Origin of the sequence: Butyricimonas synergistica DSM 23225, assembly GCF_000379665.1 — a bacterium.
Lineage (GTDB): Bacteria > Bacteroidota > Bacteroidia > Bacteroidales > Marinifilaceae > Butyricimonas > Butyricimonas synergistica.
In genome coordinates this window covers 1-57,671 of the sequence record NZ_KB903360.1, presented here as the reverse complement: position 1 = coordinate 57,671, position 57,671 = coordinate 1, and the positions used below count along the sequence as shown (strand labels likewise).

General features: G+C 45.5%; 43 protein-coding genes and 1 pseudogene (1 of these 44 running past the window's edge). 27 read left to right on the top strand and 17 right to left on the bottom strand.

Translation table 11 applies throughout. The annotated features are described in order from the left end of the window. The 13 genes from A3CY_RS0108675 to rimP all read right to left on the bottom strand — a co-directional run. Positions 1-396 carry the 5' portion of a TolC family protein gene (locus tag A3CY_RS0108675; protein WP_018337522.1) on the bottom strand. 792 nt of this gene lie to the left of the window's left edge, so the window shows 396 of its 1,188 coding nt (coding positions 1-396); the start codon lies at positions 394-396; its stop codon lies off the left edge, out of view. A gap of 17 nt (positions 397-413) precedes the next feature. Further along, entirely contained in the window at positions 414-3,518 is a 3,105-nt protein-coding gene (locus A3CY_RS0108670) for an efflux RND transporter permease subunit (RefSeq protein WP_018337521.1), read from the bottom strand. 102 nt (positions 3,519-3,620) lie between these two features. Continuing rightward, positions 3,621-4,850 (bottom strand): efflux RND transporter periplasmic adaptor subunit, encoded by a 1,230-nt coding sequence (locus A3CY_RS0108665; RefSeq protein ID WP_018337520.1) that lies wholly within the window; start codon positions 4,848-4,850, stop codon positions 3,621-3,623. A gap of 98 nt (positions 4,851-4,948) precedes the next feature. Beyond that, a complete protein-coding gene (locus A3CY_RS0108660) occupies positions 4,949-5,377 on the bottom strand; it encodes a DUF6769 family protein (protein ID WP_018337519.1) in 429 nt (142 codons plus the stop codon). An 86-nt stretch (positions 5,378-5,463) separates the two neighbouring features. Further along, complete coding sequence (locus tag A3CY_RS0108655) at positions 5,464-5,841, bottom strand: methylglyoxal synthase (RefSeq protein WP_018337518.1); 378 nt, start codon at positions 5,839-5,841, stop codon at positions 5,464-5,466. 58 nt (positions 5,842-5,899) lie between these two features. Further along, positions 5,900-9,157: a hypothetical protein gene (locus A3CY_RS0108650; RefSeq protein WP_018337517.1), complete on the bottom strand. Its 3,258-nt coding sequence runs from the start codon at positions 9,155-9,157 to the stop codon at positions 5,900-5,902. Positions 9,158-9,176: 19 nt separating this feature from the next. Beyond that, entirely contained in the window at positions 9,177-9,515 is a 339-nt protein-coding gene (locus tag A3CY_RS0108645; protein ID WP_018337516.1) for a carboxypeptidase-like regulatory domain-containing protein, read from the bottom strand. A gap of 46 nt (positions 9,516-9,561) precedes the next feature. Beyond that, the gene (locus A3CY_RS0108640; protein WP_155828247.1) at positions 9,562-10,188 is read right to left on the bottom strand and encodes a carboxypeptidase regulatory-like domain-containing protein; all 627 of its coding nucleotides are present in this window, start codon (positions 10,186-10,188) and stop codon (positions 9,562-9,564) included. A 165-nt stretch (positions 10,189-10,353) separates the two neighbouring features. Continuing rightward, on the bottom strand, positions 10,354-11,493 hold the full coding sequence (locus tag A3CY_RS0108635) for a CapA family protein (RefSeq protein WP_018337514.1): 1,140 nt from the start codon (positions 11,491-11,493) through the stop codon (positions 10,354-10,356). 40 nt (positions 11,494-11,533) lie between these two features. Further along, positions 11,534-11,995, bottom strand: coding sequence for a protein-disulfide reductase DsbD domain-containing protein (locus A3CY_RS0108630; RefSeq protein WP_026207463.1), 462 nt, complete (start codon positions 11,993-11,995; stop codon positions 11,534-11,536). Between the two features lie 101 nt (positions 11,996-12,096). After that, on the bottom strand, positions 12,097-14,988 hold the full coding sequence (gene infB / locus A3CY_RS0108625; protein WP_018337512.1) for a translation initiation factor IF-2: 2,892 nt from the start codon (positions 14,986-14,988) through the stop codon (positions 12,097-12,099). Between the two features lie 42 nt (positions 14,989-15,030). Then, positions 15,031-16,269 (bottom strand): transcription termination factor NusA, encoded by a 1,239-nt coding sequence (gene nusA / locus A3CY_RS0108620; RefSeq protein ID WP_018337511.1) that lies wholly within the window; start codon positions 16,267-16,269, stop codon positions 15,031-15,033. Between the two features lie 14 nt (positions 16,270-16,283). Next, complete coding sequence (rimP, locus tag A3CY_RS0108615; RefSeq protein ID WP_018337510.1) at positions 16,284-16,748, bottom strand: ribosome assembly cofactor RimP; 465 nt, start codon at positions 16,746-16,748, stop codon at positions 16,284-16,286. Positions 16,749-17,269: 521 nt separating this feature from the next. Between rimP and lpxD the strand changes: the two genes are divergently transcribed. The 4 genes from lpxD to A3CY_RS0108595 all read left to right on the top strand — a co-directional run bounded on the left by lpxD (position 17,270) and on the right by A3CY_RS0108595 (position 21,490). Continuing rightward, positions 17,270-18,301, top strand: coding sequence for a UDP-3-O-(3-hydroxymyristoyl)glucosamine N-acyltransferase (gene lpxD, locus A3CY_RS0108610; RefSeq protein WP_018337509.1), 1,032 nt, complete (start codon positions 17,270-17,272; stop codon positions 18,299-18,301). A 1-nt stretch (position 18,302) separates the two neighbouring features. Next, positions 18,303-19,706, top strand: a complete 1,404-nt coding sequence (locus A3CY_RS0108605; protein ID WP_018337508.1) for a bifunctional UDP-3-O-[3-hydroxymyristoyl] N-acetylglucosamine deacetylase/3-hydroxyacyl-ACP dehydratase — start codon at positions 18,303-18,305, stop codon at positions 19,704-19,706. A 53-nt stretch (positions 19,707-19,759) separates the two neighbouring features. Further along, positions 19,760-20,539, top strand: a complete 780-nt coding sequence (gene lpxA / locus A3CY_RS0108600) for an acyl-ACP--UDP-N-acetylglucosamine O-acyltransferase (protein ID WP_018337507.1) — start codon at positions 19,760-19,762, stop codon at positions 20,537-20,539. 120 nt (positions 20,540-20,659) lie between these two features. Further along, positions 20,660-21,490 carry a class I SAM-dependent methyltransferase gene (locus tag A3CY_RS0108595; protein WP_026207462.1) on the top strand — a complete coding sequence of 277 codons (831 nt, stop codon included), beginning with the start codon at positions 20,660-20,662 and terminating at the stop codon, positions 21,488-21,490. 59 nt (positions 21,491-21,549) lie between these two features. Here the strand turns inward: A3CY_RS0108595 and pckA are convergent, their stop codons facing one another. Beyond that, on the bottom strand, positions 21,550-23,157 hold the full coding sequence (pckA, locus tag A3CY_RS0108590; protein ID WP_018337505.1) for a phosphoenolpyruvate carboxykinase (ATP): 1,608 nt from the start codon (positions 23,155-23,157) through the stop codon (positions 21,550-21,552). Positions 23,158-23,291: 134 nt separating this feature from the next. Next, entirely contained in the window at positions 23,292-23,864 is a 573-nt protein-coding gene (locus tag A3CY_RS20620) for a DNA alkylation repair protein (protein WP_018337504.1), read from the bottom strand. A 245-nt stretch (positions 23,865-24,109) separates the two neighbouring features. On the opposite strand from A3CY_RS20620, the gene A3CY_RS0108580 reads away from it, so the two are divergent. Next, positions 24,110-26,461, top strand: coding sequence for a S9 family peptidase (locus A3CY_RS0108580; RefSeq protein ID WP_018337503.1), 2,352 nt, complete (start codon positions 24,110-24,112; stop codon positions 26,459-26,461). Positions 26,462-26,533: 72 nt separating this feature from the next. On the opposite strand, the gene A3CY_RS0108575 is transcribed toward A3CY_RS0108580, so the two are convergent. Next, a complete protein-coding gene (locus A3CY_RS0108575) occupies positions 26,534-27,070 on the bottom strand; it encodes a TlpA family protein disulfide reductase (protein ID WP_040371540.1) in 537 nt (178 codons plus the stop codon). A 120-nt stretch (positions 27,071-27,190) separates the two neighbouring features. Here A3CY_RS0108575 and A3CY_RS0108570 point away from each other — a divergent pair, with 120 nt between their 5' ends. From A3CY_RS0108570 to A3CY_RS0108550, 5 genes are all read left to right on the top strand, one after another. Beyond that, positions 27,191-28,570: an MFS transporter gene (locus A3CY_RS0108570; RefSeq protein ID WP_026207460.1), complete on the top strand. Its 1,380-nt coding sequence runs from the start codon at positions 27,191-27,193 to the stop codon at positions 28,568-28,570. A 289-nt stretch (positions 28,571-28,859) separates the two neighbouring features. Then, complete coding sequence (locus A3CY_RS0108565; protein ID WP_394330659.1) at positions 28,860-30,776, top strand: AMP-dependent synthetase/ligase; 1,917 nt, start codon at positions 28,860-28,862, stop codon at positions 30,774-30,776. Positions 30,777-30,833: 57 nt separating this feature from the next. Then, a complete protein-coding gene (gene ispG, locus A3CY_RS0108560) occupies positions 30,834-32,690 on the top strand; it encodes a (E)-4-hydroxy-3-methylbut-2-enyl-diphosphate synthase (protein WP_018337499.1) in 1,857 nt (618 codons plus the stop codon). Continuing rightward, a complete protein-coding gene (locus A3CY_RS0108555; RefSeq protein WP_018337498.1) occupies positions 32,683-34,032 on the top strand; it encodes an MATE family efflux transporter in 1,350 nt (449 codons plus the stop codon). Before ispG ends, A3CY_RS0108555 begins: the two co-directional genes overlap by 8 nt. 79 nt (positions 34,033-34,111) lie before the next feature. Then, positions 34,112-34,729, top strand: coding sequence for a cytidylate kinase-like family protein (locus A3CY_RS0108550; protein WP_018337497.1), 618 nt, complete (start codon positions 34,112-34,114; stop codon positions 34,727-34,729). A gap of 129 nt (positions 34,730-34,858) precedes the next feature. On the opposite strand, the pseudogene A3CY_RS23285 reads toward A3CY_RS0108550, so the two are convergent. Then, positions 34,859-34,987 (bottom strand): annotated as a pseudogene (locus tag A3CY_RS23285) (ferredoxin); the annotation flags it as partial. 157 nt (positions 34,988-35,144) lie between these two features. On the opposite strand from A3CY_RS23285, the gene A3CY_RS0108540 reads away from it, so the two are divergent. From A3CY_RS0108540 to A3CY_RS21980, 17 genes are all read left to right on the top strand, one after another. After that, positions 35,145-36,290: an AAA family ATPase gene (locus A3CY_RS0108540; protein ID WP_018337495.1), complete on the top strand. Its 1,146-nt coding sequence runs from the start codon at positions 35,145-35,147 to the stop codon at positions 36,288-36,290. Between the two features lie 105 nt (positions 36,291-36,395). Then, positions 36,396-36,977, top strand: coding sequence for a sigma-70 family RNA polymerase sigma factor (locus A3CY_RS0108535; RefSeq protein ID WP_018337494.1), 582 nt, complete (start codon positions 36,396-36,398; stop codon positions 36,975-36,977). An 11-nt stretch (positions 36,978-36,988) separates the two neighbouring features. Next, the gene (locus tag A3CY_RS21985; protein ID WP_169503597.1) at positions 36,989-38,149 is read left to right on the top strand and encodes a FecR family protein; all 1,161 of its coding nucleotides are present in this window, start codon (positions 36,989-36,991) and stop codon (positions 38,147-38,149) included. A gap of 63 nt (positions 38,150-38,212) precedes the next feature. Continuing rightward, positions 38,213-41,710 (top strand): TonB-dependent receptor, encoded by a 3,498-nt coding sequence (locus A3CY_RS0108525; protein WP_018337492.1) that lies wholly within the window; start codon positions 38,213-38,215, stop codon positions 41,708-41,710. 18 nt (positions 41,711-41,728) lie between these two features. Further along, a complete protein-coding gene (locus A3CY_RS0108520; protein WP_018337491.1) occupies positions 41,729-43,696 on the top strand; it encodes a RagB/SusD family nutrient uptake outer membrane protein in 1,968 nt (655 codons plus the stop codon). Between the two features lie 35 nt (positions 43,697-43,731). Then, positions 43,732-45,147 carry a DUF4959 domain-containing protein gene (locus tag A3CY_RS0108515; RefSeq protein ID WP_018337490.1) on the top strand — a complete coding sequence of 472 codons (1,416 nt, stop codon included), beginning with the start codon at positions 43,732-43,734 and terminating at the stop codon, positions 45,145-45,147. A gap of 13 nt (positions 45,148-45,160) precedes the next feature. After that, positions 45,161-46,861 (top strand): DUF4998 domain-containing protein, encoded by a 1,701-nt coding sequence (locus A3CY_RS23530; protein ID WP_018337489.1) that lies wholly within the window; start codon positions 45,161-45,163, stop codon positions 46,859-46,861. A gap of 105 nt (positions 46,862-46,966) precedes the next feature. Continuing rightward, positions 46,967-47,737, top strand: coding sequence for a hypothetical protein (locus A3CY_RS0108505; RefSeq protein ID WP_155828246.1), 771 nt, complete (start codon positions 46,967-46,969; stop codon positions 47,735-47,737). Between the two features lie 12 nt (positions 47,738-47,749). Next, entirely contained in the window at positions 47,750-48,514 is a 765-nt protein-coding gene (locus tag A3CY_RS0108500; protein ID WP_018337487.1) for a hypothetical protein, read from the top strand. A 58-nt stretch (positions 48,515-48,572) separates the two neighbouring features. Further along, positions 48,573-49,838: a hypothetical protein gene (locus tag A3CY_RS0108495; RefSeq protein ID WP_148375376.1), complete on the top strand. Its 1,266-nt coding sequence runs from the start codon at positions 48,573-48,575 to the stop codon at positions 49,836-49,838. Then, positions 49,835-50,590 (top strand): hypothetical protein, encoded by a 756-nt coding sequence (locus tag A3CY_RS0108490; RefSeq protein ID WP_018337485.1) that lies wholly within the window; start codon positions 49,835-49,837, stop codon positions 50,588-50,590. Before A3CY_RS0108495 ends, A3CY_RS0108490 begins: the two co-directional genes overlap by 4 nt. Before the next feature lie 121 nt (positions 50,591-50,711). Next, positions 50,712-52,304 carry an ATP-binding protein gene (locus tag A3CY_RS0108485; protein ID WP_018337484.1) on the top strand — a complete coding sequence of 531 codons (1,593 nt, stop codon included), beginning with the start codon at positions 50,712-50,714 and terminating at the stop codon, positions 52,302-52,304. Between the two features lie 142 nt (positions 52,305-52,446). Continuing rightward, a complete protein-coding gene (locus A3CY_RS0108480) occupies positions 52,447-53,535 on the top strand; it encodes a TlpA disulfide reductase family protein (protein ID WP_018337483.1) in 1,089 nt (362 codons plus the stop codon). 138 nt (positions 53,536-53,673) lie between these two features. Further along, positions 53,674-54,267 carry a hypothetical protein gene (locus tag A3CY_RS0108475; protein WP_155828245.1) on the top strand — a complete coding sequence of 198 codons (594 nt, stop codon included), beginning with the start codon at positions 53,674-53,676 and terminating at the stop codon, positions 54,265-54,267. 11 nt (positions 54,268-54,278) lie between these two features. Further along, positions 54,279-55,076, top strand: coding sequence for a hypothetical protein (locus tag A3CY_RS0108470; protein WP_018337481.1), 798 nt, complete (start codon positions 54,279-54,281; stop codon positions 55,074-55,076). 65 nt (positions 55,077-55,141) lie between these two features. Then, the gene (locus A3CY_RS0108465; RefSeq protein ID WP_018337480.1) at positions 55,142-56,227 is read left to right on the top strand and encodes a TlpA disulfide reductase family protein; all 1,086 of its coding nucleotides are present in this window, start codon (positions 55,142-55,144) and stop codon (positions 56,225-56,227) included. A gap of 112 nt (positions 56,228-56,339) precedes the next feature. Then, positions 56,340-56,747: a LytR/AlgR family response regulator transcription factor gene (locus A3CY_RS21980; protein ID WP_026207457.1), complete on the top strand. Its 408-nt coding sequence runs from the start codon at positions 56,340-56,342 to the stop codon at positions 56,745-56,747. Positions 56,748-57,671: the final 924 nt, after the last annotated feature.

The following is a 57,671-nucleotide window of genomic DNA, read 5'->3' as shown; positions in this document are numbered from 1 at the left end:
GTAAATGATCTCAATGCAGGTCTGTTTTGCCGTCAGCAGGAGTTGTTGACGGTATGCGGTGAATTGCAGGTCGAACGTGCCGGACTTCAATGCGGCAATCTTGTTCTTGTTCGTGTACGTGCTAGGAAAGTCCAACGATTGTTTTACCGTGAATGAATGTTCCGAACCGGGGTTATTGCGGTTGCCCCACATTTGTTCCCATTCAAATGATGGGTTTGCCAGGAATTTGCCCGTTTGGGATTCCAGTTTTTGGGCGTCAGTCAACTTCACGTTGGCTTGCAACGATTTGTTGTTGTTCTCGACGCTTTTCAATACCTCGTCAATGCTGCTTTGGGCTCTCGAGGTGAGAGCACCTAGCAACATGATACTTAATATATATAATTTGTACGTCTTCATTTTGTTTGTTTCAAGGGTTATGCTTCCAAATTTTCAACTTCTTTCTGTTTGTGGTTGAGCAATATGTACATGATCGGAACCACGAAGCCGTTCAGTAGGGTAGAGCTTAACAAGCCACCCAGGATAACCTGAGCCATCGGGCTTTGAATCTCGTTACCCGGAAGATCGCCTCCGACGGCTAGCGGGATCAATGCTAGAGCTGAAGTTAATGCCGTCATCAAGATGGGGTTCAACCGGTCGAGCGAACCGTGAATCACACTTTCATGCAGTGACATTCCCTCGCTCCGCAGGTGATTGTAGTGCGACACGAGTAAAATACCGTTTCGCGTTGCGATACCGAATAGCGATATGAAACCGATGATGGCGGGAATACTGATAATACCTGAGGTCATCCATATACTGATGATTCCACCGATGATCGCCAAGGGCAAGTTCAACATGATGATTCCGGATAGCGGCATACTATAGAATTCGTTGAATAGCAACAGGAAGATCAATAAGATGGAAATCAAGGAAGTAATGAACAACGTCCGAGAAGCAGCTTGTTCACTTTCGAACTGACCGCCGTATTCCACGTGATAGCCTTCCGGTAAAATGATTTGTTCGTCTACCGTCTTTTGGATATCCTTCACGACACCGTTCAAGTCACGTCCTGCCACGTTGGCGGATACCACGATTTTCCGTTGCACGTTCTCCCGGCTGATGGTGTTCGGTCCCACGGAGGGAACGATTTCAGCCACGTAATGCAGCGGTATTTTTTGCCCGTTGGCGTCTATCATCAGGTTGCCTATTTCTTCCATGTTTGCCCGGTTGTCATCATGTACTTTCACGGTGAGGTCGAATACCCGTCCGCCCTCGTAGACTTGGGAAACCACTTTCCCGGATAGTGCTACGTTGATAAATTCAGAGAATTCGGGTAGTGTGATACCGTACTTGGCAAGCATATCCCGTTTGGGCATGATCTGCAATTGCGGACGTTCGATCTGTTGTTCCAGAGTCAGGTCGGCGATGCCGTCTATGCCCTGGATGGCATCTTTAATCTGTCCGCCGATAGTGTACAACTTGTTCAAGTCGTTACCGAATAATTTGATAGCGATATTCGCTTTCGTGCCGGACAGCATGGCATCAATACGGTGGGAGATCGGTTGTCCGATTTCGATATTCATTCCTTGTAGTTTACCTAATTGCTGACGCACGTCGGCAAGAAATTCCTCGCGGGAACGTTTGTCTAATTCGAATGGAGCTTCTATTTCCGACACGTTTACCCCGAGGGCGTGTTCATCCAGTTCGGCACGTCCAGTCTTTCGGGCAACAGTTTGTATTTCCGGTATGCCTAGTAAGATTTCTTCTGCCATGCGTCCCATTTTGTCGGATTCTTCTAACGAGATTCCCGGCATCGTGCTGGTGTTGATCGTGAGAGAACCTTCATTGAATGGGGGCAGGAAGCTACGTCCCAGACTGAGCATGATAATAATCGTGAAGATTAGTAAAGCGGCACTCGTGCCAATCACGATCTTTTTGTGATGAAGTGCCCATTCCAGAGCTTTTTTGTACCATTTTTTCAACGTGCGTGCCACGATGGGTTCTTTTTCGCTTTTCTTCAATGCTTTCGAGGTTGTCAATATGTAGCTACATAATACCGGTGTAAGGGTTAAGGCGACAATTGTTGAAGCGAAAAGAGCCACGATGAAAGCAATTCCTAGCGGTATCAACATACGTCCTTCCATGCCGGAAAGGAAGAATAAGGGCAAGAAACAAGCCACAATGATAAGCGTGGAATTCAGGATCGGCATACGTACTTCTTTTGATGCCTCGAACACGACCTTTAGCGGGGAAAGGCGCTCGCCCTCCGGTTTTAGTCGATTCTCCCGTAGTCGTTTATACACGTTTTCGACGTCGACAATGGCATCATCGACCAGCGAGCCGATGGCAATAGCGAGCCCTCCCAAACTCATGGTATTGATGGTCAGTCCCAGCGCGTGTAGTGTTAGGATTGCCACGAGTAAAGATAGCGGCAAGGCGATCAGCGATATAAGGGTCGTGCGTACGTTCATCAAGAAGAAGAAAAGGATGATGATCACGAAGATCGCTCCTTCTAGCAAAGCCTTCTGAATGTTTGAAATAGAACTTTCGATAAAACGGGATTGACGGAAAATGTCGGAAGAAACCTTTACGTCCGAGGGTAACGTCTTTTGCAATTCGGCAATGGCGTTATCCAGTTTGTCTGTCAGTTCCAGCGTGTTGGTATTCGGTTGTTTCGTGATGGTAATCAGAACTGCGGCTTCTCCTTTCTCGGAAGCCAATCCCAGTTTGGGTTCTTTCTGCCCGATTTGAACGGTAGCGATGTCGGAAAGTAAGACGGGTACGTTGTTTACCGTTTTTACCACGCCTTTGCCAAGTTCTTCCGCGTTATTCGTGGCAAGAAGACCTTGCACGATGTATTCGTTGCCATATTCGTAAAGGATACCTCCAGTGGCATTTTGGTTCATGTTGTCTACCACGGCGAGTACCTCGTCTAGGGTAATCCCGTAATGCTTCATACGGGCGGGATCTAGGAGTATCTGGTACTCTTTGATATCCCCGCCGATAACCGTCACTTGTGCCACACCTCCAGTGGAGAGTAGGCGGGGACGGATTGTCCAGTCGGCAATCGTACGTAAGTCCTGCAATGAGGTGGTATCAGCGGTTAAACCGAAAATCATCATCTCTCCCAAAATGGAGGATTGCGGACCGAGCGTGGGGCTTCCCACGTTACCGGGAAGAGCATCTCCTAGGGTGGACAATTTTTCTGAAACGATTTGCCGAGCCGTGTATATATTGGTTCCCCACTCGAATTGAACCCACACGACAGAGAATCCCGTCGTGGAAGACGATCTCACACTACGCACGTCGGTAGCACCGTTTACTGCTGTTTCAATGGGGAACGTCACCATGCGTTCCACTTCCTCGGGAGCCATCCCCTGTGCTTCGGTCATAACGACCACGGTCGGGGCATTCAAATCCGGGAATACATCCACTTCCATTTTATGCGCCGTGTAAGACCCCCATAAAAGCAAGGCGATCGACGCGATCATTACCACCAACCGGTTGTGTAATGAATATTGTATGATCTTATTTAACATCCGAAGTTAATTTTAGATTTTAAAATTCTGAGATTCCGTGATTGTCGATTTCGTGATTAATCACAGAATCCGAAATCACTTAATCATTAGTTTTTCAATTGATCAGTGTTCATGGCTATGTCCGTGAGGTATTGCGCCGGAGGCAGAAGCCATTTTCACTTGGTAAGCACCTTGTGTTACCACGCGGTCGCCGGGATGCAAGCCTTTCAGTACTTGTACGTCTTTGCCGTTGTTGGCTCCGAGGGCAACTTCTTGTTTGCGATAACCTTCATCGTCAATTTGCACGTAGACATAGAATATTCCCATTTCGTTTGTTAGTGCCGAAACGGGGATAGCCAAGGTATTTTCTATCGGGGATGAAATAAGATATACTTCCACGAATGAACCTGGGATGACTTCTCCTTTGTTGTCGAATTCGAAAGACACGGGTACAAAGAATGAATTGTTGTCTGATGTTTTCCCGAAGGAAAGCAATCGTCCGTTCAGGTCTGCCAATTCGTACACGTGGTTATCATACGGGGTCTTGAAATTGGCGCTACCGATATGCTTCAATGCGCTGTAATATCTTTGGGATACTTCGGCACGAAGCACGAGGCGTTGATTTTGAGAAACCGTTGCCAGCGGTTGACCGGCTGTAATATATTCTCCTTCCTTCACCAGGATGTTTTTCACGTGTCCGTTGATCGGGGCGCTTACGCTTACACCTTTTTCAGTTTTGGAACCTGATATGGCTTCATATGCGGTTTTGGCGTTCTCGTATTCCAGGCGGGCGGCTTCAAATTCTTTTTGAGAGATGATTTTGTCTTTCACGAGTTCTTCTGCCCTGTCGTAGCTGGCTTTTGCCATCTCGTAAGTGGCTTTAACTTTCGTGTAGTAATCACCCTCCGCCATGTTTTTGGATGATATTTGGAATAGCGATTGTCCTTTTTTCACGGCGGTACCTTCACTCAATTTATTGGAGGTGAAGAATACGATGCCATTGCTAGTGGCAACAACGACTGCCTCGTCGCCGGGAGCTGCCATGATCTGTCCGGTAGTCTTCACCACTTGGTTGAAGTTTCCGGGTTGAACTTCCTCTACTTTGAAATTTGTCTTGGCAGCTTGTTCTTTGGAAAAGATAATTTCGTCGCTGTGTTTTGCTTTTTCCGCTTCTTTTGCCCCGTGGCTATGTGAGGCGTGTTCTTCTGCGGTTTCGTGTTCATGATCGTGTTCGTGATTGTGTTCTGCATGGATCTCTGTTTCAGAGTGTTCATGTTTGTCTTTGGATGAATTACTTTTGCAGCCAATAAAAGAGATGGCTAATATTGTAATAGCATAAATAATTGTTCTCATGTGAATAAGTTATTTGTTATGAGTGTAACATCAAATGAATATTTACCATGCATTCGTGTGAGAAATGAATGCAAAAAGTGAAATCTCGAATGATTTCTTTAAGCTATTACGGTAGGGGGAGCCCGTCCGGCAGAAACCACGCTCCACGTGATCGGGTGAAGGTGCTCCTGGTAGGGAGTGGGCGGGAGTATTCGTGAATCTCCCGGAAGTAGTGCTATGTTATTTTCTCCCGCGATGATAAATAACGGGAGGAGTAGTTGATCCGGAGTCCATTCCGGGCAACATGAACATTCATGATGATGTTCTTTTATAATATCTGTTTCAAAGAGTTGTTTTACCTCGCATTCTTTTTCACACGAATTGGATTTATGGTTATGTTGACAAGTTTTTCCTGCCTCTTGTTCCATGCAGTGTGTTGCGGTAAAACAAACGAATACGCCATGATGATGGTGCGGCACTACCGATGATACCAGCATAATGATGCTGGCTACAAGAAGTGGTATGGCTGCTAACTTACGTTTATTCATGGCGTATATTATTTTCTATCTGCAAAATTAATTCATAGAATGCAGATATGCAAATGTTTGCGAAAACTTTAATAAATAATTAACGATCACTTGTTTAGTACTTCGTATCCGCGAAGCATCAATTCTGCCGAAGCGGGATTCGTTGCCAAAGGCACGTTGTGCACGTCACAAACTCGCATGAGCATCTGTACGTCCGGTTCATGGGGGTGCTTGTCCAGCGGGTCACGGAAGAAGAATACCATTTGTACTTTATGCTCCGCTACTTGTGCCGCTATTTGTGCATCACCTCCGATAGGTCCCGATAGCAGGCGTTCTACTTTAAGCCCCGCATCCTGTGCGTGTTTCCCCGTGGTTCCGGTGGCAATGATTTCGATGTTTGCCGAATGCATAAAATCATAATGCCTATTCAAGAAGGCTACCATTTCTGCTTTCTTTCCGTCGTGTGCGATTACTGCTAGTTTCATAGTGTGATTTTTTATATTACAGCAAATATATAATTAAGTTGGGTAAAAATGAAATGAATTATTCTACTTTTACCCATTTTACAGCATCAGCAATAATGATTTGTGTTGTGTTTATTGTTATGTTCATATTATTTTTCCAATTTACCATTCGTCTCAAGTTCAGTTTAAAATCACTCTCTTCTTTATCGTTTTTAGCACCTCGATCATCCAAGATTATTCGAGCGGGACCTTGTTTAAAATAAAATTTTCCTAAAGAAGCCCAACCTGTTGAGTTTTTCCAAGGAAAAAAGATGATTTCATTGTTTCCTGAGTCATCGCATATAGTGTAACAAACTGTATGACCATATCCAAAAGAAGAGTAAACACTTGTTCCTTTGCTATTATGAGCTTCATATCTAACATTATTCACAAATATTTCATAATATCCGGCCTCCTCTATATGAGTTGCCCATATAGCTTTACAATCTCCTTCACCAGCATATTTATACCAGGCATCACGTTTCCCATGCCCATAGCATGAATTTACAATTAAATTAGACCAAGGTCCAGCATGATTATCTTCATTCCGATCTTTATGTTTAAACCAATTTACAAGTATTTTTTCCGGTGGAAAGATGAGTCGGAATCCGGGGTCCGAATTATCCACAATAATTTCTCCCGGAGTGGGAGCAAACTCACGTTCATCAATATTATAAATTCCTGAAATCGTGTCATGAGAATAATCTGTAACAGTATTCTGCCATTTATAAGAAAAAGAAGCTGGAATATTTGAAGAAATTCCTGTATTTACACATAATTCATGCATTCTTTCTTTTATAGAAATTTCTTTACATGCTCCCCGTTCCAGTAAGTAATAATAATTCTGTTTTCGGTTACCATGTATGGTTGCGTTTAAAGAAACAACTCCGTCGGAGTGTCCCACGTTCTTTATTTTCAGGCGAGTAAAGTATTCATCAGTTCCTTCCCCTCTCAATTGGTGCACATCTTTAATCTCAAAATAAGGTAAGGATGTGGAATTGTACCACTTGTGAAGAAAATCTGTTATGTCGATATTGAAATATTGTTGAATTTTTAGTTTAAACTGTTCCCAATTATATCCTGGTGAATACATAAATTCTTGGTAAAACAACTCGAATTGTTCCTCTGAAGAATGTAAGTGCAAATAATTTGCTAGCTCTTGTCCTTTCAGATAAACCACGGCATCCAAGACGTTCCTGTCCATCCCCTTTTCATGTAAAGCGTTTTTAAGTGAATGATTTTCATTAAGATATAGTTGCGCTTGTATTATATCCTGATCTAGGCATTCGGTGTTTTTTTTCAAATTTCTCATGATGACATTCAAAATAGGGAACTCTAATGGAGTCACATGTCCAGTTCTAAATAAAGATCGTAAACAATATTTATGTTTTTCACGGTACTCCATTTCTCTAGAAGAAAATGTTATCAAATACATCACATCGTTTGTTCGTTTATATGAAGGTGCTCGTTTAAAGTAAGGATCTAATAAACCGTCGATATGATACCATTTTGTCGTCTCTGGATCTTGGTATTCTTCTTGCCCTTTCCATCCCACTGTTCCCTCTTGTACTAAGACCATTTCCGGTTGGACTAATTCACTTGAATTTTTCCAAAAACGGAAATAAGAAACTACGGATGCTGGTACTTCTATAAAAAATAGATTCTCGGCAGGATAAATGCCTTCATAATCCTCCACGTGTGAGAAAATCTGCGTTGCCATAAATTCCGTTGAATACGGCCATATTGTATGTCCTTTAACGGGCATGCTTGTTATTTTCCAATTACCATTCACTTGGGCTGATGTTTGTTCAAACGGACCGCAACAAAGTGTAAGTCCTGGAAGTTTTTTGGTGGTGGTAAAACACACGGTATCTCCACTGAATGTTTTAGTTCCTTGAGAAACAATGGTATTTGTGGTGGTGTGTAAAACTCGAAGGTTATATTGACACAAATTCATTGCTGTTTCGTATGGAGAGGTTATATTTATAGGTGGTTGGGTTACAGGATACCATAAACACTCCGGAAGTAGTAATGTAAAATTGTCGGATATAAAGCTAAATCGTCGTTCAGGAACATAAGCTTGCCGGCTGTAACTCGGATGATAGTAATCTTTATCAGGTATATCCAGGTAACAGATCCTGTCATCCACGTTTCCTTCATATTCCATTACAAGAGAGGTCTTTGCCCCTGGCATTAACGGGAAATCTATAATAATGGCTTGTTTCTCGCGTTTAAAAGGTATTGGTTTATTGTCATTTGTCACTTGGGTTAGTGTTAAAGAGGGATTTAGGTATAATATCACTTGTTTTAAGGATTCTTGCTCAAGGTTTTCCACCGTAAGATTACTTTGCATAAACATTTTTTCCTTATGTAGACGACAAATAATTGAATGATAGGAAATTGCTGTCTTGTGGGAAGAGGTATATTTGTTATAAACATTTCTGTATTCCTCTCGGATGAATTGCTCTTCTTTTAAGCGATACACGTTGGAATATCCCAATGCGTAACCAACCAATATTAAAAGTAAACCTGCTGAATGGAAATAGGCTCTCTTGCGGCGGTAAGAATCCAATCGCCGTTGAAAGCCAAAAGAACTTAATAATAAGCCAATGCCCACGAAAAAGAACGAGAAACGTTGTGCTAAATATCCTTTTAAATCCTCCATGAGCCCTGTGATATTTGAATAGCCATTGGGTAATTCTCGGGCAAATAAATCGAGGGGTAATAGTGACTGGCAATAAGTGATAATTAGGTATAATATGCAAAGTAGAATTATTATTGCAAGCATACGATTTCGTAATACCTCAACAAACCAAACAGATAACCCCAATACAAATATGAATGTCGGCAAAGAAAAGGTCAACGGGTAGAAAAAGTAAAGCCAGCCAAAAAAAGGAGAGTCGCTCATGAATACGTGAATAAAAAGAGCAACTCCGGTTGAAGCCAAGCTTAAAACAAAATACAATAAAACAAATCCGAATAACTTTCCCAAGAAATAGCTAAAATTGTTGTAGGGGCGAGTCCGTACTACTTCCAGGGAATCTATCCCTTTTTCTCGGGAAAACAAATCCAATACGATAAAGCAAAAGAGAAGTGACTGTAAAAAATTAAACAGGAATGAATTTATTAACGGAAAAGAACTCGGAAGAGTGACCATTCCATAGGTGGTAGAATATGTTTGTAAATACAAGTGGTAATAACCTGTTACAAAAATGATCAAGAACAAGAAAAAGCGAAATAACCAATTCCTTCTCCCGATTTTGAATTCATATTTAGCAAAAGTGGAAATAGTACTCATCCGAATTTTTTTATGAAATTTAATCTTCTAATTCCGGCATAAGGAAAGGATTTTCATATATTTTAGTGGTCCCAGCCTCAGCATTTACAGTGGTTTTCAGTTCTTTATATCCATCTTTCCTGAATGTTACTTGGTAATATCTTAGTTCTCCTTTATCTAACATAAATTCGAGTGTAAAATATCCCCGCCAGCTACTAGTTCCAAGCTTAGCACCACTTTCATCAAGATAAATATTCACATCAGAAACACCAGAGCCATTGCCATTTTCAACCTTACCTTCAACGTATCCCGGTTCTTTTACTGCTTCCGCTCCTGTTAGCAAACAAGTCATAATCGACAAATAAATAAAGAACTTCATAATGTTTGGTTTTAAATTGTTAATAATAAATTATGTATAGAAAATGTCATTTCTTTATTTTTTGCATCACGATATCCGGAACCATCATGATTTCTCCTAATGGTTGTAAAATTGTATCATGTTCAATCGTAGCATAACCTTCTTTTTGGAAAGATATTTTTTGCTTTGTTTTTCCTATGTAAAATTCCAAAATATACTTACCTGCTTTAGTTGTTGTGCAAACGATTGCGCCACTTATCCCTACCTGCACGCCAGGAATAGGTTTTTGATTTGAACTATCAATTACCCTCCCTCTGTAATGCACTAGGTTAGGAGAGTATCTGATATTTAACATGACATCTGGACTTTTTATATTTCCCTTCGTGTTTTCGTATTCTTTTCTTGTAATTTTCGTTTCTTTTAATATACTTTGATAAGGATTGCGTGAATATCCAATGTTAACGATGGAATCCAGATATGGGAAAACGATCTTATAATATCCATCTAAATTAGTTTGCACTGTTACAGCATCTTTTTCTTCTTTTGTCAAGAACGTAATAGTCGCTTCATTCAGAGGCTCCCCGGTTTCTGCGTCTCGTACATACCCTTCGTATGTAACCTTATCATTGGCACATCCATATATCATTGTGCAAATTGCACACTCGATAATAAGTAAGATTTTTTTCATTTTCATAATTTCAATCATTAGTTTTTTATAGAACACATAATGTTGATTTTCGGGAGTGTCTAATCATGAAAAAATAGCAATAATTATATGTTGTATACATATAATTAATGTAATAGATGTATGTATGCGAAATCTTTAATAATGTAATTGTTTATGATAGAGTGTGTTTGATTATTTGCCAGCTTTCAGATAAATTGAAAGGGGGGTATGTAGAATGGAATCCGTTCTTCTGAAAAAGCGTTTGCTTTTGGTGCGGTGGTAGTCTTTTATCACGCTGTCGGCGAGGGCTTCCGGAACAACGTAGTATCGGGTGCGTCCTTCTTCGAACGGGCGGTACGTGTAAAATTTGATGGTTTCCATGAAGTAACGGGTGTTGTCGGCTTTCGGGCGTGTTAACGTCAGGCGGATACATATTCCCCCGTCTGTTCCTTGATAGGTTTGGTTGGAGATGAAGTTGCCCAGCGAATATGCCGTAATCCCGATCGTGTCTTTCCCTGATAGTACGTACTCGATAGGTTGCACCACGTGGGGGTGGGAGCCGATCACGATGTCCGCTCCTTGAGCGTGTAGCCAGGCGGCGAGTGCTTTCTGTTCTTTGTTGGGGGAGGTGTGGTATTCATATCCCCAGTGCATGAAAGCAATGATGTTCGTTGCCGAGTCTTGTTGGGCTTGCCGGATGTCCCGTTTGATGACTGCGGTGTCGATGAGGGAAACAACGAAGCCTTTCGGAATGGGAAGCCCATTGGTGCCATAGGTATAATTCAATAAGGCTATTTTGAAACCGTCTTTCCGGAGATATAGCGGGTTCCTTTTTTTGTAGCTGAGCGTATCCATGAAAATGCCCGTGTGGGCGATGCCGAGGGAATCGAGATAATAAATGGTCTTTGTGATTCCTTGTGCGAGCTGATCGCAGCAATGATTGTTTGCCGTGACAAATGTCGTTACTCCCAGGCGTTGTAAATCCCGGGCTATCTGCCAAGGGGAACAGAATCGGGGGTAACCGGAGAATTCTTTATCCGATAAGGTCGTTTCCAAGTTTGCGATGACAAAATCCGAGTTGTGCCAATAAGGAGCGATATACCGGAAACATTTCAAGTATTTGTAATCTTTCTCGCTCGGTGTGTGTGCATCGTATATCTGGGGTAAGTGTTGAATGATATCCCCGCAAAAGAATAAAGAGATAGAACTGGAAGTTTCCGGTATTTCAATAGCGTGGTCTGCTCGGGTTGGTTTCTTTTCTTCCTTGCAAGCGGGAAAGAGAAGGATGAGCCATGAGAACAGGATAAGGGTAAGGCAGATCCTCGATTTCATACGGGGAATATGAAAAAAGCCGTCCGAAGACGGCTTCTGTTTATTTTTTCAATTCAAAATTGACTTCTTCTTCGGCGGGAGGAATACATTGGCTGCCTGAACAAGCCATATATTCAACGTTGGCAACCAGTTTAGCGGTGTCCTTTTTCAATTTCACGCGTTGAACAAAGGTTACTGTTCCCTCGAAGTATTTCAACTCCATGTTGAAAGCCTCGCTTTTTTCAACCTTCGGTTCCGTGGTAGCTTTGAATTTTCCTACCAGTTCGATACCGTCTGTTTCATCCTCGTCGAGGGTGAAAATAGTAGGTTGGGGACCATTTTCCGGTAGTTCTGTGTCATACAAGTGCCAGCCGCTCTCGATAGTGGCTTTGCAGATGATGTCATAAACACCCTCGCTTACTTTCTTGTAAGAAATTTGCCATTTCACCGGTTTCAGAACCTGTGAGTTTGCAGCTCCAACCATGATGGTTAATATTGCTGTAAGAATTAAAAGTCTTTTCATGAGTAAATCAATTAATTTTTAAAATAATTCCTCTCTAAAATTTTAGTGATGCAAAGTACAAAATTATCGAGAGAAATTGTCTTAGCTTACTGTTAAAAATATTATAATGTTTTCTTCACTGCTACTTCTTCGAAGCTTTCCACGAAGTCGCCTTGTTGAATGTCGTTGAAATTATTGATGTTCAAACCACATTCAAATCCTTTGCTGACTTCCTTCACATCGTCCTTGAAGCGTTTCAGTGAACCCAATTCTCCAGTGAAGATCACAATACCGTCACGGATCACGCGTACTTTCGAGGAACGGGTGATCTTTCCGTCTCTCACGATACAACCAGCAATGGTTCCCACCTTGGAAATCTTGAAGGTTTCAAGCACTTCCACGGTAGAGGTGATTTCTTCCTTGAATTCGGGAGAGAGCATACCTTCCATGGCGGCCTTGATTTCCTCGATTGCCGTGTAGATGATGGAGTAGAGCCGGATGTCGATCTCTTCTTTTTCTGCCAGTTTCCGGGCTCCCAAAGAGGGACGAACCTGGAATCCGACAATGATAGCGTTGGATGCTGCTGCCAGCATGACATCGCCCTCGGAGATCTGACCTACCGCCTTGTGGATCACGTTTACCTGGATTTCTGGGGTAGACAGTTTGATTAACGAATCGGACAATGCCTCGATAGAACCGTCCACGTCGCCTTTCACGATAATGTTCAGTTCCTGGAAGTTTCCGATCGCAATACGTCTTCCGATTTCGTCCAGCGTGATATGTTTCTGCGTGCGCAATCCTTGCTCGCGTTGCAGTTGCTCGCGTTTGTTGGCAAGGGCGCGAGCATCTTTCTCGTTCGCCATCACGTTGAATTTATCACCAGCTTGGGGCGCCCCGTTCAACCCGAGGATCAATGCCGGGCATGAAGGTCCGCCTTCTTCCATTTTGGCACCCCGCTCGTTGAACATGGCTTTCACGTGCCCGAAATATTGTCCGGCAAGCACGACATCTCCGACATGGAGAGTTCCGCTTTGTACCAGGACGGTGGCAACGTATCCGCGTCCTTTATCCAGTGAGGATTCTATGATAGAACCCGTCGCTTTCTTGTGCGGGTTGGCTTTCAATTCAAGAATTTCCGCTTCAAGCAATACTTTTTCCAGTAGCTCTTCCACGTGCAATCCCTTTTTAGCGGAGATTTCTTGGCATTGGTATTTACCGCCCCATTCTTCCACGAGGTAGTTCATGGCTGCCAGTTCCTCCCGTATCTTGTCGGGGTTAGCTCCCGGTTTGTCGATCTTGTTGATTGCGAATACGATCGGTACGCCTGCCGCACTAGCGTGGTTGATAGCCTCCACGGTTTGTGGCATCACGCTGTCGTCAGCCGCAATGATAATGATGGCGATATCGGTTACCTGTGCACCTCTGGCACGCATGGCGGTAAACGCCTCGTGACCCGGGGTATCCAGGAAAGTTACCATTCTTCCGTCGGTCAATTTCACGCTGTAAGCCCCGATATGCTGCGTGATACCTCCCGCTTCACCGGCGATCACGTTTGCTTTACGGATATAGTCGAGCAAAGATGTTTTACCGTGGTCGACGTGTCCCATGACCGTAACGATCGGGGAACGTGTCTCCAGCATATCTTCTGTTTCTTCTTCTTCCTCCTCGATCGCTTCCTGAATGTCCACGCTGACAAATTCAACCTCGAATCCGAATTCTTCTGCCACGATGTTGATGGTTTCGGCGTCCAGGCGTTGATTGATAGATACGAATAGCCCGAGCGACATACAAGCCGAGATAATCTCTGCCACGGAAATATCCATCATGGTGGCTAACTCGCTAACCGTAACGAATTCCGTGAGTTTAAGAACATTCTTTTCCATTTCGGCTTGCTCCATTTCGGCTTGCATTTTCTGGTGCACAGCGTCCCGTTTGTCTCTCCGGTGCTTGGAAGCCTTTGTCTTTCCTTTACTTCCGAGGCGGGCAAACGTATCTTTGATTTGTTTTTGAACGTCTTCCTCCGAAATTTCAGCCTTGCTGGCTTTCTTTTTCTTGATTTTTTTGAGCTTCTTTTTGTTCTCTTCCTGTTTTGCCGTTTTGGATGTGTCGATGCTGATTTTTTCGTCCTTTTTCAGGATGCGCTTTCTCTTTTTGCGAATTTCCGTGTCGTCAGAATCCTCCACTTCCTCTTTTTTAATCGGAACATTTCTCTTTAGAGAAATCTCGTCCGTACTTTTCGGTGGAATAAGAGATTTCTTCTTCAACTCGCGCTTGTCTTTTTCCCGTTCTTGTTTACTCTTTTTCGGAGGACGAGTGCGTTGATTGATAGCGTCTAAATCGATAGACCCTACAACTTTCACGTCTTTTATGGTTGGGGTCGGGGATTTATAGCTGATTTCTTGTTTCTCCGTGTTGGAAGTTTTTTCTTCCGTTTCTCGTGGAGTTTCCTGTTTTATCTCTTCTCTCGGTTGTTTTACAAGAACTTTCGGGGTCGATTGGGCAACGGGGATTTGCTCTTCTTGGCGTATCTCCGTTTGCGCAGCAATCGTTTTTTCTTCTACTTGAACTTCCACGGGTGCTTCCTCTTTCTTCTCTTCCTGTTTTTCTTCTTTTTTCTCTTCCTTCAACTCTTTCTTTTCCTCTACCTTTTCTTCCGGTTTGGGTTTATTGAGTTTGTTCAGGTCGATATGATCGACAACTTTTATTTTGCTTTCCAGTTTGATCTCGTCTTTCACGGAAATAAATTCCGGTTGATGAGATTCCGTGATTTCGCCCATGTTATCGATGGAAACGGTCTCTTTCTTTGTCCGCGAGTTTTTTAAGTCAACGCGATTGGACTCTTTTTTAGCCTCGCTATCGGTGGAGAACTCTTTGGCTATCAAAGAGTATTGTTCATCAGTTAACTTCGCGTTCGGATCAGATGAAATCTTAATCCCTTTATCTTGTAGGAAATCCACTATCGTGGACAAGCCTACGTTAAATTCTCTAGCAACTTTACTTAGTCTAACTGCCATATTAAGATTTTATTTTACAAGCATTCATAACCTTGAGCGTCCTTATTCAAATTCGGCTCTTAATACTCTGAGAACCTCCCTGATGGTCTCTATCTCAAGATCAGTCCTGCTCTCTAATTCTGATTCACTTAACTCCAGTACGCTCTTGGCGGTATCGCAACCTACGCGTTTCAGTTCTTCAATGATCCACGGTTCGATTTCGTCGGAGAATTCTTCCAGATTCACGTCTTCCTCCTCTGCTTGTTCCACTTCGCGGTACACGTCGATCTCGTATCCGGTGAGCTGGCTTGCCAGTTTGATGTTCAAGCCGCCTTTACCGATCGCCAGGGATACTTCCTCCGGGTTCAGGAACACGTTTGCTCTTTTGTTTTCTTCATCCAGTTCGATTTTGTTGATCTTGGCGGGATTCAACGAACGGGTGATATAAAGTTGTACGTTGTTCGTGTAGTTGATGACGTCGATATTCTCGTTTCTCAATTCCCGGACAATCCCGTGTATGCGCGATCCTTTCATACCCACGCAGGCTCCCACGGGGTCGATACGGTCGTCATAAGATTCGACAGCCACTTTTGCACGTTCGCCCGGAACCCGTACCACGTTTTTGATCGTGATAAGACCGTCGAATATTTCCGGCACCTCGTTCTCGAACAATCTTTCGAGGAACACTGGTGATGTCCTGGAAAGAACGATGTAAGGAGAGGCGTTTCTCATTTCAACCCGGATGACCACGGCGCGAATCGTATCCCCTTTCTTGAAGAAATCACTCGGGATTTGTTCTTGTTTGGGTAATATCAATTCGTTCCCTTCGTCGTCAAGTACCAGAATTTCTTTTTTCCATACCTGGTAAACTTCCCCAGTCACGATCTGACCCACTTTCTCTTTGTATTTCGTGAAAATGTGGTCTTTTTCCAATTCCAGGATTCGAGCCGACAGGTTTTGTCTTAATGCCAAAACAGAACGCCGCCCGAAGTCTTTGAATTTCACTTCGTCGGTGACTTCTTCTCCCACCTCGTAATCGGAATCTATTTTCTTGGCGTCGGTCAATGATATTTGTGTGTTCGGGTTCTCGAATTCCGCATCTTCCACAACCGTGCGGTTTCTCCAGATCTCCAAGTCCCCTTTGTCTATATTGATAATGATGTCAAAATTTTCGTCTGTGCCATATCGTTTGATAAGCATATTTCTGAAGATGTCTTCCAAAACTCTCATCAAGGTGGCTCTGTCGATATTTTTTAGCTCTTTGAATTCTGCAAATGAATCAATCAAATTAATGTTTTCCATTTTATCTTGTGTGTTTAGAAAATAACAATGTCTTTTACCTCCTTTATATCCGTGAAAGGGATATCTTTATCCATTTTTACGATACTTTTCTTCTTTTTCCCCTCAACTGCAACTTTCTCTTCGCACTCGAGCGTGATTCCTGCGTCTGAAAAGGATTTTAATATTCCCTGTATTTTCCCGCCGGTTTGTAGCTTTACCTCAACTTCTTTGTTTAGGTTTTTTTCATACTGCTTGGGTACTTTGAACGGGTAACCAATGCCGGCACTCGAAACGGTGAGGGCAAAGTCTTCGGTTTCCCGGTCGAGTTGCGCTTCCAGTTTTTTGCATATCTGCCGGCAGGTGCCCACGTTGACCCCTTGTAGCGAATCGATGTAAACCTCTATCGTGTTTTCCGAGGACACGATCAAGTCAACCAAAAACAAGTCGCCTTCTTCCAGTATGGATTCAATAATTTCTTGTATTTCCCTTTTACTTTTCATTCTATTCTCAAATTCTAAGATAACAGACGAGGGGACTTACCGCCCCCTCGTCTGTTAATAACCGCTTGCAAAGATACAATTAATTCTTTTTATTCCAAATGGTTCGTGTGAAAAAAATGCAGGATATAGCAGCTCTTCTCCTTACACGGTAGAGTTGTCCGTTTATAAGTGTAATTCCTACTTTTTATCCGATAGAATACATACACTAAAGTAGTAATTCCAGTGCAATAGCATAAAAAAACTTATTATTGCCCTTATAAAACGCTATTAGAACGCTGTACTAGAAATAGGGTTTTAATAGCGTTTTATATGGTATTGCACTGGAATTGCTGCTTTAGTCATATTGAATTCATTTGGGTAATCTATATGTTTTAAAAGAGAACTCCTTTGATAAATACATCGTGAAAGTCCAATAAATTAACTGTTTACAAAATGAGTGACTCGAAAAAATGAAACATATTTGTCACATTCTTTCTATAGTTCCAAATAAAATTTGTAAGTTTGCCGAAATTTTGTGAATTATGGAGTTTAAAGCAAAGGATATAGCAGCTCTGCTTGGTGGAGTTGTGGATGGAGATCCGGAAGTTATTGTAAATAATGTGTCCAAGATAGAAGAGGGAAAGCCTGGTACGCTGGCTTTTCTTGCTAATCCTAAATATGAACACTATATTTACACGACGCAAGCGTCCATCGTGCTGGTAAACAAAACTTTCGAGCCTACCCACGAGTATGCGTGCACGTTGATCCGCGTGGAATCGGCTTATGATGCTATTGCTTCGTTGCTGCAGATGTACGAGGATATGCGTCCGAAACCAGTGGGAATAGAACAACCGTCTTACATTAATGAAAGTGCCACGATAGGAGAAAAGCCTTATATCGGGGCATTTGTTTATATAGGAAAAGGGGCAAAAATAGGCAATAATGTAAAAATATATCCCCAGGCTTATATCGGCGACGGGGTGACTGTCGGGGACAACACGATTATTTATTCCGGGGTGAAGATTTACACGGGATGTGTTGTGGGAAAATCATGTATCTTGCATGCCGGGGCGGTTCTCGGGGCTGATGGATTCGGTTTCGCTCCGGAAGGAGATCATTACAAGAAAGTCCCGCAGATCGGGAATGTAGTGTTGGAGGATAACGTGGAAGTTGGGGCAAACACTTGTGTGGATAGAGCGACAATGGGTTCTACTATCATTCATGCGGGAGTGAAATTGGATAATCTGGTGCAGATTGCGCATAATGTTGTCGTGGGTGGCAACACGGTGATCGCTGCACAGTCGGGTATCGCTGGGACAACGAAAATCGGGGAGAATTGCGTGTTTGGCGGACAGGTGGGTATCGTGGGGCACTTGACGATTGGGGCTGGAACCCAGATCGCCGCTCAGAGCGGTATCACTTCCAATATAGCGGAGAAATCCGTGTTGCGCGGGTCGCCTGCTTTCGATTACCCGAAATACCAGAAATGCTACGTGATGTTCCGCAAATTGCCGGATATGTACTCGCAGTTAAGAGATTTGGAAAAAGAAGTTGCAAATTTAAAGTCAAAATAAAATGTCAGTGAAGCAAAGAACTTTAAAGAGTGAATTCTCTTTGAGCGGAAAAGGTTTGCATACCGGCAAAACGGTAACGGCGACTTTCAAGCCGGCGGAAGAGAATTTCGGATATAAAATACATCGGGTAGATTTAGAGGGAACTCCTGAAATTCCCGCTTTGGCTGCATATATTAAATTGATGGATCGTGCCAGTTGTCTGGAAAAAGACGGAGTTTGCGTCTTCACGATGGAGCATGCGATGGCTGCCCTTTACGGTTGTGGCATCGACAACTGCCTGATCGAGTTGAACGGGGAAGAATTCCCGATCCTGGACGGGAGTGCGAAGTATTTCGTGGAAGCCATTGAGAAAGTGGGTATCGAGGAGCAGGCGGCAGAACGGAAATATTTCGTTGTGAAAGAGCAAATGGAGTATTGCAGCGAGGATGGGCAAACCAAGTTAACCTTGTTGCCCGATACGGATTACAACGTGAATTTAGTTGTTGCTTACGATTCTCCTTACTTGCAGATGCAATACGCTTCTTATTCAAGCAAAACGACGGACTTTGCTAAGGAAATAGCTCCTTGTCGCACGTTCGTGTTCTTGAGAGAGTTGGAAACGTTGTTGCAGCACAACCTGATAAAAGGTGGTGATTTGGATAATGCCATCGTGATCGTTGACCGGGAGATTTCTCAGGTAGAAGTGGATCGTTTGGCGAAATTATTCAATTATGATTCTATCGAGGTGAAACAAGGCGTGTTGAATAACCTGATCTTGTATTTTGATAACGAGCCGGCACGTCATAAATTGTTGGATGTTATCGGTGATTTGGCATTATGCGGACGTTTCATCAAGGGACGCGTGATTGCAGAAAGACCGGGACACAAGGCAAACACGACTTTGGCACAAAAGATGTGCAAGGCTATTGCGCAGGCAGAACGCGGGGATGTCCGTCCGGACGTGGACACGGATTCCGAACCGTTGATGGACGTGAACAAAGTACGTTCCCTGTTGCCTCACCGTCCTCCTTTCTTGTTAGTAGACAAAATCTACGAGGTGACGAACGATATCGTGATCGGTTGCAAGAACGTGACGATGAACGAGCCTTTCTTCGTGGGACACTTCCCGGAAGAACCTGTTATGCCGGGTGTGTTGATCGTGGAAGCGATGGCGCAATGCGGTGGTATTCTCGTGTTGAATCAGGTGGAAGATCCGGAGAATTATTCCACTTATTTTGTTAAAATTGATGGCATCAAATTCCGTCATAAGGTGGTTCCGGGGGATACGTTGGTATTCAAATTGGAGAGGATTGCTCCCATACGCCGCGGGATCGTGACGATGAGAGGGTATGCTTTCGTTGGTAAAACTTTAGTATGTGAAGTTGCGGAATTTATGGCGCAAGTTGCAAAAAACAAGAAGGATTAGTAAACTTGCATCCGCAAAAATGAAAATAATATATATCATTAAATAAAAAACGAATGAAACAACCGTTGGCTTATGTTCATCCAGAGGCTCAAATTGCTGATAACGTGGTAATTGAACCGTTTGTAACGATTGACAAGAACGTTGTTATAGAGGAGGGAACAAGAATTGGCTCGAATGTTACGATCCTGGAAGGTGCGCACATTGGGAAGAATTGTAAGATTTTCCCGGGAGCTGTTATTTCTGCTGTCCCCCAGGATTTGAAGTTTAAAGGCGAGAAATCTATCGTGGTGATCGGTGATAACACGACCATCCGCGAATGCGCCACCATAAATAGGGGTACTGCCGCGAAAGGAATTACCAAGGTAGGGAACAATTGTTTGATTATGGCTTACGTTCACATTGCCCACGACTGTGAGATCGGGAATAATTGTATCATAACCAATGCTTGCCAGTTGGCAGGTGAGGTGGTGGTGGATGATTTCGCAATCATCGGGGGGATGACCGCCGTACATCAGTTCGTGCATATCGGGCGCCACGTGATGATTCAAGGTGGTTCGTTGATCGGGAAAGACGTACCTCCTTACGTGAAAGCTGGAAGAATGCCCTTGTCTTATGCTGGGGTAAACTCCATCGGGTTGCGTCGTCGTGAATTCTCGAACGAGAAGATCAACGAGATTCAGGATATTTACCGTATTCTTTTCCAATCCGGGTTGAATACTTCGGATGCGGTTGAACGGATCGAGGCTGAAATGGCAGCATCCAAAGAACGCGATGAGATAATCTTGTTCGTGCGTAGTAGCAAACGGGGTATCATGAAGGGGTACATGGGTTAAGCTGTGCATCATTTAGAATTAATATATTTTAGAGCTTGGCGGTATCGTCAAGCTCTATTTGTTTAAATTGGTTTGTTGGGGCGGGACTGGCTTGCTAATTTGAATTTAGAAGGGATGGTTATGTATAAAAGAATATTGGAGTTTTTGAAGGATAAGCCTGAAGAGTATCAGTTAAGTACAAGTAAGTTTTGGGATGATGGGCATATATCTGAATATATGCTTGACGCGCATTTGAATCCTGATGCGGATGGGGCATCTCGAAAGCATGAATTTATCAAACGTTCCGCGATCTGGATAGCAAGTCTTGTCCCCAATCCGGTAGGGAAAGAATTGCTCGATTTAGGATGTGGCCCCGGGTTGTATGCCACCGTTTTTGACGATTTGGGTTTCCGGGTTACCGGTGTCGATTTCTCGGAGCGTTCCATTGCCTATGCGAAGGAGCAGGCTTTTTGGGAAAATAGGCAGATCACTTACCATTACATGAATTATCTTGAGATGGAGTACGAACGGCAATTCGATGTGATAACTTTGATTTATTGTGATTTCGGAGTTTTGAAGCCTGAAGATCGGCATCGGTTGTTGGGCAAGGCAAAAAGGGCGTTAAAGCCGGGCGGGATGCTTGTCTTGGATGGCTTCACGAGTGAACAATACGTGGATTTTGAAGAGTCCGAAATGGTGAGTTACGAGCGTTCTGGGTTTTGGAGTGATTCGCCATACGCGTGTATTCAAAGAAATTTCAAGTATGATGAAGCTAAAATTTACCTTGAACAGTATGTCGTTATCACGGAGGATGATTGTGAGTGTTTTAATATCTGGAATCAGGAATTTACTAAAGATTCCTTGACGAAGGAATTGCAGGATGCAGGGTTCTCGGAATTCCGGTATTATGACGATATCAGCGGTAAATCTTACACGGGGGATAGTAAGACGATTTGTGTTGTAGTGCAGTAAAGATGATAATAAAAAAAGCACTTCGAAAGAAGTGCTTTTTTGTTGTTCTAATCCTGAGATTATAATTTAGGACCTGCGGTAACCAATGCTTTTCCGGCAGCGTTTCCTTCGAACTTCTTGAAGTTCTTGATAAAGCGTTCAGACAAATCTTTTGCTTTTGTTTCCCATTCGCTGGCGTTGCTGTACGTGTCGCGAGGATCGAGGATGTTCGGATCAACTCCCGGTAATGCGGTCGGCACTTGGAAGTTGAAGAACGGGATGTTCTTGGTCGGGGCTTTGTCGATAGAACCGTCAAGGATAGCATCGATAATACCACGAGTATCTTTGATAGAGATACGTTTTCCGGTACCGTTCCATCCGGTGTTTACCAAGTATGCTTTTGCTCCTGATTTTTCCATTTTCTTCACGAGTTCCTCTGCATATTTGGTCGGGTGCAATGACAAGAATGCTGCACCGAAACAAGCGGAGAATGTCGGGGTCGGTTCGGTAATACCACGTTCCGTTCCAGCTAATTTAGCGGTGAATCCGGACAAGAAATAGTATTTCGTTTGTTCCGGGGTCAGGATAGATACCGGAGGTAATACCCCGAATGCGTCAGCTGACAAGAAAATAACCTGCTTGGCAGCCGGGCCTTTAGAAATCGGTTTCACGATATTCTTGATGTGATAGATCGGGTAAGAAACACGGGTATTTTCAGTAACTGATTTATCATTGAAATCGATCTTGCCGTTAGCGTCAACGGTTACGTTCTCTAACAAAGCGTCACGTTTGATAGCGTTGTAAATATCCGGTTCTGCTTCTTTGCTCAAGTTGATTACTTTAGCATAGCATCCGCCCTCGTAGTTGAACACGCCTTCGTCATCCCATCCGTGCTCGTCGTCACCGATCAACAGACGTTTCGGGTCAGTTGACAAGGTGGTTTTACCCGTACCGGACAAACCGAAGAAGATGGCGGTGTTCTTGCCATTCATATCCGTGTTGGCAGAGCAGTGCATGGAAGCGATGCCACGTAACGGGTTCAAATAGTTCATGATAGAGAAGATTCCCTTCTTCATTTCACCACCGTACCAAGTATTCAGGATGACTTGTTCTTTGGTCTTCAAGTTGAAAACGGTAGCCGTTTCAGAGTTCAACCCTAATTCCTTGAAGTTTTCTACCTTAGCTTTAGCAGCGTTGAAAGAAACGAAATCGGGTTCCCCGTAGTTAGCTAATTCTTCTTCTGTCGGACGGATAAACATATTCTTCACGAAGTGAGCTTGCCATGCCACTTCCATGATGAAACGTACTTTCAGACGAGTACCTTCGTTGGCACCGCAGAATGTATCCACTACATATAGTTTCTTGCCGGATAGTTCTTTCACGGCTTTTGCTTTCAGATCAGCCCAGGCTTCTTCCGAGCAAGGTTTGTTGTCGTTCTTGTACTCCTCGGAAGTCCACCATACTGTGTCGGCACTGGCTTCGTTCTTTACAAAGAATTTATCTTTGGGAGAACGTCCGGTGTAGATACCGGTCATCACGTTTATGGCACCGAGTTCGGTTAAATATCCTTTTTCGTACCCTTCCAGTTTCGGGTCTGTTTCAGCCTTGTACAATTCTTCGTATGAGGGGTTGTGTAAGATTTCTTTCACCCCTGTGATTCCATAAATGCTTAAATCCAATTTTGACATAGCAATAAATTTATGTTTGTAAATTAATTAACTCCTTTTTTCCGTAATCAGACCACAAAATTAGGAAACATTTTGATATAAACAATCAGCTTTCCCTTTCCCGTGAGCCTTTATATATAATTAACACATCGGCATTAACCGTCAGCGTGTAATGACGTGCTTATCCTGTTGTACACTGTTTGTACGTGTGGCTCGATGAATTTGTTAGTGTCGATCCCACGTATGTAACTATCGGTAAACACGGGATTTAATTTATTGTCTATCCGGTTTCGCCCGATAGCGGTGAGGGCTGCGCTTTGCAGAAAGGGAGAGGCGGATTGCAGGTATTCGCTTACCCGGTTTTCCAAGTCTTTTCTTTTGGAAAGTACTAGCGTCCCGAAATATTCGGCGATCTCGAAGCTATGACAATGTTCTAACAATTGTGTAATTTTTTCAGTAATTAAATCCTCGACGGGGAATAAAAAGCAAGCGACAATTTGTTCTTCCCGTCTTCCTGTACCCCACAAGAGTTGTGCCACTTTTTGATCTTTGGAATAACGGGTTGCCAGATTTTTTAAAGAAAGGTAACTAGCCCCGATTTGTCCCCGGGTATCCGCCCCCACGTTCTCCATACTGTCGAGGCTTCTTCCGTTTTGCAAGCGAAAGATTCGGCGGCTGATTTCCTTGAAGGTTTGTTCCGTTTCTTTGTTTATCGGGAATACTTTCATTATTTCTCAATGCATTAGTGAAAAATTTGCTTCACAAAAGTAGGGATAAATAAATGATTCGGGGAAATAAAAATGATATTTTATAACATATTCAAACGTTTGTGTAGAAGTCGCTTATATTAAAGTTTCTAAATGTGTTAAATATTTATTAAGATTTGGACGTGAAACGGTTGTTTCACGGGTTATCGCTAATTTCGTGCTTCAAAATTGTGCTCGAATAGATTAATGTTTTAATAATAAGAACGATGATTAAGTTTTTCACGTGCTCGCTGTTTTGTTTTTTTGTCTTGACCGGTGTTTGTCAAAAGGCGAATTACAAGCAGGCGGAGAAGTTTATGAAGATGGACACAAGAGCTTTGGTCGGCTCGACGAGTGTCGCGCCGAATTATTTGAAGAAGAGTGACAAGTTTTGGTATTCTTACCGGAAAGCGGATGGAGTGCGCTATTTTTTCGTGGATCCCAAAGCAAAGTCGCAAAGAGAGTTGTTTGATCGGGATTTTATGGCAGCGGAAATCAGCAAAGTGACTCATAAGCCCGTGAATAAGCAGGAGCTTCCTATCTCGGGCATTACTTTCAAGGATGACGAGCGAACTATGAAGTTTATGGTTGACACGTTCCGTTTCGAGTATAATATCAACACTGGGCGGTTGGTTAAGATTGATTCTGCCAGGAAGAAGCCAACGCCGCCTGCTCCGCGGAAAAAGACAGGCTTGTTCGGAACTTATTCCCCGGACAGCTCTTATATCGTGTATGCCAAAAGTCATAATTTGTATATGTTGCGCGTGAAAGATTCGGTGGAAACTCAGTTGACAACCGACGGGGAGATAAAATATTCGTATGCCTCTTCTGGTACGGATACTTCAACGGCAAGGAGGGATGCCCGTGTCACTTGGTTCGAGAATTCCGAACGTTTCTACGTTCGCCGTACAGACCGGAGAAAGATTAAATCCTTGTATCTCGTGAATAATTTGTCTTCCCGTCCCACGCTTAGCGAATACGAATACGTGATGGCGGGTGACGAAAACGTGCAACAAGAGGAGCTTTATCTTTTCGATACGTTGAATAAGAAGCAAATTAAAGTACCTGTGGAGAAATGGAAAGATCAGACAATTCGTTTGTTTACTCCCGGTAAGAAAGTAGAACGTCTTTATTTTTTGAGAAAAAAGAGGACGTGTGACGAGATCGATTTCTGTCGGGTAAACCCGGAAACGGGCGAGGTGAAAGTGTTGTTTAGCGAGATTGATAAGCCTTATTTCAATAATGAATTTTTCAACTTGTCCCTGTTGAATGACGGGGAAGATATTATCTGGTGGTCGGAACGCACGGGGCACGGTCATTTCTATCACTATGACGGGGAGGGAAATTTGAAAAACACGATTTCTTCCGGGGCATGGACTGCCGGGAAGCTGATTAAGATAGATACTGTCGGGCGCACGATTTATTTCGAGGGATACGGGCAAGTGAAAGGCGAATGCCCTTATTTTGCCCGGATAAACAAGGCTCGTATCGACGGGAACGGTCAGGTAGAAATGTTGACGCCGGAACAGGCGACGCACGAGGCTGTTTTTTCCGGGTCGGGACGTTATTTCGTGGATAATTATTCCCGTGTCGATCTGGAACCTAAAAGTGTGTTGCGGGATAATAAAGGGAAGAAGATTCTTGATCTGGCTTCGCCTGATCTGGCAGCTCTTTATGCCACGGGTTGGCGAATGCCGGAACCTTTTACTTTGAAAGCCGCGGACGGGGTAACCGATCTCTATGGTTATATGTGGAAGCCGGCAGATTTTGATTCCACGAAGACTTATCCGATTATCTCGTATGTTTACCCGGGACCCCAGACGGAGGCGATCCCGTTGAAATTTAGTATCAAGGCGGCATATAACACGGCACTGGCACAAGTTGGCTTTGTCGTGGTGACTTTCGGGCACCGGGGTGGCAGCCCTTTGCGGGACAAGTGGTATCATACGTTCGGGCACGGTAATCTTCGCGATTATCCCTTGGCGGACGATAAGTGCGGGATCGAGCAATTGGCAGAGCGATATCCTTTTATAGATAAGTCGAAGGTCGGTATTTTCGGGCATTCCGGTGGAGGCTTTATGTCCACGGCGGCGATATGTACTTACCCGGATTTCTATACGGCAGCCGTTTCCTCCGCGGGGAATCATGATAACAATATATATAACCAATGGTGGGGAGAGACTCACCACGGGGTAAACGAGGTGAAGTCATTCGAGAAAAAGACGGTGAAAGACTCCGTCACCGGGAAGGATTCCACGATCACCGAAGAAAAGGTGAAATTTACAAGCCGTATCCCCACGAACATTGAATTGGCAAAGAATTTGAAGGGTTATTTGATGTTAGTCACGGGAGATTCGGACAATAACGTGCATCCGGCAAATACGATTCGGATGGCGGATGCCCTTCTACGTGCCGGGAAGAATTTTGATTTGGTGATACTTCCCGGACAACGTCATGGTTTTCAAGGTATGCCGCAAGAATTTTATCAACGGAAGATGTGGTTCCATTTCGGTAAATATTTGTTGGGCGATTTTTCTTCCGATAAATTCCGGGAGATAGATGCCTTTATGCGATTGTAAAAAGGAATTTGATATTTTATTCCGTGATTGCCGATTTTGTGATTTTTTTGATTGCAAGGTCGGCAATTCTTTTCAAGATATTCCCGCTTCTATCAATTCTTCGATTTTTTCGATCAATTGTTCAGTGGTTAATTCCATTTCTTCAATAGCCATCCAAGTTACGATATTTTCCCGGTTTACCAAGTAGACCCGGGGAATGGTGCTATTGGCGAAAAGTGAAAAAACTTCTCTTGCCGGATCGAGATAGAAAGGCATCTTGAATTCGTTTTTCGACCAGTATTTGTTGACGTCGGAGGCTGTTTCTGCCCGGGATACCGTGACGAGTTTGAAATCTGTGTTTTCATGTAATTGTTGCCATATACCCTCGATCTTGGGTAACTCCCGTTCACAATCGGGGCAAGTAGTCATGAAAAACACGAGCAACGTCACGTGTCCCTTTAGTTGCTCGCTGTTCAGTTCTTCCCCGGCAGCATTTTTCACGGTAAAGTCCGGCAGTTGGTCACCAGCCTTGATGTAGTTTTCTATTTCGTCGTCTTGGTCTTTATCTTTCACGCAAGAAGAAAAGAACAAAGAAAATAACGCAAGTAATATAATAGATGTCGTTTTCATAACCTTATTCCTAATTTGAGCGTGAAGATAGTGAATTACATGGAATTCTCTTTGTATGTAACCGGAAAATGTTATTTTTGCAAGCGTGTGAAAATGTTAGTAATAATTAATTGTATGAGTGTGACAACAAAAAAGAAAGAGAGAGTAAAGTTTAGTAAAGCGTTTTGGGTTGCCAACACGGTAGAGTTGCTAGAGCGTGCCGCCTATTATGGGGTATTCGTCGTAATCACGTTGTATTTGAGTAATGTACTCGGGTTTTCGGATATCCAGGCTGCCACTATCGCGGGAATATTTTCCGCTTGTTTGTATTTATTGCCGACATTTTCGGGGGCTCTTGCTGACAAGATCGGCTTCCGGAAATCGATGTTGCTGGCGTTTTCCTTGTTGACATTGGGGTACTTGGGGTTGGGATTGTTTCCTGGCTTCCTAGCGTCCACGGGGTTGGTGGAGTATGGCTACGTGACGAAGTTCACGGGGTTGCAGGAGAGCGGCTATCGCTATGGAATTATCCCGGTTATGGTGTTGATTATTGTCGGGGGATCGTTTATCAAGAGTGTGATCTCCGGTACGGTGGCGAAGGAAACGGACGAGAAGACTCGGGCAAAAGGATTCGCCATATTCTACGGGATGGTGAATATCGGGGCGTTTTCCGGTAAAGTGCTGGTGACTCCCTTGCGGGATGCCATGGGGCACGAGGGGATGATCGTGTTGAATTATTTCTCGGCGGGAATGACGTTGCTTGCCCTGGGAGCGATTTATCTGTTTTACAAGAGTGATAAACACGCCGGGGAGGGAAAGACTTTCCGTCAGATATGGACGGGTTTAGTCAAAGTATGTTCCAACGGTCGGTTGATTGTTTTAATTTTGATTATCACGGGATTCTGGATGGTGCAACACCAGTTGTATGCCACGATGCCGAAGTACGTGACCCGTTTGGCGGGAGAGGGGAGCGCCATCGGTTGGTACGCTAACGTGAATCCGTTGGTGGTGGTGAGCGTGAACCTGGTGACGTCGTTGATGCGAAAGAAGTCGGCGTTGTTCTCGATGACTTGTGGTATGTTTATTATGCCCGTTTCTGCTTTGTGCATGGCTTCCGGGAATATGTTAGGGGGTGGAGAGATTCTCGGTTTGCACCCGGTGGCGTTTATGATGATCGTGGGTATCGTGTTCCAGGGATTGGCAGAGGTGTTTATTTCTCCCCGTTTCCTGGAGTATTTCTCGTTGCAGGCTCCGAAGGGAGAGGAGGGAATGTATCTCGGTTTTAGTCATTTGCATTCTTTCTTGTCGTCGATCTTCGGTTTCGGGTTATCGGGTTTCCTGTTAAGCAAATACTGTCCCGACCGGGCTTTGTTTAGTAGCGAGGCGGAATGGGCTGCCGCTTCGGCAAACGCACATTATATATGGTATTATTTTGCCGTTATTGCTTTAGTATCAGCTGTCGCCCTGATTATTTACGGTCAGGTGGTGCGGCGCATGGATGTTAAGAAGGCTGTGGTATGATGTATTCCTCTTCGGCTCTTCTCCCACTCTTCTCTACTTTTTAAGCGGTTGTTATTCGATTGTTATCCGATTATAAAACGAAATAATGCGTTTAATAATTATTTAGAGATAGAACATTATCTTGTTTTAATGTAGAGAAGAGTGGGAGAAGAGTGGGAGAGGAGCTGGAGAGGACTGGGATTAGATAAGGGGCGGGTGTTTTGATGTGTGTCGTAGTCGTTCGTGTTTTTGGGAATTTTGTTCGTAAGAATGGAAATTCTTTGTTAGCTTTGTGGGAATGATGAAAGATATGAAGACGATTATAGACTTATTCGAGAGAAGTTGTAAGATGTTTCCCGACCGACCTTATTTGTGGGAGAAAAGGAACGGGGAATACGGGGCGACGACGTACACGGAAGTGAAACGGGAAGTGATGGACTTTGCCGGGGCTTTGTGTATGTTGGGGTTGGAACGGGGCGACCGGGTGGCGTTGTTGAGCGAGGGATGCAATAAATGGGTTTATTCGGAGTTGGGAATGTTGTGTGCGGGAGGGGTGAATGTGCCGTTGTCTATCAAGTTGACGGACGGGGAACTCGTTTTTCGTATTCAACATTCACGGGCAAGATTTTTGCTTGTTTCAGCTAATTTTTTGAATCGGGTGAAAGGGATTGAAGGGGAGATCCCTGATGTGGAGAAGATTATTGTGTTCAATTCGATGATAAACGAGGGACGTTACTTGTCTTTCGAGAAGGTGCAGCAGGAGGGGAAAGAATGGTTGAGGACGCATCAGGCAGAGCTGGACGCACGGATTGCCGCGGTGGGAGAACATGAACTGGTGAATATTTCTTACACGTCGGGCACGACAGCCGAACCGAAGGGTATCATGCTGTCGCACCGGAATTACGTGACGAACGTGTTGCAGGCGGATTCGTTAATCCAAATACCGGATCATTATAAAGTGTTGTTATTTTTGCCGTGGGATCATAGTTTTGCCCACACGGTGGGGCTCTACTCGTTCATGTATAACGGGGCATCGGTGGCATCGGTGGATTACGGGCAGTCGGGAATGGAGTATTTGCGGAATATCCCGGTGAATTTGCAAGAGGTGAAACCTCATGTCTTGTTGAGCGTTCCGGCGTTGGCAAAGAATTTTCGCAAGAATATCGAGGCGGGCATTCGGGCAAAAGGGCGTTTCGCCGATCGTTTTTACCGGTGGGGATTGAAACTTGCTTATAAATATAACGGGGGCGGGGACGACCGGGGAAAAGGGAGCAGATGCCTGCTGAAACCTTTGGTGAAGTTGTGGGATGCCGTGTTATTCTCGAAGATCAGAAAACAAGTGTTCGGGGAGAACCTGCAATTTTTTGTCGGGGGTGGAGCCCTTTTGGATATAGAGTTACAACGGTATTACGCGGCGTTGGGAATCCCGATGTTTCAAGGGTACGGGTTGTCGGAGGCTTCTCCGGTGATTAGTTCCAATACCCCCCGGCGATATCGGTTCGGTTCGTCGGGAGTGCTGGTGAAACCCATGGATTTATTGATCTGTGATGAGGACGGAAAACCGTTGTCACCCGGGCAGAAAGGTGAGTTATGGGTTCGCGGGGGAAACGTGATGGAAGGATATTGGAGGAACGAGAAAAGCACGGCAGAAACGGTCGTCGACGGCTGGTTGCACACGGGTGACCTGGGGTATCTGGATAAGTCGGGTTGGCTCTACGTGTTGGGGCGTTTCAAATCTTTGCTGATCGCGAATGACGGGGAAAAATATAGCCCGGAGGGAATAGAGGAAACGATCGCTGAGCAATCCAAGTATATTGATTATTGCATATTATATAATAACCAGTCGCCTTACACGGCGGGGTTGATTGTCCCGAGCAGGACGGCACTGCGGGAGTATATTGAGAAACAGGATGTGGAGCCGGGGTCCCCGGATGCATACCGTTTGATGATAAAAAAGTTGCAGGATGAATTGATGGCTTACCGGGCTGGAGGACGTCATGCTAATTTGTTCCCGGAGAGATGGTTGCCCGCGGTTGTTGCCATACTGCCCGAGCCTTTGACGGAACAGAACGGGATGATAAATTCTACTATGAAAGTGGTAAGAGCTAAAGTTTACGATCGTTTTAAGGAAGAAATCGCTTATCTTTACACCCCGGAAGGAAAGGATATGACTAATAAGTGTAACCTTCAGAATTTAAAACAGTTAATGAGATTTCCGATTCGGTGATTTCCGATTTAATCACGGAATTCATCAATCTGAAATCATTAAATCTAAAATTGAGAAATGGTTCGTCGGAAAACAAAACAAGTAAAGGTCGGTGATATTTATATCGGGTCGGAATATCCCGTGTGTGTGCAATCCATGTTGAATACGGACACGATGAACACGGAGGCTTGCGTGGAACAGGCGATCCGGATTATTGAAGCGGGAGGAGAGTTGGTGAGAATCACGGCTCCCGGGGTAAAGGAAGCAAGGAATTTGCAAAATATACACGCGGAATTGCGCCGGAGGGGATACAAGACACCGCTTTCGGCAGATATTCATTTTAACCCGGAGGCGGCGATAGAGGCGGCGAAGCACGTGGAGAAAGTTCGTATCAATCCCGGTAATTTCGTGGATAAACGGGCGACATTCAAGACGTTGGTGTACACGGACGAGGAGTACGCGGAAGAATTGCAGCGGTTGAGGGAAAAGTTCAGGGAATTTCTCGACGTGTGCCGGGAGTATGGTACGGCAGTACGGATTGGAACAAACCATGGTTCTCTTTCCGATCGTATTATGAGCCGCTACGGGAATACGCCTGCCGGAATGGTGGAGGCGACGATGGAATACCTGCGGGTATGTCGTGACGAGAAGTTTAATGATGTGGTGATTTCTTTGAAATCGAGTGATTGCCGCGTGATGGTGGAGGCGGTACGTTTGTTGGCGCGGCAGATGGAAAAGGAGGGGATGGATTACCCGTTGCATTTGGGCGTGACGGAAGCGGGCGAGGGGGAAGACGGGAGAATCCGTTCGGCTGTGGGTATCGGTACTCTTTTGAACGAGGGGTTGGGGGATACCATTCGAGTTTCTTTGACAGAGGAGCCGGAACGGGAAATTCCCGTAGCGAGGGCTTTGGTTATGGCGTGTCGTTCTGTTGACACGAAGGAGCACCCCGTTCGGCTGGAGGGGCGTTATTCTCATCCGGTGATTGTCGCGGATATTTCTCGGGTGGAATGTATTGACGAGTCGGTTATGGAGAAATTGGATTTCCACGTGGCGGCGGTGAATGACCCCGTGTATGGCGATATGTTGCGCGCGGGGGAACGAGCCCCGGAGATTATTTACACCGAGGCGTTAGGACCGGAATTGACAAAATTGCCGGATTCGGTTACCGTGGTTGTGCCTTATGAAATGCTTGACGTGGCTCACGTGTATAACCGTAAAGCGGTGGCATTGATCGGTGCAGGGGAATTTATACGCCTCTCGAAGCCCGTGGAAGGAGATTGTGTTTTCGTGGAGTTGTGTGACGGGGAATTTATGAATGCTGATTTGGCGAGAAAATTGGAGGAGGATAAATCGGCTGTCGTGGTGCTTACCCTTGATATCCCGTCTTATTCCCTGTATCGGGAGTATTTTGGGCGGTTGGAACGTCTGGGTATAGAGAATCGAGTGGTTGTTCGTTTGATTTCGGGTGAAGAGGATTTGTCCGCGCTCAGTTTGTCGGTGGCGGCGAATTTAGGCGGTTTGTTCCTGGATCGCCTGGGGTATGGATTGTGGTTGTCTTTCACTCGAGTTCCGGATGCATTCTACGGTGTGCAGTTGAGTCGGGATATATTGCAGTCGGCGGGAGTTCGGCGTTATAAAACGGAATTTATCAGTTGCCCGGGATGTGGGCGGACACTATATAATTTGCAGGAATCCGTGGCTCGGGTGAAAAAGGCGTTCGGTCATTTGAGTCGCTTGAAAATAGCCGTGATGGGATGTGTGGTCAACGGGCCCGGAGAGATGGGGGATGCCGATTACGGTTACGTGGGTGCAGGAAATGGAAAGGTGAATCTGTTCCGGGGCAAAGAGATGGTACGGGTAGGTGTGCCGGAGGATGAGGCGATAGAAGCGTTAAAACAATTGATTGTAGAAAGCGGGGATTGGAATGACTGACGTGCGGGACAATACACCACTGGTATTGGGAACGGAGAAGATCGGGAAGTTGCTGATGCAATATGCTATTCCCGCGATTATTGCCATGACGGCTTCTTCGTTGTATAATATGGTGGATAGTATATTTATCGGTCATGGCGTGGGACCATTGGCTATCGCGGGTTTGGCGATCACGTTCCCGTTGATGAACCTGGCGGCGGCATTCGGTTCGTTGGTCGGGGTGGGAGCCTCGACGCTGGTGGCGATCAAGTTGGGACAGAAGGATAAAGAAAGCGCGACTCACGTGCTGGGTAACGTGGTGTTGCTGAATGCTATTATCGGGTTGATATTCATGACTGTGGCATTGGTATTTCTAAATCCGATATTATTGTTTTTCGGGGCAAGTCCGGATACTTTGCCTTATGCCCGGGAATACATGGAAGTAATTCTTGCAGGTAATTTAATTACCCATATTTACATGGGGCTGAACGAGGTGTTGAGAGCCTCGGGGTACCCGAGAAAAGCGATGACGGCTACCTTGATGGCGGTGATCGTGAATTGCGTCCTGGATGCGTTGTTTATTCTCGTGTTCGAGTGGGGAATAAGAGGTGCGGCGTTGGCGACGATTATGGCTCAAGTGATATCTTTGAGTTGGCAGTTGCATCACTTTTTCGATAAAAAGAGTTTCCTGCATTTTCAACGAGGTATATTCGGGCTGAAACGGCATATCGTGGGAGGTATGTTGGCTATCGGACTATCGCCGTTTCTGATGAATCTGTGTGCCTGTTTCGTGGTGATTTTGATAAACAAGAGCTTGAAAGCCCACGGGGGCGATTTGGCTATCGGGGCTTACGGTATCGTGAATCGGGTTGTTTTCCTGTTTATTATGATCGTGATGGGTTTCAATCAGGGAATGCAACCTATCGCGGGATATAATTTCGGGGCACGGCAATTCGATCGTTTGATACAGGTTTTGAAATACACGATCTTTTGCGGGGTGACGGTTACGACGATCGGTTTCTTGTCGGGACAGTTATTTCCCCGGTCGATCGTTTATCTTTTCACGACGGACGCCGAGTTGATTCGTATCGCGGTGGAGGGATTGCGTATCGTGGTGATATTTTTCCCCGTGGTTGGTTTCCAGATGGTGACTTCGAGTTTCTTTCAATCCATTGGAATGGCGAAGAAAGCTATCTTCTTGTCGCTGACACGGCAGTTGCTGTTTTTGATCCCTTCGCTTCTGATTCTCCCGAATTTTTTCGGCACCGATGGGGTATGGATGAGTATGCCCGTGGCGGATGCTATCGCCACAATCGTGGCAGCCTTGATGTTGAGGTGGCAATTGAAACATCTGAAAGTGTAAATAAATTTGTACGTTAAGGGCAACGGATTTAGAAAAAAAACGATAGTTTTGTAGAAGAAATAGCTTAAAAGATAGACTTATGGAGAATTTTGTTATTACCGTGGGGCGCCAGTTCGGCAGTTGTGGCAAAGAAATTGGGCACGCGCTAGCCGAGAGATTGAATATTGCTTTTTACGATAAGGAGTTGATCGCCTTGGCATCAAAAGAGAGCGGATTGTGCCAGGAATTTTTTGAAAAGGCAGACGAGAGGAATTCGGGGAACCTATTGCAGGCTTTTGCTGCCGGTTTTACTTTCGGACCGTTCCAGTATAATGATTTCCTCTCGAATGATAAACTTTTCCAGATACAATCGGATGTGATCCGGAAAGTGGCGAATGAGCATTCTTGCGTGATCGTGGGGCGATGTGCCGATTATATCCTGCGGGATAACAAGCGGTGTATCAATGTATTTATCCACGCCGATATGGATACTCGGGTGAAAACCGTGATGAGCCGCCAGCATATTTCGGAACAGGAAGCCCGTGAGTTGGTGAGGAAGATGGATAAGACGCGTCCTAATTACTACAATTTCTATTCTGATAAAGAATGGGGCGTGGCTGCATCCTATCATTTATCCGTGGATTCTTCTTTACTGGGGGTACAGGGAACTGTCGATTTTATCGAGGAGTTCGTGAAAAAAGCATTGCGGGAGGGGTAATGCTCCAGCCAGTTTGTAAAGTTTATAAGGTTTATAAAGTTCATAAAGTCATTGCGTTACGTGTGCAAAGCTTTATAAACTTTAAGAACCGAAGGTTCAACCTTGTAAACCTTATGAACGAGATGAGGGTTAGTGCGTCAGCATAAACAGTTCCGGCTCTTTCCTGCCATGAAAATTCTTGAACAGAAATTCTGTGAAAGGGGTGTGGAAAACTCTTGCGCCGTTCGGGCATTCTTTCACGCAAGCACAACATTTTATTTTTTAGGTTTGAGCGAATGTTGTAAAAATATATAATTATTGGTAGAAATCAAATTGTTGTCCGATAATATCACTCATTATTTATTTTGTATTATACGAGTTGTATAATTTGAAATAAATAATTACCTTGCACTCGTAACAAGTAAATGAATGAGATATGAATAATCCTTTTATTATTACGGGTAGTATTCCGGAAAAGTATTTTTGTGGCAGGCGTGAAGAATCCAAGAAAGTTATCCAGACTCTATCTAACGGGGGGAATCTTTGTTTAATTTCGCCTCGGCGCATGGGAAAATCAAAGTTGATTTACTTTTGTTACGATAAACCGGAATGTACGGACAATTATTATACATTTTATATAGATATTCTACATACCTCCAGTTTGCGAGAATTTACTTATGTTTTCGGTCAGCGAGTTTTTGATTTATTGCATTCGAAGAGTCAGAAAATGTTGACTGCGTTTGTCCGTGGGTTGAAGTCTATTAATGCGAAATTTGGTTTTGACCCCATGAACAATATGCCGACCTTCAGCTTGGAGCTTGGGGACATTAGTCGTCCCGAGTTTACTCTTGCAGAGATTTTTAACTGTTTGGAGAAGGCTGACAGGCCGTGTGTCGTGGCTTTTGACGAATTTCAGCAGATAACCAGGTACCCGGAAAAGAATATTGAGGCTTTGTTGCGTTCGTATATCCAACATCTTTCGAATGTACATTTTATTTTCGCTGGTAGTGAACGCCATTTAGTGACGGAAATGTTTCTCTCTTCCGCCCGACCATTTTATAATAGTACTTCTGTTTTGGAATTGCAGCCCATAGCGGAGGAGGAATACATCCCTTTCGTTTGTCATTGGTTCCGTGCGTTTGAACGAAGTATGGGAGAGTCGGATGTGCGGAAAATATATGATCTGTTTGACGGCAATACCTATTATATGCAAAAGACTTTTCATGAGGCTTTCATTAATACTCCGGTGGGCAGCATATGTACCGCGGAAATATTACGGCAGACTATTGGCGCTATGCTGGAGGAAGCCGGTGACGGCTACCGTCTGATTTTGTCCCGGGTTCCCGAGCGGCAGAAAGAGTTGCTATATGCCGTCGCGGCGGAAGGCAAAGCGCGGAAGATCATGAGTGTCGATTTTATTCGTAAGTATTCATTGGCATCGAGCAGTGCTGTGCAGGCGGCAAGCCGTAAATTAATGGAACTGGATCTGTTGACGGTCGAAGGTAATGTTTATTCTATCCCGGATATGCTGTTGCGCATGTATCTCCAAAAACTAAGGGAGAACAGTATTGTTTTTATCTGAATTCTTCTTGATATTTTCTTGATTTTTTTTTGAAAAAAATCGAAATTGCCTCACCCCTTCTGTCTCTTTTTCGTGCTTTAAGAACAGAAGTGCTAAAAATTAAAAATGGCAACAGAAAGAATTCACATTGAAACGTCGGAAATAGACTTGAAAGATGCTCAAATTTTCAAGGCTGTTTTTAATATGTTTTATCCTCGAGCTTACACTTTTACGTTAAAGTTGCTTCAGGATGAGGCGGTTAGTGCGGATGTCACGCAAGAAGCTTTTCTGTATATGTGGGAAAAGGCATATCGTTTCCCGGATTTGCTGACGTTTAAGTCATACTTGTACCATTGTTTGAAAAATAAGACATTAAATTATATACGGGATCATAAGGTAGAACGAGAAATGCAGGAATTAAAAGATGTTTTCGTGGATGAGATCAATATTGACCATTTAATAATTAAACAGGAGTTGAAAGCCCGGATTCTGGAAGAGGTAAATCGGTTGTCGGGAGTGAAACGGGAGATTATTTTGCTGCGATTGGAAGGATACAGCTATGACGAGATTTCGGAAGAGTTGGGATTGAGTATAAACACGGTTAAAACACACAAGAAACAGGCATATAAGGATTTGAAAATCCATTTGTCGGATTACAGGCAATGCGTTTTCATGTTAATCGTATTGTTGTCCCTATGTTTTTGTTAAAAGAGATGTTTATGAAAAGGATAAAGAAAGATATAGAGATAAGTGATTTGATTTACAAATCTTTGCAGGGAGAGATCTCGGTCGACGAGGAAAAGTTTTTGGAAGCTTGGTGTTTAGAGCCAAAGAACCGGGAGTTGTTTATGAAATTGAAGGAGGCGGATGTTCTTTATGAAGGTATCGCGGAAATGAGTAACGTGGACACGGAGATTCCTTTTAAAAGAGTGAATGACAGGATCAAGAGAAAGAAACGAGTACGGGCGATAAAGTATATTTCAGGAATTGCTGCAGCAATATTAGTGGGAGTCGTACTGATTCTTTTGAACATGGAAAAGAAAGAGCCGGCAAGGGTAACCCCGCTTTCTTTTATTCCTAAAGGGCAAATGGAGCCTTTGGCTACTTTGGTGACAACCGGGGGGAAAGTTGTTTACCCGGAAGATTCCGTGAAACAGTTGGCTGTAAATACGAATAGTAATAAAGTCGATCTCCCGACGGGGGAAAATTCGGATGTGACTCTGCCTGATCCTGTAAAGGAAATCGAATATAACGTGCTGACGACTTCTAAACAAGGGAATATAAAAGTAACGTTGTATGATGGAAGTCACGTGTGGTTGAATGCCGGGAGTGAATTGAGGTACCCGAATACATTTGTCGGGGATAGACGAGTCGTGTACCTGAAAGGGGAGGCTTTCTTCGAGGTCGCGAAAGATGCCGTTCATCCATTTATTGTGAATACAGCCTCTGCCGTGATTAACGTGTTGGGAACGAGTTTTAACGTGAACGCTTATGATGTATCATGCGTGACGACATTAGTCGAGGGACACGTGCGGATGAAGAACGGGAAACGGGATAGCGTGGAACTTCGTCCGGGAGAACAGGCTTTCCTGACGAAGTACGGGAGCATCGGGGTGCGTGAGGTTGATGTGAGATATTCGACGGGTTGGATGAATAACTTGTTTGCCTTTAAAGAAACGCCGTTACGGGAAATCGTGGATGTGCTGGGCGAGTGGTACGGCTACACGTTCCGTTTCGAGGATCCGAAAGTTGGAAATGTTTTGTACACGACTATGGTGAAGAGATATTCGGGCGTGGATAGCGTGTTGCGGGTACTGGAGGGGACGGGTGATTTCCGGTTTATAAAAGCAAATGATGTCATTATCATAAAAGGAAAATAGACAAAGAGCCTCGCATCTCTTTGCCTATTTCATACTTAAATTTCAAGTTTAAAACACAAATCTATGAAAAAAAAACCGATTCATCGCTCTCCCGGAGAGCGGATTTTTAGGAATGGCAGTTTTTTAAGACGATTTCTTGGGTTATTGTCTTTGCTTGTCATTGGAAACGTGGGAATAACCATGGCGCAAGCCGTCCCGAAGTTCACGGTGAATTTTAAAGACGCTTCGCTGATGGAAGTGCTGGATTATTTAGGGAAAAACAGCGATTACACTTTCACGTACAACAGCGAGAACGTGAAAAATGAAACAGCGAAGATTACTGCCTCTTTCAAGGACGCCACTTTGGAACAGGTTCTCACCAAATGTCTGGAAAAGACTCGTTTCGATTTCAACATCGTGGATAAACATGTGATGATTGCGCCGAGGAAAAAGCCGGAGGTAAATCTGATCAAGGTTAGTGGTCGTATTGTTGACGAGAAAGGGAATCCCGTTGCCGGGGCAACCATCGTGATCGTGGGGACCACGCAAGGGGTGGCTTCCGATGCGGATGGAAATTATAGCATTGCTGCCAAGGTAGACGACGTGTTGCGGGCTTCTTTTATCGGTTATGAACCGAAGACCGTGGAGGTCAAGGGAAAGGAGAGGTTGAACATCCGTTTGATGCCCACGGCGGAGAATCTGGAAGAGGTGCAGGTCGTGGCTTTCGGGACGCAGAAGAAAGAGAGTGTTACCGGATCCATTACCACCATACGTCCGATGGATTTGAAATCATCCAATAGTGACCTGACGGCGAGCCTTACCGGGAAAATAGCCGGTATTGTCGGTTGGCAGACGGGGGGAGCCCCCGGGGCGTTGACCGAGGACGAGATGAATACAAAGTTCTATATCCGGGGCATCAGTTCCTCCAACGGGGCTTCAGAGCCGTTGGTGCTGATCGACGGGGTGGAATCTTCCCGTTTGGATTTGGCGCGTATGGCACCGGAGGATATGGAGAGTTTCTCCGTGTTGAAGGATGCCGCTGCCACGGCGATGTACGGTGCCCGCGGGGCGAACGGGGTGATTATCGTGACCACGAAGAAGGGCGAGGCGGGAAGTGTCTATACCTCCGTGCGCTACGAGGCGGTGGCTTCCATGCCGACGGACAAGATCGACGTGGTCGATCCCCAGACCTATATGCGGATGTACAACGAGGCATTGATGACCCGTAACCCGGAAGCCTCTCCCCGCTATTCCCTCACCCGCATCGAGCGCACGGGCAGCAAGAACTATCCCTCTTGGGTCTATCCTGCCAACGATTGGTTTAAAATCTTGTTCAAGGATCATTCCGTGAACCAGCGCGTGGGAGTGAACGTGCGGGGCGGTTCCGAGACTGTGCAATATTACGCCTCCGTCAACTACGTGAACGATAAGGGAATGTTGAAGAGCGACCGCTTGAATCAATACAAAGTGAACATTGACAACTCCACGCTTTCATCACGTATCAATTTGAACGTGAATTTGAGTACGGGGCTCCGTATGTTGGTCAATGCGAGTGTGAATTACGATAAATACCACGGGCCTTTCTTTGGTCCGGGGGCGGTAGCGGATGTACAAGAGGCCTATTATTACGCGTACAACGCTTCGCCGGTGAATTTTGCCCCAACTTACCCGGGTGATTTCGAGCACGGCTGGCCGCACTTGCGGTTCGGGAGCGTTCCGCAAGGTCAGGGTGTTGCCCTGAACCCGTATGCCGTCATGCAGAGGGCTTACCAGGACCGGAGCCGATATAGCGCTACTACTCGGGTCGAGTGTATCTACAATCTGGCACGACTCTTGAAAGGCTTGGAATTGCGGGCGAGTGCCTCCTTGTCAAAGACAGGCTACGAGATGAATGCTTTTGAAACCTCGCCGTTCTATTATACCATGGACGCGGAAAACGGTGGGTATGATTTCGAGACGGGCGAGCATAAGTTGACGCTGTTGCAGAATGGACGCCGGACGTTGGAGAAGCCTATCCAAGGAGGCTCGGCATCGACCTCTTCCACGCAACTGGTGTATGAAGGTAGTTTGATCCACACCGCTGCTTGGGGCGGGGACGATGCCACCTTGCACCAGACCTCGCTGACTGCCGTGTTCCAGGCGTTGCAGGCAAATTCCGCCCCGGTGAGTGATTTGTTCAGCAGTTTCGAACAACGCAACCTGAGTTTTTCCATGCGCGGCAGCTACGGGTTCATGGACCGTTACTTCGTGGAGGCAAGTTTCGGGTACAACGGTTCCGAGCGTTTCACGAAGAACAACCGGATGGGTTTTTTCCCGGCAGTCAGCGGTGCGTGGCTCGCTTCCAAGGAGAACTTTATGCAAGGTGCGGTTAGCCGGTGGGTTTCCTTCCTGAAATTGAGAGGTTCGTGGGGTAAAGTGGGTAACGATGGTATCATCAAAGATCCCCGTTTCGTCTATATGCCGGAAATCGTGGGAGGTCCGAACTATAAAGATCCCGAACCGGGAAGCGAGAATACTTTTAGTCGTAAAGAGGTCAAGAATTATGGCGACCCTGACGTGAAATGGGAGGTTTCCGAGCAGGTGAACCTCGGTATCGAAACCCGTTTCTTCAAGGATATTTTGGAAATCAATGCCGACTTCTACCAGGAGGTGCGCCACAACATCATCGAGCAACGGGTCACGATTCCCGCGCAAATTGGGGTGGAGGTGAATCCCTTGGATAACATGGGGAAAGTCCGGGCACGCGGGATGGATCTTTCCGCAAAAGTGCAACATGCTTTCAACAAGGACTTTTGGGTGATACTGAACGGTACGTTTACCTATAATAAGGCTATTTATAAAGAGTTGGAGGAGGCAAAGGATCGTCCCTATTGGCAGTTGAAGACGGGCTACGAGCTTTCGCAGCGGGTGGGATACATCGCCGAGGGGTTGTTCCGCGACCAGGCGGAAATCGACAACTCGCCGCAGGCGAACACCGGGATCATGCCGGGGGATATCCGCTACCGCGACGTCGACGGCAATGGCGTGATCGACGTGAACGACGCAGTACATATCGGTTTCCCGGAAACGCCGCGGATGGTGTATGGGTTCAGCGGCTTCATCAATTACAAAAATTGGGAGTTCAGTTTTGCCTTCCAGGGTTCCGGCAAGCGGGGCTTCTTCATCAACCCGAGTGCCATTTCGCCCTTCGTGAACGACCGTGCCATGCTGAAGGAGATTTACGAGAGCCACTGGACGGAGAAGAACGTGGAGAACCGCCCCTTCTGGCCCCGCCTTTCCGTGGTGAACATCACCGAGTATAACAAGCAGGAGGATTGGAGTGCGAACCTCACGGACGAACGCCGTTCCACCTATTTCATGCGGGAGTGCCATTTCTTGCGTTGCACCTCGCTGGAGTTGGCGTACAATCTGCCGCAGAGTCTTCGCCAGAAGTTGCGCATGCAGAACGTGAAATTCTTTGCCCGTGCCAACAATCCTTTCCTGATTTCCAATTTCAAATTGTGGGACGTGGAGTTGGGTGGAAACGGGTTCAACTATCCCATCCAGAAGACCTACGCTTTGGGAATAAACATTAGTTTCTAACTTAAAACCAGAGATAATATGAAGCGTCTATTAGCTTATTTATTTATTCCTTTCCTGCTGTTCGTTTCTTGCGACAGTTGGCTGGACGTGGTGCCGGAGGAGGATATCGCCACGATTGATTCCGAATTTGAAACCTACGACGAGGCGTACCAGTGGTTGAAGAGTGCCTACGTCTATATGCAGGATCTTTACGGGTGGTCTGATAATGTCGCTATGTCGGCATCCGATGAATTGGTTTCCGATACTTATTTGAGGAATACGGTTGTTGATTGGCAACGTCCCACGGGATTGGAGATTATTGCCGGCAGGCAGAGCGTGTTGGATCCTTGCGACGATACTTGGTTCAATGTATTTTCGGGGGGGGCCGCCGGGAGTTACCGGAGAGATTTTTACACGCAGATAGTGCTCTGCAATCATTTTATTACCCGTATCGATAACGTTTACAACCTTCCGGCAAAGGACAAGAGCGAGTGGAAGGCGGAGGTGATTGCCTTGAAAGCGTTTTACTATTTCGAACTGGTGCGCCGCTATGGGCCGGTGATGATTGTGCCGGACCACGTTGACCCGAATCAGGATGTGGAGACCTTGAAATTGCCCCGTAGCCACGTGGACACTTGTTTCAATTATATCGTGCGCCTGTGCGACGAGGTGGTGGAAACCCTCCCTTCTTGTACGGGAAAGAAGAGTGAACGGAGAGGTTATTTCAACAAGGAAGCCGTGATGGCGTTGAAGGCGCGGGCATTGTGTTACCAGGCTTCCGACCTGTTCAACGGCAATCCCGACTACGCGAATTTCACGAACAAAGAGGGAGAACCCCTGTTCAGCGCGACTCCCGACCCGAAAAAGTGGGAGCGTGCCGCCCAAGCCGCCATTGATGTCATCGATTATTGCCGCGAAAACGGTTCGGCAGCCTTGGTTCAAGGGAGTTCTGCAAACACCGAACTGCAAGGGTATATGTTGGATATCGAGAAATCCTGCCAAACTTACGGTTGGTTGAGCGACGAGGTGCTCTATATGATCCGGTTGCAGGGGGGTGATGAAGATTGGTTTAGGCTGATATTGCCCAAAATGGACGACGGCTCGATGCACTCGCTGCCCGGGGCATGCCTTGCCCCGAGTATAAAAATGGTGGAGATGTTCTACACGGAGAACGGGTTGCCGATCGACCAGGATTTGAAATGGGTCGGAGGAGGAAATCCCTACGGGCTTAGCCAGGAAACGGACCCGAAATACACGGACGTGGTTTCGTTGGAGGAACCCACGTTGAACCTGCACCGCCGTCGTGAACCCCGTTTTTATGCCAACATTGCCGCAGACCGTTGCTATTGGCGGTTGGGAACCGAGGTGAACAATATTTATCTGGTGAAGACCTACCAGGGGGAATCGGCAGGATTGGAGGAAAAGCGTCTTTCTTCCACGGACCCGCAAAATCTTACCGGGTATTACGTGAAAAAAGGCACCTCTTCCAAGGCAACGCTTTTGGCTCACCAAAGTGGGTTGGGTAGCTTGGGAGAACGTCCGGCACCGATTTTCCGTTTGGCGGAGATGTACCTCATTGCAGCCGAGGCGTTGAACGAGAGCAAGGCAGCACCCGATGCCGAGGTGTACAAGTATTTGAATGTGGTGCGCAAACGTGCCGGCATCCCGGACGTGGAGGTGGCTTGGAAGAATGCCAAAGACCCGAATAAGGTGAAAACCACGGCCGGTATGCGTGCCATTATTCGTCAGGAGTGGAACATCGAGTTCGCTTTCGAGGGCTATCGTTTCTGGAACGTACGCCGTTGGAAGATTGCGAATATCGAGTTCAACGAGAAATCCTACGGGTGGAATGTGGTCGGTCGTGATGCCAAGAGTTTCTACAACAACGGGAAAGGTCCCGTGGTGGTTTATTCCGGTAACAAGTTCATCGCCCCGCGCGATTATTTCTGGCCTATCCGGAGCGAGGAGGTGCAGACTGCCGGTTGTGTGCAAAATCCCGGATGGTAAAATCATAAATCGTAAATTATAAATTATAAATCATTATGAGAAAGATATTATTTTTATTATTGGCGTTTTTCGGTTTCATGGGGTGCAGCGACGATGAGGACGTTGGCTTCGACGTGCCGGTGGAGTTCCGGAAAATCTCTTTCGAGCCGGTGCCCGGTGGGGCGGTGATGCGCTACCGTTTGCCCGATAACATGGATATCTTTGGGATACGGGCTTGTTATACCGACGCTTACGGGCGGCAATTGGTGAAGGAGGGTACCTATCTGGCCGACTCCTTGCTCTTGAACGGTTTTGCCGAGGCGCGGACCGATCAGCCGGTGCGCCTGACGTTCTTGAACAACAATTTGGAGGAATCCGCCCCGATCGAGATGACGTTCAGCACGGAGGCATCCGCCCCGGTGGCTCTTTTCGATAACTTGAGCGTGAATCCCTTCTGGGGTGGGTTCAACGTGATGTACAAGTCTCCGGATGTCGTGGAAGGAACCGTGCATATTTTCTATGTCGGGATCAATCCGCTCACGAAGCAGGAGGATAATATCTTGATAGGCAGTTATCCTATCCTCGAGGGGGGCGACACGCTGAACTTCGAGTTGAAGCAGGCGTTGGACGAACTGGTGGTGGTCGTGCGGACGGACGATTTCGAGGGGAATGTGGTGAAGACACAGACTTACAGTGAAATAGATGCATTGGCAATGGAGCAGTTGTCCCCAGACAAATTCACCTTCACCTTTTCGGATGAGTTTAGAATCGAGGACGAAGAACACCAGATCGGGGTGAAGTATCTGTTTGACGGGCAAAAGAAAGGAGCCAATTACCGGAAGAATTGCCAACAAGGGAGTAAATATAAATTCGGTACTTTCGTGGCAGGTCCGTACGCCTTCAACGAACGTTTTGTGATTGATTTCGGAACCCCGAAGGTGCCGGCAATGCTGCGCGGGGATGCGTTCTTGTATCACGGGTGGAGTTATCCGTATGCCAATCCCAGCTGGCCGGATCCGACCCTCGATATGTTTGTTTGCGATTTGTGGAATGCGGTTTACACTTCCCGTTTGCCGGCTAAAATCAAGGTGTACGGGACGAATGCGGCAGACCCCCAATCCGTGCCTTTGAACGAGTGTACCCAGCTTTACGCGTTGGATGAATCTCCCTACTGGCATAATTTTTACCAAAATGCATGGTGTCGTTTCTCGGATTACGATCGAGGTCCGGTGGATTGGGTGAAAGATGCGTACAAGGACAAGGATGACAAGACGTTTGAGGCGGCAGAACCGATCTCTTTGGAGATGAAATGCAATTATTTCGGGGAGGCTTTCCGCTATGTATTCTTCATCGTGGAGGATACGTGGATGAGTAACCGTTGGACGACTTATTATCCGAATGGATATGAAGAGAATGCCAAGGAGTACATTACGTTCGACGAGTTGGAAGTATTTGTAAAGAAGGAAAACTAATAAAGGAACAGCTATGATAAAAAAATCTATATATACGATCGGTTTGTTCGCGGCGCTCTTGACGGCAGGTTGCAGCGAGAGCCTAGAAGAGACATACGACGAGTTTGCCGGCGACGGGATGATCCGCTACCTGGGTAAATGTTCCGAGGTGAGCGTGAACCCGGGGTGGGAACGTTTGCAGGTGACATGGAAACACAACATCGATGCCGGGGTGAAGAAGGTGAAGATCACGTGGAGCTCCGATAACGGGTCGGGCGAGGTGTTCGTGGACCCCTGTGACCCGGATAGCGGCGATTTGATGGATACCATTTACATCGAGAATTTAGCGGATGCCATGTACACCGTGCGGGTGAGCAACTTGTCTGCGGATAACAGGGAATCGCTGGTGGAGGAAAAGTATGGCCGTCCGTATACTTACGAGCACGAGGATTTGCGTGCCTTCTCGCGTGGCATTACCGCTTTCAGCCGCATGGGCGACAAATTGATGGTGGCTCTCGACCAGAGCAATGACAATATCAAGGAGATGTTATTGTGCTTCAAGGATAAGGGGGGAGTCGAGCACAAGTGGGATATGAAGGAGCATTCCGGAGATTCGCTTGCCTATGATTATTGGGGATACGAGGTTTCCTTGGGACGCGATTACCTTTTTCTTTTGCCCGATGAGGAGGGCGTGGATATTGATTTCAACCAGCCGATCACCGTGCAACGGAAGGGAAAATTGGAGGGCTGTGTGGATGAAATTGATTTCAAGGACGAGACGTTGAGCTTGGATGAGCGGTTGTGGGCAACGGACTTCACGCAACTGATGATCGGGCAATTCGGACCGAACTGGGAAAGTGAAGTGAATAACGTGGAGACCTTGGAGATTGATTTCGACCTGAATACTTTGCAGGATTTGATGTATTTACCTAACTTGAAGAAGGTGATTCTCGGCAAGAATCGTTACATGGACGAGAAATACGTTAGAAACAATCACAGCAACACGGATGAATACGTGGGGCTGGTGACGTTGCAATTCCTGAAAGCGACCCGTCCCGAGTTTACCGTGGAACGCTATAACCAGCACTATTTCTACCAAAGAGATGGGTTTGGATCAACTTTCTTGGAAGCGTACAAGAAAGCCGGGAAGTTGACAGATTTGGTGATCGAGGAGAAGGGAAACGAGAATTTGCTAGCCAAACCTGCGTGTACATTGTTGGATACCACGGGTTGGGAAATGACGTGTTCCGATACAGTATATAATGGTTACAAGAATAACGGGGTGGCTAATTTGCTCTTCGATGGACCGCGTCGTTTCGTGGATGAGTATTGGGGAGATGAATATGAAGAAGAGGTCTATTTCGAGCCGGCGGAAACCGTGGGTGCCGGTGTTGTTTCCGTGACATTTGACATGAAGACTCCCCGGCGGTTGGACGGTTTTAAGGTGGGGCAACCGACCCGTAACGAGAAAGGCGATCCCGACTACCTGTTGCAGAACATTATCGTGGAGTTCTCGAATGACGGTTTAACTTGGACGGCAGCCAACCACACGGACGGTAGTTTCTCTATCGGGAACACTCCCGGCGAGGAAAGCTACCTCGTGGTTCCGGAAGATTTGCGTACCCCCGTGCGTTACATCCGCCTGCGGATGTCAAACCGCCCGATTGGAGAAATCTCCAGCATGACAAAATATTGCTTGCGTCTGGGTAAATTTATCCCCTGTACGTTCGAGTAACCAGACCCTTTTGGTGCGTGCTTTCCCTGCCCCCCGCGGGGCAGGGATTTTTTTCCCCGCTTGCCTTCTCGCTTGCCGGGATGGATAACTATTAACGATACAATTATGAAAAGAGTAAGATATATAGTAGTGGTTTGCTTCACTTGCTTGTGGTGTAGCTGTTATCAAGAAATGTCGCTTGAAGATTCTCTTCTTGATGAAGAAAATGTAATGGATGTTAATCCGAATCCTTTTCCTTTTAGTTCGCTTTTTCCACAGACAAATGGGGAGTCGGTAACTGGTAGAATGGGAGTTTATTTCTTAAGCAAAAATCAGCATGGAATGTTGTGTCGGGCGGGAGGAAGTTTAATGAATGAAAGTTATATCCTGAGTAAAATGGCAAAAAAGTTATATAGGAAAGGGGTTCAGATTCAATGTGCGATAGATCCTAATATGTTTGATGGTAAATATATTGATAAAGATGCCATTTATGATTCCAGGAATCATATTATTTATTTCAGGTATGAGGGAGGGATAATTACCCCTTGGATTATTTTGCACGAACTTTTGCATGCTTTTCAAACAGGTTTGGCAGGAGTGGAATACACGGAAGAAAATGAACTTCAATCAGAGTTTGAGGTTTTATTGATGACGGATGTATTTTCATTAAAAATGTGGGATCGTTTTTCTAATTCAGAAGGTCTAAATAGTAAAGCATACAAAGATTTCGTTTCTCAGATTGCTAATTTTGAATTATCAGGAGATAACGGAATTGCACAAGAAAGATTGATAGAAATGTTTAGAGAGCGTTATAAAGAGTGGGCTGGGGGTGCTGCAACAACATATTATTGTCCCTCTTTTTTGATTTATTATTTACGTCGTCAATGGCGAAATTAAAACAGAAGTATTATGAAAAAACAGATATTTTATTTTTTCTTGATTGTGTTGTATTTTAGTGCAAACGCACAAGGGCAGGAGTTCCGGAACTTTAAAAAAATAGAAAATTCGTATATCAGTTTTGTTATCCCGTTGGATTTTGAAGAAAAATTTAAAGTTTTACAACAAGAAGTTTTAGAGAAAGATTTTTGTATTGGATATCCGACGGGGAAAAAATCAATCCATGCACTTCGATCAGACTCCATTACGCGTGTGAATTTAAAAAAAAGAGGAATAGATCTAGATGAAGATGAAGAAGATGAACCTTTAGTAAATTCGATGGATACTCTTCTTACTTGGTTGTTAGGAGATGATATTTCTCTTTGGGAAAAAGAGAATGTATCGGAACCTTATCCCAAGGAATGGACAGAGGCTGCGACAGCATGGGCAGAACGGTTGAAAAACCGTGTGGGGAGAATAGACCTTTCTATTTATGCGTTGGTAAACAACACGGGTGAGGTGTTGTCGGTTTATTTCCGAATATTCCCATCTCCCGAGGGAATATCGGAAAAAGATTTGCAGGAGATCCGCGACGTCGTTGCAAGGCATCCGTTCAATCCCGATAATTTTGATTTTAGCCGTCGGGACAAAAAGATAATGGAAGAAACAACAGAAAAGTTGTGGGATAGAACTCTCGGGGATAAAGAACGTTTGGCTTTGATGCGTAAAGCCATGGATACAAAAAGACCTTGTGTTTACGGCGTGTTGAAATTTTTCTCCATGAGAAGTTTGCCTTGATTATCGGGAACAAGGAAATGACATTGAATTTTAGATGAACGCTATGAATGACAAATTTATGAAAATATTGATTTTAACGGTAATTTGCTCGTGTTGTTTCGCCAGTGCGGCGAAAGCGACAGGACAATTCGCGGAGCGAATAATTATCGGGCAGGATACTTTAGGGATGTTGTCTTGTCCGATTAATGCGGATACCGTGTTGCGGAGAAAAGTTTCTCAACGGATTGAACGGGCTGGAATGGTCACGGGACTTTGGAGAAAATATATTGGTACTTGGCGACTGGAAGCAGGGCTATTATATTTGGAGAAACTTGAAACATGGGATGGGGATTTGGTGGATATTCGTGGTATTTTTGATGCTTATCGAGAGAACGGGCGAATTGCCGCACGTTGGTTTAGCGGGGATATACGTGTGGTGAGGGGGGAATGTGTGTATTATAAACACATGGGATTTAATCGTCATTATGAACATGAAACGATTTACACGCTTCGACGAGGGCGGGTCGTGTCAAGCGAGGAGAAACATAATTCGTTGCGGGAAGGTTCGAATGAGGAAAGTTGGGTTACTTTGCAGATGCTGTTCAACGGTAACGGTATGGAGTGGGAAGGAGATTCCTCGTTGTCAGTTAAACTTTGGCCGGGACTTGACGGAACGGTGGATAGGATAAAAGTAACGTCATTTTATCGTTTTCTGAAACCGGGTCAGGATTCGGTGCCCGTGTGGGAAAGAAAATATAAAGAAAAGAATAGAAGATACGGTCATCGACACCCGTACACTCGTGAGGTTATGGCGTGTGTTCAATTGATGACGGACTGGGAGGTGCTGGTGCTTGATGGAAAGATTCAGCCTCACGTGTTCAAGGTGACCTGGAGAAAAGGTATACCTCGTCCGGAGTACATGAACTGGCAATTGAAATTGTGGCTTTGCCCGGATTCTTTGGATATGGACGGGTGCGGCTACCGGGTGAAAGATGTGTCACTTTTACAGGCGGATCCCCGTTTGATGACCCGTTTGCGCCCGTGCCTGAAAGGGGCGTTTGCCTTGAAGCATCCGCGGGGGTATCGTGCCCGCTGGCAGATAGCGGATGGTCAGTTGTGGTTGACCGGAATTCGTAACGCCCGCACGGGAGAAATGATCCCCTTGTCGGTGCTTGCCCCCGGCAACAACGGGGAACCGATAGAGGCATCGTGGTACACGGGAAAGTTTAAGATCGGGTTGGGCGGAGTGGTTGATGACGGTAATTACCGTTACGATGCAGAGTGTTGCGATATGGAGTGCGAGGTCGTGCAAGGGCGTGTGAAACGATTAAACCGAGATTTATGAAACAGATGATTTTATCATGGATAATTTTATTTAGCGTGAGTTCTTTGTTCTCGCAAGAGGTATTTAAACTTGGCACGGTGAAAGGGAAGCATGTGACGTATGAAGTGAAAGAACAAAATTCTTTCCCGTGGGGCAGAATTATTAAAAACACGCGTAAATCGGATACCGCCGAAGTGAAAGTGATGGATATAATCAATTGTGCCGCTCAAACATGGGATATTGAGATGCAGATAGCAAAAATTATTCACGATCGTTTATTACCGGAAGAATTGAGGAAACTTCGTGAAATAGCGAAATCTTTTCCCTCGGATTATTTTCAAACGATGGTTCGGATTGTCGATAATAAGCTGGTACAGGTGGAATGGTTCCTGTTTGATGGCATGTACCGGGACGGGGTTCGGAAGCGTGCCGGTGAAATCCCGGATACAATAGAACGTCCAATGAATTTTATACGTAAAGATACTGGTGAAGAGGTGCAACGTTTGGTAAAAGAACCCGTGTATCGGAAGAAGGAGCCTGCCGCCCCGAGCGACGGCTTTTGGATGAATTTTGATCCTGACCGGCTGTATGAAATAGAAAAGGACATCGTGGAGAAAGTCACACTGCCCCCGGGAATGGCAAGGGATTTCGCATATGTTTTACAGATTAGTATCTTCTACGAGTATATCTGTGATTTGAAAAAGGCAAGAGAAGTGAGAGAGTGTGCAATAGAAGATTGGAAAAAAGAGATGTTAAGATCTAAGTTGGAATAGGTTTCTATTTAAAATAACGAATAGAGAGATAAAAGTTCTTTGACATATTGGGACGTGGAAAATATTGCATTCTCTTGGTTTTTCGCTATCTTTGTGGTAATAACTAAGATGAAGATAACAAATGAAATACCCGATAGGCATCCAGAGTTTTGATCAGCTCATCGAAGATGGTTACGTTTACGTGGATAAAACCGATATGATCTACTCTCTTGTAAAAGAGGGAAAGATTTATTTTTTAAGTCGTCCCCGTCGTTTCGGGAAAAGCCTTTTGGTATCGACCCTGAAGAATTATTTCCTCGGGCGAAAGGAACTTTTCAAGGGCTTGGCAATCGACTGCTTGGAAAAAGACTGGTTTACTTATCCCGTGTTCCATATTGATTTTAACGGGAGCGATTTTCAAGAGGAGGGCACGCTAGAGAAGGTGATCGAGGGGCATATTTCCGCATGGGAAAAGGTTTACGCTGTTCCCCGGGATCAAGGTCTGGACCGGGGAATGCGTTTCATCCAAGTGCTGAAAGAGGCTCATCTCCGGACAGGTCGCCGGGCGGTGGTGTTGATTGACGAGTACGACAAGCCGATCCTCGATGTGCTCGACACGGGTCTGGAAACCGTGGTGGGGGAAAACCGGATGCTGCTGGAGGATCGGAACCGCAACGTGTTGAGGGGCTTTTACTCGGTATTCAAGGCGGCAGACGAGCACTTGCAGTTCGTGTTCCTAACAGGGGTGACAAAATTCTCGCAAGTGAGCGTGTTCAGTGGTTTCAACCAGCCGCAGGATATTAGCATGGACGAACAGTTCGAGGCGCTTTGCGGGATCACGGGGGTGGAACTGGAAAGTTATTTCGCTGGCTCGATAGAGGAAATGGCACGGAAGTATGAGCTGACAGTAGAACAAACGAAACAGCTTTTGAAAACGCAATATGATGGTTATCATTTCGGGGCGGGCATGATAGATATTTACAACCCGTTCAGTTTGTTGAACGCTTTTAAATCAAAAAGAATATCCGATTACTGGTTTCAAAGTGGCACGCCGTCTTACTTGATTCGTTTGTTGAACCACACGCGGGAGAATCTGGACGAGTTGACCGGTCGTTATTACGAGACCCCGGAATTCGTGGATTACAAGGCAGACATGGAGAGGCCGTTGCCAATGATCTACCAGAGCGGTTACTTGACGATCAAGGGGTACGACGGGAAGGAAGACACGTATTTGCTCGATTTCCCGAACAACGAGGTAAAGAAAGGGTTCGTGACCCTGGTGGCGGCAGATTATTTTAAATCATCGGACGAGTCGGTTTCTTGGGTGCGGGTTGGTGCTCGTGCATTGAAACAAGGCAACACGGAGAAATTTCGGAGCTTGTTGACTTCTTTCTTGAGTAGTATCCCTTACACGATGCGCCGGAAAGAGAACGAACGGGAAAAAGAGCGTTATTTCCATTACACCTTCTACCTGCTGATGCGCCTGGTGAGCGTTTACACGGTGTACACCGAGAAGCAGCAAAGCGAGGGGCGTGTGGATTGTATTGTTGAAACGGACGCTCACGTTTACATCTTCGAGTTCAAGCTGGACGGGACTGCTGATGAGGCTTTGCGTCAGATCGAGGAGAAGGGTTATGCCTTGCCTTACCTGGAAGATCCCCGTCATCTGCACCGTGTCGGAGTCAGTTTCTCCTCGGACACGGGAACCGTGGACGACTGGAAAGCGATAGAGTAAAATTTCACATCATATAACCATAATTTTTTGCGTCCCGCCTTGTCTTCATAGAAAAGGCGGGACGCGATGTTTTCTGCTGTCCCCGTGTGTCTGGTAACGAGATAAATAGAAAATGAAATGAATAATATAAAGTGAAAGAATTATGAGAAAAATAGTGTTATCTATGTTGTTAGTGATTTGCGCGTTCGTGTCGGGCGTGGCACAAGAGGGTTTTAAAATCACGGGACGTTTGGGAGGAACGCTCTCGGGAGATCTCGTGTTGGCGGCGAGCGGGGCGGAAGGGTTGGTAAAACTGGACGAGGCGGTGATGGTGAACGGGGATTTCGAGTTCGCAGGACGGGTCGACGGGATGGTGCTTGCCTATATCTTGACGGCGGAGCAGCAGCCCGTGGCGACGTTGATGCTCGAGAACCTGGAATACACGATCGTGGCGGGGGAGAACGGCATTGACGTGCAAGGGGGCGGGGAGTCGCAGCAAGTATTGAATCAATACAACGCTCTCAACCAGGTGATCGCCCGGGAGAAGATGCTTATGGAGCAAGAAGCCCGGGCGGCTTACGCCCAGCAGAACCAGATGAAGCTGCAGGCGTTGCAGCAACAATTCCAGAAAGTGATGGAGGACGTCGGGGCGAAGCAGGCGGAGCTGTTCCGCGCCTACAAGGATTCGCCCGTGACGGCTTTCGTGATCGCTTCCGGCATGGGGCAGATGGATTACACCTCGTTGAAAGCCGTTTATGACGGCTTGGGCGAAACGGCGAAAAATAGTCCTTACGGTCAGGCGATCGTCCAACAGTTGGCGGTATTCAAGCAAGTGGAGCCGGGCTCCGTGGCACCCGATTTTACCGGGACCGCATCCGGAGGCGAGACGGTTTCCCTGCATGGCGTAAAGGCGAAGTTGAAGTTAATCGATTTCTGGGCATCGTGGTGCGCCCCCTGCCGTCAGGAAATGCCCAACGTGGTGAAAATCTACAAGAAGTACCGTGAAGCCGGCTTAGAAATCATCGGCGTGTCGCTCGACACGAAAGCCCCGGATTGGCAGAAAGCCATGCAGGATGAAAAAATGACATGGCTGAACATCATGGACGAGCAGAAGCAAATCGCCGCCCGCTATCTCGTGCGGGGCATCCCCCACACCCTCCTCCTTGACGAGAACAACCGCATCATCGCCAAAAACCTCCGGGGCAAAGCCTTGGAGAAAAAGATCGCGGAGTTGTTGGGGGGAAATAAATAAATATGAAGATTTTATAGATAAAATATGATAAGAATAAGGTATTTATTGCTTTTGATTGCGATTTCCTTTTTGGGAAGTTGTGCCGAGCCTACACTAGAGGTGGAACAGGAAGACTTGTTATTTCCTAAACTTCAAATCATGAAAAAGAAAGAGCTCCCGGCTGAATTTCAGAATGTTCCACAAGAAATTAAAGAAGTCCTTTTTGGAATAAGTGAAACAAAAATAGGAGAGGGACTTTTGCGTAGGGCTGCCGAAGCTTTGAGAAATAGTGGGGTAACAGCAACTTTTGTAAATAGGTTGAATTTGAGGCATGAATTCAGATACCAGGGAGATGGGCGTGTGGAATATAATTTTGTAGATATGTCTACTGATGAGGTGTTGCAATTAGTGTTTCATGAATTAATTCATATGGCTCAAGAACCAAAGGGTGAGTTATCATATTATTTGGAAAATGAAATTGAAGCTTATTTAGGACAATATTTTTATTGTGGTATGGCAAATAAAGAATTTAAGGCGTTGAGGGGAAGGGATCGTAATTTTGAAAAAAAGATAGAAAAGTTAGCGAAATTCTTTGATATTTATACTGGAAAACCTACAAATGAATCTATGTTTCAAAATGCGTTTTTGATAGCTTTAGGGGAAATCGGATTACATCCATTGTATTCTTCTTCTTTGGGTTGGCGGATGGGACCACCTCCATATGCAGTTTGTATTCTTTCAGGTTTAATGTAAATAAATGAAATATGAAAAAATTGGTTTTATTATTGGTTTTGATGTCAGTTTATGGGATTTTGTTTTCTCAGGGTACAAACGGTAAACGAGTTTCATGTGTAAACGGAATTCCTTTGGAATGTTTGAATACAGGAGATACATTGACTGGAAAAAATGTGAATTACGAGGTGAAAAAAAGTGATGTGTTCCTTTTTTTGAGGAATGTAAATAATAAATATGATACACTTTGTAATGAAGGTCGACTATTGGGAAAAAATATATATGAGGCAAATGTTCATTTTGACAGCTTAAAGAATACTATTTTTGAAATTGTATATGGGCATTTGACTCACGAAGAAATAGGAGAGGTGATTTGTCAGAACGCATCTCTTTATGTTCATTCTGTGTTGGATTCTTCTTTACGGGTACGGGAAATTGTTTTTGTTCTGCCTAAAAATATTTGCGATTACGATGAAAATGACAAGTGGAAATTCGATAGTATATACTCAAGATTGTTAAGTTTAGGCTATTATGATAAAGAAGCTCTTGATAAGTGGAAAGAAATGTATTCCAAACGGACATTTGATTCTGTCGAGAGTAAAGCGTATTTCTGGAGAACCTTCCCGGTGGATCGATTCCACGAGATAGAAAAGGAAATCGTGACAAAAGCGAGGCTAAATGAGGATGATGATCTTTATCAACATGTGATAAAATATGACATCTGGAAAAATTATTTTATAGTTGATGTGCGAGCCTGTCTTTTGGATAAAATGAGGGAAAATGGAGGGGTGGTGCCTAGTGGATCCGTATTTTATGACGTGTTTTATTAGGATCGCGTTAAAGATCTTGAAGAATTAAATTTAAGAAGATTAGTTATAAACCTAAAATTTAATGAATGATGAAAAGAAAAGTATTGTTTTTCGGTTTGGCGATGGCATTCTCGCTCGCCGGTAAAGCCCAAGAGGGTTTTCAAATTAGCGGGAAAATGGGTAATATGACGGATGGAACGCTCTTGCTGGTCAGCGAGGAGAGCGGCAAGCCCGACACGTTGGGCACGATCGGGGTTAAAAACGGGACGTTTGTTTTTACGGGCAAGGTGTTGCGCCCCGTGGCGGCTTACCTCACCCCGGCTAACGGGGAGGGGATGATCCCCCTGATCCTGGAGAACGCCAATTTCATGATAAACGTCAGCAACGCCGGGGCGTTGATACAGGGTGGCAAGCAACAGGAATTGCTGTCCCGCTTCACCCGNATCAGCCAGTCGTTCATGGCGGAGCAGGCGAAGGTGGCGGCAGAGGCGCGACAGCCCGGGGCGGATGTAGCCGCCTTGCAAGCCCGGGTGGACCAGGCTTACGAGGCGTCGGTGAACGCCACGCTGGAGTTGATCAAGGCGAACCCCGACGAGTACGCCACGGCGCACGTGATTGCCCTTGGTATCGGCAGTGAAACGGAAGAGGGCTTGCGCTCGAAGTATGAACTGTTGGGCGAGGCGGCACGTGCCACGATCCCCGGCAAGCGGATTGCCGCCGCTTTGGAGCAGTACGAGAAACTCGCCGTCGGCGAGGTTGCCCCGAACTTCACGCTCGCCAAACCGGATGGCAACACGTTTAGCCTGCACGACGTTCCCGCGAAGTGGAAACTGGTGCATTTCTGGGCGGCACGGGTGGAGAGTTCCCGGCGGGACAACGCCGACCTGGTGAAACTTTACCTGCAATACCGCCCGCGCGGGTTGGAGATCGTCAGCGTGGCGCTGGACGATAACCACGCCATGTGGAAGCAAGCCATCGGGCTTGACGGTATGATCTGGACGAATGGCTCCGACCTCAAGGGCATGGATTCCGAGATCGTCCGCCTTTACCTGGTAAACGACCTCCCCGCTTATTTCCTGCTTGACGCCGAGAATCGCATCGTCGCCCGTGGAGTATCACTTCCCGAGTTTCGCGAGAAATTGGCGGAGTTGACGAAGAAGAGAAAGAAATAAAGTGCTTTTCATTTTAGGTGTGTAGGGGGGGAAGATCGCAATGTGACTCCTCCCTTTGTTTATCGTTTCCGCCCGTCGGTGAATATTTCATGAGGCATAATTTTAATTGTCTATGAAAACAGATTTATCGGGTGTGAACGCGCCTTGGATGGAGTCACCTTTGGTGGCAGATGGCTTGTTTATTCGCCAGGACGAGTATTACAAGAAATATTTTTACGCCGACATCGTTTGGATCGAGGCGTCGGCTAATTATAGCGATTTCTATTTAAAAGATAAATCCCGGATCACCGTGGCGTGCCGTTTGGGTGTCGTGGAGCGGCAACTACCGGACGCGTATTTTGCCCGTGTCCACCGTGGATTTATCCTGAACCTACGTTATGTCGACACGTGGGCGGGCAACTCCTTGCGTTCCCACGGGAAATGGTTCCCGATCGGGGATCATTACCGGAAAAACGTGTTGGCTTGTCTTAATATACTGGATACTTCCCGGGTGTACCCGAAAATGGGGCGAGAGGAGTAATCCTATAATTTAATATTCACCGGTCTCGTGGATAAGTTTATCGGCGGGCTCCGGTGGAAGGTTTGTCAATTTATGATTTTGGATTTATGATAGGGTGGATTCCCGGTGAAGACGGGTGCAAAGCCGCTTACGGACGTTCTTGTACCGGCCGTGAAACGGGAGTGAATGGGGATCGCGGAGGTAGTTGAATGGCATTTCTCAGGAATATGGCATTTTTCATGGAATAGAATCACTGGATAACTTAGGGGTAAGGTGTGATAGAAGAAAATGAGATTCGTGTAGTTTTTCGCTAAAAACATTTTGAGATTCGTGTATTGTATCTTCCGGCATATATGACGATGTTCCTGTGATTCTGTCAGGACTATGTGGAACGGTTGAATATGATAGGGGAATTTCCGTTGAAGACGGGGAGTAGTTCCGGTGTAGTTAGGGAACAAATTCCTTTCAAACTCGTTTTAAACTCGTTTCAAAGACCTTCGGGAAAGTTTTTGAAAAGAGTTTGCAAGGAAAGAGAAAGGAGAGAAACCGGTTACTCGTTGGTAACACGGTATGATTATTTACCGTGATTGCCTGGAAAAAGCGTAGCCTGCACGGTAAAATCGCGCTTGTCGCGTGGTGTAGGGCCGTTTGGAACCCGCTCTAGTGATTTTTCAACGCTTTGATATCTATGGTATTGTAAAAAAATCAAAAAAAAGTTCTTGAAATATTTGGAAAATGGAAATCAATTGCCTTATCTTTGCACCCGCTTTCGAGAGAGAGGGCAAGCGACGAGAGAAGCTTAAACGAGATACTGGACAGATAGGTTTCGGGAAACCTCGNAAAAAAAGTTTCAAAAAAACTTGATAAAAATTTGGAGGTTGAAAAATAAGCTTTACCTTTGCACCCGCTTTCAACGATGGAGGCACGAGGGGCTGAATAGAGGGG

What these genes read in the sequence shown, in the direction of transcription:
- A3CY_RS0108670 (WP_018337521.1), bottom strand. Translation starts at nt 3,518, where the DNA reads ATGTTAAATAAGATCATACAATATTCATTACACAACCGGTTGGTGGTA.
- A3CY_RS0108665 (WP_018337520.1), bottom strand. Translation starts at nt 4,850, where the DNA reads ATGAGAACAATTATTTATGCTATTACAATATTAGCCATCTCTTTTATT.
- A3CY_RS0108660 (WP_018337519.1), bottom strand. Translation starts at nt 5,377, where the DNA reads ATGAATAAACGTAAGTTAGCAGCCATACCACTTCTTGTAGCCAGCATC.
- A3CY_RS0108655 (WP_018337518.1), bottom strand. Translation starts at nt 5,841, where the DNA reads ATGAAACTAGCAGTAATCGCACACGACGGAAAGAAAGCAGAAATGGTA.
- A3CY_RS0108650 (WP_018337517.1), bottom strand. Translation starts at nt 9,157, where the DNA reads ATGAGTACTATTTCCACTTTTGCTAAATATGAATTCAAAATCGGGAGA.
- A3CY_RS0108645 (WP_018337516.1), bottom strand. Translation starts at nt 9,515, where the DNA reads ATGAAGTTCTTTATTTATTTGTCGATTATGACTTGTTTGCTAACAGGA.
- A3CY_RS0108640 (WP_155828247.1), bottom strand. Translation starts at nt 10,188, where the DNA reads ATGAAAATGAAAAAAATCTTACTTATTATCGAGTGTGCAATTTGCACA.
- A3CY_RS0108635 (WP_018337514.1), bottom strand. Translation starts at nt 11,493, where the DNA reads ATGAAATCGAGGATCTGCCTTACCCTTATCCTGTTCTCATGGCTCATC.
- A3CY_RS0108630 (WP_026207463.1), bottom strand. Translation starts at nt 11,995, where the DNA reads ATGAAAAGACTTTTAATTCTTACAGCAATATTAACCATCATGGTTGGA.
- infB (WP_018337512.1), bottom strand. Translation starts at nt 14,988, where the DNA reads ATGGCAGTTAGACTAAGTAAAGTTGCTAGAGAATTTAACGTAGGCTTG.
- nusA (WP_018337511.1), bottom strand. Translation starts at nt 16,269, where the DNA reads ATGGAAAACATTAATTTGATTGATTCATTTGCAGAATTCAAAGAGCTA.
- rimP (WP_018337510.1), bottom strand. Translation starts at nt 16,748, where the DNA reads ATGAAAAGTAAAAGGGAAATACAAGAAATTATTGAATCCATACTGGAA.
- lpxD (WP_018337509.1), top strand. Translation starts at nt 17,270, where the DNA reads ATGGAGTTTAAAGCAAAGGATATAGCAGCTCTGCTTGGTGGAGTTGTG.
- A3CY_RS0108605 (WP_018337508.1), top strand. Translation starts at nt 18,303, where the DNA reads ATGTCAGTGAAGCAAAGAACTTTAAAGAGTGAATTCTCTTTGAGCGGA.
- lpxA (WP_018337507.1), top strand. Translation starts at nt 19,760, where the DNA reads ATGAAACAACCGTTGGCTTATGTTCATCCAGAGGCTCAAATTGCTGAT.
- A3CY_RS0108595 (WP_026207462.1), top strand. Translation starts at nt 20,660, where the DNA reads ATGTATAAAAGAATATTGGAGTTTTTGAAGGATAAGCCTGAAGAGTAT.
- pckA (WP_018337505.1), bottom strand. Translation starts at nt 23,157, where the DNA reads ATGTCAAAATTGGATTTAAGCATTTATGGAATCACAGGGGTGAAAGAA.
- A3CY_RS20620 (WP_018337504.1), bottom strand. Translation starts at nt 23,864, where the DNA reads ATGAAAGTATTCCCGATAAACAAAGAAACGGAACAAACCTTCAAGGAA.
- A3CY_RS0108580 (WP_018337503.1), top strand. Translation starts at nt 24,110, where the DNA reads ATGATTAAGTTTTTCACGTGCTCGCTGTTTTGTTTTTTTGTCTTGACC.
- A3CY_RS0108575 (WP_040371540.1), bottom strand. Translation starts at nt 27,070, where the DNA reads ATGAAAACGACATCTATTATATTACTTGCGTTATTTTCTTTGTTCTTT.
- A3CY_RS0108565 (WP_394330659.1), top strand. Translation starts at nt 28,860, where the DNA reads ATGAAGACGATTATAGACTTATTCGAGAGAAGTTGTAAGATGTTTCCC.
- ispG (WP_018337499.1), top strand. Translation starts at nt 30,834, where the DNA reads ATGGTTCGTCGGAAAACAAAACAAGTAAAGGTCGGTGATATTTATATC.
- A3CY_RS0108555 (WP_018337498.1), top strand. Translation starts at nt 32,683, where the DNA reads ATGACTGACGTGCGGGACAATACACCACTGGTATTGGGAACGGAGAAG.
- A3CY_RS0108550 (WP_018337497.1), top strand. Translation starts at nt 34,112, where the DNA reads ATGGAGAATTTTGTTATTACCGTGGGGCGCCAGTTCGGCAGTTGTGGC.
- A3CY_RS0108540 (WP_018337495.1), top strand. Translation starts at nt 35,145, where the DNA reads ATGAATAATCCTTTTATTATTACGGGTAGTATTCCGGAAAAGTATTTT.
- A3CY_RS0108535 (WP_018337494.1), top strand. Translation starts at nt 36,396, where the DNA reads ATGGCAACAGAAAGAATTCACATTGAAACGTCGGAAATAGACTTGAAA.
- A3CY_RS21985 (WP_169503597.1), top strand. Translation starts at nt 36,989, where the DNA reads ATGAAAAGGATAAAGAAAGATATAGAGATAAGTGATTTGATTTACAAA.
- A3CY_RS0108525 (WP_018337492.1), top strand. Translation starts at nt 38,213, where the DNA reads ATGAAAAAAAAACCGATTCATCGCTCTCCCGGAGAGCGGATTTTTAGG.
- A3CY_RS0108520 (WP_018337491.1), top strand. Translation starts at nt 41,729, where the DNA reads ATGAAGCGTCTATTAGCTTATTTATTTATTCCTTTCCTGCTGTTCGTT.
- A3CY_RS0108515 (WP_018337490.1), top strand. Translation starts at nt 43,732, where the DNA reads ATGAGAAAGATATTATTTTTATTATTGGCGTTTTTCGGTTTCATGGGG.
- A3CY_RS23530 (WP_018337489.1), top strand. Translation starts at nt 45,161, where the DNA reads ATGATAAAAAAATCTATATATACGATCGGTTTGTTCGCGGCGCTCTTG.
- A3CY_RS0108505 (WP_155828246.1), top strand. Translation starts at nt 46,967, where the DNA reads ATGAAAAGAGTAAGATATATAGTAGTGGTTTGCTTCACTTGCTTGTGG.
- A3CY_RS0108500 (WP_018337487.1), top strand. Translation starts at nt 47,750, where the DNA reads ATGAAAAAACAGATATTTTATTTTTTCTTGATTGTGTTGTATTTTAGT.
- A3CY_RS0108495 (WP_148375376.1), top strand. Translation starts at nt 48,573, where the DNA reads ATGAAAATATTGATTTTAACGGTAATTTGCTCGTGTTGTTTCGCCAGT.
- A3CY_RS0108490 (WP_018337485.1), top strand. Translation starts at nt 49,835, where the DNA reads ATGAAACAGATGATTTTATCATGGATAATTTTATTTAGCGTGAGTTCT.
- A3CY_RS0108485 (WP_018337484.1), top strand. Translation starts at nt 50,712, where the DNA reads ATGAAATACCCGATAGGCATCCAGAGTTTTGATCAGCTCATCGAAGAT.
- A3CY_RS0108480 (WP_018337483.1), top strand. Translation starts at nt 52,447, where the DNA reads ATGAGAAAAATAGTGTTATCTATGTTGTTAGTGATTTGCGCGTTCGTG.
- A3CY_RS0108475 (WP_155828245.1), top strand. Translation starts at nt 53,674, where the DNA reads ATGAAAAAGAAAGAGCTCCCGGCTGAATTTCAGAATGTTCCACAAGAA.
- A3CY_RS0108470 (WP_018337481.1), top strand. Translation starts at nt 54,279, where the DNA reads ATGAAAAAATTGGTTTTATTATTGGTTTTGATGTCAGTTTATGGGATT.
- A3CY_RS21980 (WP_026207457.1), top strand. Translation starts at nt 56,340, where the DNA reads ATGAAAACAGATTTATCGGGTGTGAACGCGCCTTGGATGGAGTCACCT.